Below are 54077 nucleotides of genomic sequence, written 5' to 3'. Positions count from 1 at the left end.
CGACAGGTAGGGCCGTCTAGTTGGCGGCCAGCGCCGGCTGGCTCCAGCGCGCGGCGATCAGCCGGTAGGGGATCAGCGCGAAAAGCGCGATCAGCAGCTTCACGATCAGGTCGCCCAAGGCCCAGGAAACCCAGCGCGGCGCTTCGGTGGCCATGACGCCGAACAGCGGTGCTGGTTCGATCGCAAACGCGTCCTCGGGGCCGAGGAAGGCGAAAGCTGCGGCGAAGGCGACGCCGAAGAAGATCGCCGTGTCGAACACCGAGCCGACCAGCGTGCCGAAGATCGGCGCGCGCCACCAGCTCTGCCGGCGCAGCCAGTTGAACACGGTGACGTCGAGCAACTGCGCGGTCAGGAAGGCGGCGCCGGAGGCCACCGCGATGCGGGCCAGGCGATCGGCCGCGGTGTCGAACGGAATCAGGCCGTAGCGGAACAGGACGGGCGGAATGACGATCGAGCAGACCACCGCGGTCATGAAACCGATGAAAACGATCCGCCGCGCCAGCTTCGGCCCGTAGCGGCGATTGGCAAGGTCGGTGACCAGGAAGGAGAAGGGATAAGTGAAGGCGCCCCAGGTCAGGATGTCGGCAAGTGCGAGCGATCCGACCTGTCCCTGCATCGGGAACTGGACGAGAATGTTGGAAGCGACGACGACAAGCGCCATGGCCGCCACGAAGGGCAGATATTTTGAACCGGAGTTCATTTTTTTATCCTGGGTAATGGAACCAGCGTTGCGGGCTATGCCCGGGCGTATTTGGTCGGAGCCTCTATCGTCCTTGCGGCGCACAGAGGCTCCAGGCGGTCGTCCCCCGCCTTGATTCGTCGATTAGGCCGCGGCCTGCTCGGCAGTCTTCTTGGCGATCTGCTTCTTGAGCAGACGAGCGCGCTGCGACAGCTCGGCAACGTCGGCCTTGGCCAGGAACGCGTCGAGGCCACCGCGATGCTCGACCGAACGCAGGGCGTTGGCCGAAATGCGCAGGCGCACGTTCTGGTTCAGGGCTTCCGAGATCAGCGTGACGCTGACCAGGTTCGGCAGGAACCGGCGACGGGTCCTGTTGTTGGCGTGGCTCACATTGTTGCCGGTCATGACGGCTTTGCCGGTGAGTTCGCAAGCGCGGGACATGTTACTTACCTTCAGTTCTGGCGGACCAAGCGACGATGACGCACCGATAGTGGCGCGCGGTCTCAGTCAGGCGGCCTCATGGAAAAAGTTGGCGTTCCATAGTTGCATTTCGCCGACGCGTCAAGCGCCCCGGGAGGTTTGCTGCGGTTTGCAGCCGTTGTCCCCAGCTCCACAGAATGGCCGGAATTGCTTTTATAACCAATCGCAAGGGACGCCAACGGCCGAAAGCACATTTCGGCCGACCTAAGGTTTTGGCATGCGCCCCGTACCCATCCTGCTTGCTTTCGCCCTCGCCATGGTTCCCTCGCTCTCGATCGCGGCGGCAAAAACCTTCAGCGGCGACTATTCGCTGTCGTTCCTCGGCATTCCCGTCGCCAAGGCGACATTCGACAGTAGCTACGAAGGCGAATCCTACGAGGTCAAGGGCAAGGTCTCCAGCGCCGGACTTGCCGCATTCTTCGACGATACCCGCGGCACGATCTCGTCGCGTGGCAGTTTCGGGGGTGGCCGCACCCGGCCGCGCGCCTTCCGCGCCGACTATGTCTCGGGCAAGGTCAGTTCGCTCGTTGATGTCCGTTTCTCCGGCGACAATGTCAGCCGCACAGAGGTCGTGCCGCCGCCGAAGAAGCGCGGCAAGACCTGGATTCCGCTCGGCGCGGGCGACCTGCGCGCCGTCGCCGACCCGATCGCGGCCACCGTCATCAAGGCATCCAGCCTGGACAAGGTCTGCGGCCGCACCGTGAAGATGTATGACGGCGAACTGCGCGCCGATCTCAGGTTGACCGAGGTGTCTCGCAAGAAGATGTCGATCAAGGGCTTCTCCGGCGAGACGGTGACCTGCCGCATGGGTTTCCAGCCCATCTCGGGCTATCGCACCGACAAGAAGGCGTTGACCTTCCTGCGCGACCGCAGCCGCATCATGGTGACGTTTGCGCCGCTCGGCGAAACCGGGGTATATGCGCCCATCTACGCCACGGTCAGCACGGAGATCGGCACGATCACGGTCAGGGCACGGCGGTTCGAAGCGACCAATTAGGCGCCCTGCGCGCCGGGAGGGGTGAGTGGGGCGCGCGACTTTGATCGGATTTACGGCGGTCGCCATGTGGGCGCTGCTGGCCTTGCTGACCGATGCCTCGGGCTCGGTGCCGCCCTTCCTGCTTTCGGCCATCACCTTCGCCATCGGCACCTGTGTCGGCCTCGTCGCCCGGCTGTTCATGGCCAGGCCCGCGAAGGCCGAGAGAATCCCGCCGCAGGTATGGGTGATCGGCATCGCCGGCCTGTTTGGCTACCACTTCTTCTATTTCACCGCCCTGCGCAACGCGCCGGCGGTCGAGGCCAGCCTGATCGCCTATCTGTGGCCGCTTTTCATCGTCCTGGGCTCGGCCCTGATGCCGGGCGAACGCCTACGCTGGAATCACATCGCCGGCGCGCTGCTCGGCCTTGCTGGCACCTTCCTGATCGTCACCAAGGGCGGTGGGCTGGCCTTTGATGCGCAATACAGCTTCGGCTATGCCATGGCCTTCGCCTGCGCCTTCCTGTGGTCGGGTTATTCGCTGCTGTCGCGCCGTTTTCCGGCGGTGCCGACGACAATCGTCACCTGGTTCTGCCTGGCGACATCGGTGCTGTCGCTGGCCTGCCACTTTGCGCTGGAGGAGACGGTGCTGCCGGCCAATGGCGGCCAGTGGCTCGCCGTGCTCGGTCTCGGCCTGATGCCGGTGGGTGCGGCCTTCTACGCCTGGGACATCGGCGTCAAACGCGGCAACATTCAGGTGCTGGGGGCGGCGAGCTATGCCGCGCCGCTGCTGTCGACGTTGGTGCTGATCGCAGCCGGTTTCGCCGAGCCAGGCTTGCGCATCCTCGCTGCCTGCGTGCTCATTACCTCAGGTGCGGTGCTGGCGGCCAAATCGCTGATCTTCGGCGGGCGGAAGGCGGCTGTGGACGGGGCAGGAGCCTAGCCCGGCTTCCAGCCCAGTTCGGCCAGCTCGAACTGGGCGAACTCGAAGCCGGGCGATACCGTGCAGCCGACCAGCGTCCAGTCGCCAAGGCTGCGCGCGGTCTGCCACCAGCCCGGCGGCACCACGCATTGCGGACGTTCGCCGACGGCAAGGTTGATGCCGAGCACGGCTGCGCTGACCTCGCCGCCGGGTGGGCAGATCTTCAGTTCTATCGGTGCGCCGGCATGAAAATGCCAGATCTCGACGGCGTCCCTGACCCGATGCCAGTGCGAGACGTCGCCGTGCTCGAGCAGGAAATAGATCGCCGTCTGGTTGCCGCGGGCGCCATGCGGTCCGCCTTCCGGGTTGTCGCGAAAGGTCTCGACATACCAGCCGCCCTCCGGGTGCCGGCGCATGCCGAGCATGGCAATGATCTCGGCTGCCAGCATGCTCAGAAATTGTCCTTGCGCTTGCGAATCTCGGCAAACACGTCGGCGTCGGAGGCTTTCTCCATGCCGAGATGCTTGCGGATGCCGGCATCGGCCCAGCGCAGGAACGGGTTGGTGGCCAGTTCCTCGCCGATGGTCGTCGGCAGCGTCGGCTTGCCGTCGGCGCGCAGCGCCTCGATCTTTTCGGCGCGTGCCAGCAACGCGGCATTGTCCGGATCGATGGTCAGCGCGAAACGGGCATTGGACAGCGTGTATTCGTGACCGCAATAGACCACCGTGTCGGTGGGCAGGGCGGCGAGCTTCTTCAGCGATTCGAACATCACCGGTGCCGGGCGCTCGAACAGCCGGCCGCAGCCCAGCGCAAACAGCGTGTCGGCGGTGAAGGCGACCTTCGACTTCGGCAGGTGATAGCAGACATGGCCGGCGGTATGGCCGGGCGTCGCGATGACCTCGATGGTCTCGCTGCCGAAGGGGATCACCGAGCCTTCCTCGACCGTGTCGTCGATGCCGGGGATCTTCTCGCGCTCGGCCTCGGGGCCGATGATGCGCAGCTTGTAGCGCTGCTTGAGCGCCAAATTGGCCTCGACATGGTCGGCGTGATGGTGGGTCGTCAGGATCATCGTCGGCGTCCAGCCGCTATGCTCGATCGCCGCCAGGATCGGCGCCTCCTCGGGCGCGTCGACGATGGCCGTCTCGCCGCTTTCGCGATCGTGCAGCAGCGCACCGAAATTGTCGGTGCGGCACATGAAAAGCTTGATCTCGGCTGGCATCGCAAAACTCCACTTCTGGCAGGACGATAGGGCGCGCGCCCGGCGCTGTCACCCCAATTGGGGCGGGGTCGTTGAAGTCGGCGTTGCGCGCGTCTACGTTCCGCTCATGAATTCCGACATCGTCGACCTTCGTTCGTTCTACTCGACACCGCTCGGCCGCCTGGCCGAGCAGTCGATCACCATGGGGTTGTCGGCCGTGTGGGCAGGCCTGCCCAACGAACGGCTGGTCGGGCTTGGCTACACGCTGCCCTGGCTCGATCGCTTCGGCAGCGATGCGGAGCGGGTGTTTGCCTTCATGCCGGCAACGCAGGGTGCCGTCGTGTGGCCGGCGAACGGGCCGTCGTCGACGGCGCTCGTCTTCGACGAGGAACTGCCGTTGGTCGATTCTTCCATCGACCGGGTTCTGCTCGTCCATTCGCTCGAACACGCCGAAAGCCCGCGCGAGACGCTGAAGGAGATCTGGCGCGTGCTGTCGCCGGCGGGGCGCATCGTCATCGTCGTGCCCAACCGGCGCGGTGTCTGGGCACGCTTCGAGCACACGCCTTTCGGCACCGGCCGGCCATTTTCCTCCGGCCAGCTCAACGAGCTGCTGCGCGAGGCCAATTTCACCGTCTCGGCGTGGTCGGACGCGCTGCATTTCCCGCCGTCTCGGCGCAAATGGATGATGCGCTTCGACCATCTGTTCGAACGCGCCGGCCGCCGCCTGTGGCCGATCTTCTCCGGCGTCATCGTCGTCGAGGCACAGAAGCGCGTCTACCAGGGCATCCCGGTGGCGCAGCGCGCCTCGCGCCGCGTGTTCGTGCCAGTGCTGTCGCCGACGGGCGCGACGCGCGGCTTTCCTGCCCTGCGGCGCGGCGACGAGCGCGGTGGCTGAGCCTCACCTCACGAAGGGGTGAAGCCGGGGTACTTCCATTCCGGCGCCATTGCCGCGACACTCCTCGGCCTGTTGGGGTGTCCGTCGATGCTGGGTGCGCTGGCGATCGTCTTGTGCCTGGGCTGCGAATTGCCCAAGCCCGCGGCTGCGCCCGCGCCAGCCGTCGCGGTCGATGTCGAGCTGGTGCTGGCCGTCGACGTGTCGCGCTCGATGGATCTCGAGGAGTTCACGCTCCAGCGCGCCGGCTATGTCGAGGCGCTGCGTCACCCCGATTTCATCGACGCGGTGATGTCGGGCCAGCATGGCCGCGTCGCCATCACCTATTTCGAATGGGCCGGCACCGTGCGGGAAGAATCGGTCGTGCCCTGGGAGATCGTCAACAGCGCTACGAGCGCCGCCGCTTTCGCGGCCAAGCTTGAGGCGCGGCCGTTCAGCGGCTTTCGCGGGACCTCGATCTCCGGCGCGGTCACCTATGGCGCGGCGCTGTTCGACCGCAACGACGCCGAGGGCTGGCGCCGGGTCATCGACATTTCGGGCGATGGGCCGAACAATTTCGGCTCGCCGGTGGTTCGGGCGCGCGATGCGGCGGTCGCGCAAGGCATCGTCATCAACGGCCTGCCGATCCTGATCCGACCGTCGCGCACCGCCGCCGAACTCGATCGCTATTATGCCGAATGCGTCACCGGCGGGCCGGGCTCGTTCGTCTTGCCGATCCGTGCGGCGTCGGAGTTTGCAATGGCCATCCGGCGCAAGCTGGTGCTCGAGGTCAGCGGCGACACCGATTTGCTACCCGTCGTCAGGATCGATGCGGCCGCTCCGGTCGATTGCATGGCCGGGGAACGCGACCGGCGGATCTACTCCGATCCCTATTTTCCGCAGCTCGACAGATAACAAGCCATGATTGTGGGAAGGGCCCAGGATGTATATCTTGGATAGCTAATGTATTCTGCGGCATTCTGCGCATGAGACCTCTTTCAAGGAAGGCGATTGTCATGCAGGGGGATTCAACCGGGCGCCTGCTGCGCCATGCCGCCGAGCACGCCATCCGGTACAGGTCGGAACTCGCCTCCAGGCCGCAGCGCCCGCTGCATGGCTACCCGGACGCGCTGGCTGCCTTCGACGGTCCATTGCCGGAAACGGGAGAGTTCTCCGAAACGGTCATTGACGACCTCGCCGTGCGTGCTGAGCCCGGGCTCAATGCCACAACCGGTGCGCGTTTCTTCGGCTGGGTCATTGGCGGTTCGCATGAGGTTGGCGTGGCGGCCGACTGGCTGACGAGCGCGTGGGGGCAGAACGCCGGCAACCACCATGCCATGCCGTCGGCCGCGGCGGCCGAAACGGTCGCTGCGCGATGGCTGCTCGAACTGCTCGATCTGCCACGCGAAAGCTCGGTCGGTTTCGTCACCGGCGCCACCGTCGCGAATTTCGTCTGCCTGGCCGCCGCGCGCGGCGAGGTGTTGCGGCGCGCGGACTGGGATGTCGAAGCGAACGGGCTGTTCGGGGCGCCGCCGATTTCCGTGCTGATCGGCGACGACGCCCACACCACCGTCTTTTCGGCGCTGCAGTTTCTCGGTCTGGGGCATGATCGGCTGATCCGCGTCGCCACAGACGGCCAGGGCCGGATATTGCCCGACGATTTCGCGCGACGCGCGGCGCAGGTGCGCGGACCGGCCATCGCCATCCTTCAGGCCGGGCAGATCAACACTGGCGGTTTCGATCCCTTCACTGACCTCGTGCCGATCGCGCGCCGGATCGGTGCGTGGATCCACGTCGACGGCGCCTTCGGCTGCTGGGCGCGGGCTGCTGCTTCCCTCAGCCATTTTGCCGAAGGGCTCGATACCTGCGATTCCTGGGCCACCGACGGCCACAAGTGGCTGCAGACGCCCTATGACAGCGGTTACGCGATCGTGCGCGACAGCGAGGCGCATCGCCGTGCCATGACGATCGCGGCGAGTTACCTTCCCACCGCAGGCGAAGGCGAGCGCGACCCCAGCCATTTCGTCCCCGAACTGTCGCGGCGGGCGCGGGGCTTCGCCACCTGGGCGATCATCCGCCATCTCGGACGCGAGGGGATCGCCGCGATGGTCGAACGGCATTGCCGCGTGGCGCGCCTGATCGCCGACCAGTTGCGAAGCGAAAATGCGATCGTGGTGCTCAATGACGTCATGTTCAACCAGGTGCTCGTGCGGTTTGGTGCCGACGAGACCGACGAGCGTGGCGACGACCTGACCAGGGCGACCATTGCCCGCATCCAGCGCGACGGCGCCGTCTTTGCCGGCGGCGCAAAGTGGCGTGGCCGCGAGGTGATGCGCATCTCCGTCATTTCCTGGCTGATCGACGAGGCAGCCGGAATGGCTTCCGCCGAAGCCATCATCGCGGGATGGCGGGCCGTTCAGCGAGGCACCTAATCCGGCCGTCAGGGCCGCGTCAGGACTGCTCTCCATCACTTTCGGTTGTCTTGAAGCTTATTGCGGCCTCTGCCTTCAAATCTGCCCGAATGCACCCTAAATGGCGTCGGCAGGGCTCGATCTGTCCGTTCGACAACCACAGGGATTACTCTCCTGACCGACGTCATTCACAAGAAACGCGCCGTGCAGCACTCCAAAGGCAAGCGTGCGATGCTGATCGTCAATCCGCGCGCCCGCCGCGGCGGCGGTTCGATCGATGCCGCCAGGCAGGTGCTTGTCGATGCCGGTCTCGACATCGAAGAGATGGCAACCAGCAAGGATGAGAACGCTTCCGAGTTGATCTCGCGCAACGCCGACCATTTCGACATGGCGATTGTCGGCGGCGGCGACGGCACGTTGAACAATGCGGCGGCGGGCCTCGCCTATTGCGGCCTGACGCTCGGCGTCCTGCCGCTGGGCACGGCCAACGATTTCGCCCGCACCATGGGTATTCCCACAGATCCGGTAAAGGCGGCCGAAGTGATCGCCGCCGGCCACGAGACGACGGTCGACCTCGGCGAGGTCAACGGCCATTTGTTCTTCAACGTCGCCAGCATAGGCTTCAGCGCCGAACTGGCAGGCGAACTCACCGAACATGCCAAGAAGCGCTGGGGCACGCTCGGCTACGGCATCGTCGCGGCGCGGCTGTTGATGCGCTCGCGGCTGTTCACCGCCTATGTCGACCATGACGACACGACCGAAGAGATCCACACCATGCAGGTCTCGGTCGGCAACGGCCGCCATTATGGCGGCGGCATGACGGTCGAGGAGACGGCTACCGCCGACGATGGCTGGCTCGATCTCTACAGCCTCGAGGTCGACCACTGGTGGCGGCTGCTGCGCCTGCTGCCCAGCCTGCGCAAGGGCACGCAAGGGCAGTGGGACGACGTGCGCGCCTTCAAGACCACCGAGGTGACCGTCCGCACCAAGCGGCCGCGGCCGGTCAATACCGATGGCGAGCTCGTCACCTGGACACCGGCGCATTTCCGCATTCGGCCGAAGTCGGTGCGGGTGTTCACGCCGAAGGGTTAAGGCCGGGCGCCATTGCCCGGCCCTCGGGCGTCAGGTTGCCGACGTTTCGGCTTTCGTGACATCAGCCGATTTGCCGGCCCCGAACAGCGCGAAGCTGGTCGCCGCCAGGATCCACACGCCGATGCCGCCATAGAGCATCACCCAGGCGAAGCCGTTGACCAGTGCTGCGTGGACGATTTCGGCCGGAACGTCGAGCGCGCCTTGCGCTCCGTCGATCGCGCCGCCGGCAGCGATACGCTCTGCAAGCGACCTGAGCTGGCCGGCGTCGATGCCTGCGGGCAGGGCGCTTTTCAGCCCGGAAAGAATGCCCTCGACCAGCACGAAGCCCATCACGGCAATGTTGATGGCGAGCGCGATCAGCCTTGCGCTGGTGTCGATGCCCGAGGCCATGCCGGCACGGCTGGCCGGCACCGAGCCTGTGGTCATGTTGGTGGCGGGCGTGGTCGTCAGGCCGAGGCCGATGCCGGCGATCAGCGCGCCGGGCAGCACGGCCAGGCCGCTTGCGGGCTCGATGCCGGTGGCAAGCCACATGGCGATGAAACCAAGGCCGATGGTGAACAGGCCGAGTGGAATGACGATGCGGGCGCTGGTGCGCAAGAGCAGATACTGGGCGACTGGCGGCATGACCAGGAACGGCACCGTATAGGCGAGCACGGCGAGCCCGGTCTCCGTGCTGTCGAAGCCGAGACCGACGGTGAAATAGATCGGCAGGTAGACCATGAACGGCCAGTAGCTGAAGTTCATGCCGATGCATCCGACGATGGCGCCGGAGAAGTCGCGGATCCTGAACACCGAGAAATCGAACATCGGATGCGGATGCAGTCGCTCGACCGTCACGAAAGCGACAAGGCCGACCAGCGTTGCTGCCGCGACGGCGATGGCCGTCGGGCTCAGGAAGCCGATGTCTGCGCCCTGGGTGATGTAGTAGGTCAGGCCGAAGACCGTCGCGCTCAGGATGACGATGCCGGGCAGGTCGAGCTTCTTGGCCTGCGGGTCGCGCGACTCCTGCACGCCGCCGAAGGTCAGACCCAGGCACAGCACCGCCAGAGGCGCATGCACCAGGAAAACCCACTGCCAGGTCGACAGGGCGACGATCACGCCGCCGATGATCGGCCCGAAGCCTAGGCCGATACCGGCGATCACGCCCCAGATGGCAAAGGCATTGCCGCGTGCCCGGGCATCGTCGAACTGGTTGGAAAGGATGGCGATCGAGCAGATGAACATCGCGCCGCCGGCCATGCCCTGCAGGAAGCGGCCGACGATCAGCACTTCGGTGGTGGGGGCAATGCCGCACAAGAGCGAGGTGACGCCGAATGCAACGACGGTAGCGGCGAAAACCAGCCGGCGCCCGTAGCGGTCGGCCAGCGTACCCGTCGCCATCAGCACCGTGGTGCAGGCGATGGTATAGGCGTTCATGATCCACTGCATGTCCTTGAAGTCGGCCTGCAGCACATGTTCGAGCGTCGGCAGGATCACCGGCACGCTGGAGATCTCCAGGCCGAACATCAGCGCGGCCAGACAAACCGCCGCCAGCGCCAGATTGTCTCTGCTTGTCACTTTCATCCCGTGTCTCCGCTGGCGGCGAAGGGGGAAGTCCGTCGCCGCTGGTTGCTTGAAAGCACCTCAGATAGGCGAAGCTTGAACATACATAAATGCTATGTAATCCTATTTCAGAGATAACAATTATGGATGAATGAGATGTTGTGGCTCGATGCCGAGGCCGTGCGTAACTTTGTCATGGTGGCCGACCTGCAGAGTTTCACCCGCGCTGCCGATGCCCTCGGCTCGACGCAGGCTGCGGTCAGCGTCAAGTTGAAGCGGTTGGAGGAGCGCGTCGGCCGCAAGCTGATCGAACGCACGCCGCGCCGTGTCCGGCTGTCGGCCGAAGGAGCGATGTTCATCGATTCGGCCCGGGCATTCCTCGCTGCGCATGACAATGCGGTTGCCGGCTTGTCCTGCGGCACGCGCCGCTTCGCGCTCGGCATTGCCGGTCACGTTGCTGGTCCTGAAGTGACGACGTTGCTGGCGCGCCTCAACCAGCATGACCCGGCGCTGACGATCGAGGTCCAGGTCGACAATTCGAGCAACCTGCTCGACGCCTTCGATCGAGGCAAGCTCGACGCGGCCATCGTCCGGCGCGAGGACGACCGCCGCGACGGCGAGGTCCTGGGCCCTGAGCATTTCGGCTGGTTCGCTACACCGGACTTCCATCATCGCCAGGGCGAGCCGATCCGGCTGGCGACCCTGTCGCGGGCCTGTGGCGTGCGGGACGTGGCCACGCGCACGCTCGACGATGCCGGCATTCCCTGGGTCGAGGTCTTCGTCGGCGGCGGTTCGTCCCTGGTGACCGCAGGCGTTGCGGCCGGGCTCGCGACATCCGTGTTTCCCAGCAGGTTGGCCCCGCCCGGCACCATCGAGATCAGCCGCAAGTTCAGCCTGCCCGGAGTGCCGTCGTCGGAGATCGTGTTGCATTCGACGCTGACCGACCGCCGCTCGCGCGAGGCGCTGCGCATCCTTGCCTGCGCCTTCCGCGAGCACCGGGCTTCGGCGGACTAGGTTCCGCGCACCTGCCGGAAACCGCGCCCGGATGCCGGGCGCGGTTTCCGAGGCTACTTGCCGATGTTTTCCAGATCGTAGGCCGTGGTCTGGTAGACCCGGTTGATCCAGTTGCCGAACAGCAGGTGGGCGTGCGAGCGCCAGCGGTTGAGCGGCCGGCGCTGCGGGTCGTCGTCGGGGTAATATTCGTGCGGCACCGCGATCTCGACGCCGGCGGCCACGTCGCGGTCGTACTCTTCCTTCAGCGAGGTCGAGTCGTATTCAATGTGGTTGAACATGTAGAGCCGGTTGCCGGTTTCTTCGGACAGTAGGCTCGGGCCGGTCTCTTCCGATTCCATCAGCAGTTCCAGGCCGGAGCCCGCGGGAATGTCGGTGGCACGAACCTCGGTCCAGCGCGACACCGGAATGGCGAAGTCGTCCGAGAATCCGGCGAGATAAGGCGACGCCGGCGCGTTGTTGTTGTGCCGGAAGACGCCGAAGGCCTTCTGCTCCAGCGTGTGCTTGGGGACCTTGTGGAAATGCCATGCCGCCGCCATCGCGCCCCAGCAGATGAAGAACGGCGAATGCACGTTGGTCGTCGTCCAGTCCATGATCTGCTTGAGTTCGTCCCAGTAGGTGACGTCCTCGAAGGGCAGCAGCTCGATCGGCGCGCCGGTGATGATGAAGCCGTCGAACTTGCGGTCCTTCACCTCGTCCCAGGTCTGGTAGAAGCTGATCAGGTGGTCTTCGGAGGTGTTCTTGGCCTTGTGGGTGCCGATACGAACCAGGGTCAGCTCCACCTGCAGCGGGCTGGCGCCGATCAGGCGGGCGATCTGGGTTTCCGTCCGCACCTTGTTGGGCATCAGGTTGAGCAGACCGATCTGCAGTGGGCGGATGTCCTGGCGGAGCGCGGTCTGCTCGTCCATGACGGAGACGCCCTCTTTCACCAGCACTTCACGGGCGGGGAGCTGATCCGGGATCTTGATCGGCACTGTGCGAACTCCAAACAACAAAAAACCGGCCTGCAGTCGCACAGCCGGTTTACGGATCGCAAACGGCCCTTTAGCGACTTGTTTAACGTGGCTGCAAGCCGACCGGCCAAATCACCACGGGTTCATGGCCTGCTATTACGCCTGGGCGGGGATTGCGTCAACCGTGACCCAATGGTCCAGCCAGAACCGCCGGTTTTGCCGGTTTTCCTCGACATTGGCGGCCCCTAGGGGTATTCCCGCTGCGGCCTCCATCCGGAGGCGCCAATCCAGGATTTTTCGACATGACCAAGGCACCTGAGCAGATTCGCCCCGAACCCCGCGCCGGCATCATGGACATCGCAGCCTATGTACCCGGCAAGAGCGCAGCTCCCGCAGGCGTGACCAAGGTTCATAAGCTCTCGTCGAACGAAAATCCGCTGGGCGCCTCGCCCCATGCCATCGAGGCGGTGAAGAAGCTCGCCGAAAAGATGGAGTATTATCCCGACGGGTCGGCCTCACGCCTGAAGCAGGCGATCGCGGCGACCCATGGGCTCAACCAGGCCAACATCCTGTGCTCGAACGGTTCCGACGAAGTTCTGGGCCTGCTGGCGCAGAGTTACCTGTCGCCGGGTGACGAGGCCGTCTACACCGAGCACGGCTTCATGGTCTACAAGATCTACATTCAGGCTGCGGGCGCCACGCCCGTCGTTGCCAGGGAAGAGGCCGAGAAGGCCAGCGTCGACCACATCATCGCCGCGCTGTCGCCGAAGACCAGGATCGTCTTCCTCGCCAACCCCAACAACCCGACCGGCACTTACTTGCCGTTCGAGGAGGTGCGTCGCCTGCACGCGGCGCTGCCGAAGAACGTACTCCTGGTGCTCGACGCCGCCTATGCCGAATATGTCCGTCGTAACGACTACGAGGCGGGCGTCGAACTGGTCGCGGCCAACGAGAACGTCGTCATGACGCGCACCTTCTCGAAGATCCACGGCCTTGGCGGCATGCGCGTCGGCTGGGTCTATGCGCCGTCGCACATCATCGAGGTGCTGGAGCGCATGCGCGGCCCGTTCAACGTCAACGCGGCGGCCATCGAGGCCGGCGTGGCGGCGATGGAGGACCGTGCCCATGTCGAGCGCACCATCGCCCACAACGCCCAGTGGGCCGAATGGCTCGTCAACCAGTTCGAGGCACTGGGCTTGCGCGTCACGCCTTCGGTAGGCAACTTCTTGCTGGTCCACTTTCCGGAAGATGCCAAGCATTCGGCTGCGGTCGCCGATGAGTATCTCAGCGCGCGGGGGTATATCCTGCGCAGGGTCGCCGGCTACGGCTTCCCCAATGCGCTGCGCATGACCATCGGCACTGAAGAGGCCAATCGCGGCGTCATTGCCGCACTCACCGAATTCCTGAAAAGTTGAAAAATGTCCGAACCCCTGTTTGACAAGATCGCCCTCGTCGGCATCGGCCTGATCGGCTCGTCGCTGGCCCGCGTCATCCGCCGCGAAGGGATTGCCCGCCACATCGCCATCTCCACCCGCAGTGCGGCGACGCTCGCCCGCGCCGAGGAACTCGGCCTCGGCGACAGCTATTCGACGGACGCCAAGGTGGCGGTGAAGGATGCCGACCTGGTCATCGTCTCGGTGCCTGTCGGCTCGTCCGGTGCCGTGGCCATCGACATGGCGCCGGCGCTGAAGCCGGGCGCCATCCTCACCGACGTCGGCTCGACCAAGGCCTCCGTCATCGCGCAGATGGCCCCGCATGTGCCCGAAGGCGTGCACTTCATCCCCGGCCACCCGCTGGCTGGCACCGAGAAGTCGGGCCCCGACGCCGGCTTCGCCGAACTGTTCGAGAACCGCTGGTGCATCTTCACGCCGCTGCCCGATACCGATCCGGTGGCGCTGGAGAAGCTGTCGGAGTTCTGGCGCCGCTGCGGCTCCAACATCGACACGATGGACCCCGAGCATCACGACATGACGCTCGCCATCGTCTCGCACCTGCCGCACATCATCGCCTACAACATCGTCGGCACGGCAGACGATCTGGAGTCGGTGACCAAGTCGGAAGTCATCAAGTATTCGGCTTCGGGCTTCCGCGATTTCACCCGTCTCGCCGCCTCCGATCCGACGATGTGGCGCGACGTCTGCCTGCACAACAAGGACGCGATCCTGGAAATGCTGGCGCGCTTCTCGGAAGACCTTGCCTCGCTGCAGCGGGCGATCCGCTGGGGCGATGGCGACAAGCTGTTCGAGATGTTCACCCGCACCCGCGCCATCCGGCGCTCGATCATCGACGCCGGCCAGGAAGTCGACGTGCCGAACTTCGGCCGCGAGGCCATCGAGCATCCGGTGAAGAATTAGCGAGTAGGGAATAGGGAATAGGGAATAGTAGTTGCCTCGGCCGCTCGGCTGGCATCGACACTACTCACTACTCACTACTCACTACTCACTACTCACTACTCACTACTCACTACTCACTACTCAATCACCTCACTCCACCGCCGGCACCATCCCCAGCGGGATGAAGCCCAGCGTTGCCTTGCCCTTGACGATCTTGAGCGGCAGGGTCGGTGCGTCGCCGAGAATTGCGAGGCCGGAGAAAGCCGTCTCGAACTGCTGGCGCTGTTCCGGCACGACTTCTGAAAGTATGCGCGACAGTTCGCGCGGGTTCCGGATCGTCACCTTCAGGTCGGCGTCGACCAGACCGTCTTCGGCGATCGTCCACGGCCCGCTGATCGCAGCACCTGCGGTGCCGCCGGTCGACAGCGTCATCGAACGGATCGTGCCCGTCTGGCCGCGCAGGCTTCTCACCTTGTCCGCAAGCAGCGTTACGCCGTTTTTTAGCGAGGTGTCGGCGCTGCCGTCGAGCGACGGCAGCTTGCGGCCGTGCAGGGCCTGGGGGTCGATCGCCAACCCGGTGAAGGTGCCGGCAATGTCGATATCGGGTCCGTTCGGGCGCATATGCAGCTGCGTGTCCTCGGCGGTGAACAGCGGCATCGGCGCGCCGTCGCTGAAGGATGCCTGGCCGACGAGCTTGCGGGTCTCGACCGACAGCCGTTCGGGCAGCGGCTGGGCGATGCGGGCGCTGGCATGCAGCAGCTCCCAGTCGAATTGGAGTTGCGGCAGGTCGGGCGCGGTCAGCCGCAGCGGCCCGTCGATTTCGAGCACCGTGCGCATCGGCTGGTAGACCTGGGCCGCGGTGCGCAGGTTGCCGGCGCTGACCGAAATCCGCCGCGTCGCGTCCTCGAATTCCAGCCTGTCGCAGAACAGGCCGATCCGGAAGGGAAAGCCCTTGATCTCGGGCTTGGCGCAGGTGGCGGATACGCCGTCGCGGTTGACCTCTGCAATACGCTGGACGACTTCCTGCTGCGCCCGTCCGGCAAACCAGAACCAGCCGGCGCTGTAACCGCCGAACAGCACGATGATGAACAGCGTCAGCCACAGGAAGCGGCGGCTGGAGTTCGGTTTCCGGTCTTGGCTTGACGTCATGCTAAGGCTCTCGTTACTGCATCGTGCCGGAAGGCGCTCGCACGCATTCAAAGTGTTACCGCGGCCATTCCACATCCGGTAGGCGGCGCGCCGCCGCACGCAGCAAGACCCGCGAACCACCAACAGGCTTGGCGATATGGGCGATTTTTGGGTTTTTGGCTATGGCTCGCTGATGTGGCGTCCAGGTTTCGCCCATGTCGAGACGCGCCGCGCCCGGCTGATGGGCTTTCGACGCGCGCTGTGCATCCGCTCCTGGGTCCATCGTGGCACCGAGCAGCGACCCGGTCTCGTGCTCGGTCTCGATCGTGGCGGCTCCTGCGTCGGCCTCGCCTTCCGCGTCCCTGGAGATCTTCGCGACGAGGTGCTTGCCTATCTGCGCGAACGCGAACTGGTCACCAGCGTCTATCTCGAGCGCCAGTTGGCGATCCGGCTCGACAAGGGCGAAAGGGTGGAGGCGGTCTGCTACATCGCCGACCGCAACCACCACCAGTATGCCGGCAATCTCGATGCGGCGCACGCCGCCGAGATCGTCACCGGCGCGGTCGGCCAGTCCGGCCGCAACGAGGATTATGTCGCGAGCACGGTCGAGCACCTCAAGGCGCTCGGCATCCGAGACCACTGGCTGGAAGAGGTGGCGCGGCTGGTCGGCACATGACTTGTCAGCAGTGAGAATATACGCCCGATTTTCGGCGGCGTCGGCTGCGGACTCGCGCTAAGCATCGGGCATGCTTTTCCAGCGCCCCAGTGACGACACACTCTACGATGCCCTGATTGCACGCGATCCGGGCTATGACGGTTTTGCCTATGTCGGCGTCACCTCTACCGGTATCTTCTGCCGGCTGACCTGCGCTGCGCGAAAACCCAAGCGCGAGAACGTGCGCTTCTTCGACACAACGGCCGAATGCCTGCATGCCGGCTTCCGGCCTTGCCTGCGCTGCCGGCCGATGATGGGGTCTGGCGCGCCTGAACCGCACGTGTCGGCGCTGCTGGAGGCGCTTGAGCGTGAGCCGGAGCGCCGCTGGCTTGAGACCGACATCGTCGCCTTGGGCTTCGATGCCTCCACCGTACGGCGCGCCTTCAAGCGCCGCTTCGGAATGAGCTTCCTCGAAATGGCGCGTTTGCGGCGGCTCGGGCAGGCGGCGGAGCGGCTGGCCTCGGGCGACAGCGTCGTCGATGCGCAGGTCGATGCCGGCTTCGATTCGGGCAGCGGCTTTCGCGCGGCGGTGGCCCGGCTCTTGGGCGAGGCGCCGGCAAAACTGCGCGGCAAGACCATGCTCAAGGCCGACTGGATCGAGACGCCGATCGGCCCGATGATCGCCATTGCCGACCTGCATGCCCTGCACATCCTCGAATTCCTCGAACGCAAGGCGCTGGCAACGGAGGTGCGCAAGCTGCAGGCCGTCACCGGCTCGGCCATCGCCTTCGGCCGGTCGGCACCGATCGACCAGATCGAAGCCGAACTCGGTGCCTATTTCGTCGGGAAATCCGCTGAATTCGCCACCCGGCTCGCGCCCCAGGGCACAGCCTTCGAGCGCCAGGTCTGGGACGGGCTGTGGCGTATTCCTGCGGGGACCTCGACGAGCTATTCCGGCCTCGCCGCCGAGATCGGAAAGCCGGCGGCGGTGCGCGCCGTCGGCCGCGCCAACGGCGCCAATCCGATCGCGATCGTCATCCCCTGCCATCGCGTGGTCGGCGCCAGCGGCGACCTCACCGGCTATGGCGGCGGCCTTTGGCGCAAGCGCTGGCTGCTCGAACACGAGCGGCGGATGGCCGGGTTAGTCTCGTGTCACATCCCAAGGATCAGTGATATCAAGGGAGCATCGTGTTCGGGGGACATCGATGCTGCTGCCTGCCGGTACTGACAAGATCACGATTCAGCGCATCCTCAAGGTCAATCACGCCGGGGAGCGTGCCGCAATCAACATCTACGGCGCCCAGATCGCGATCGCGCGGCGGTTCTTTCCAACGATTTCGCCCGAGTTGGAGAAAATGCGCGCCGACGAGATCGTTCACGCCACGATATTCCGCGATGCCATGCCGGCTCGCGACACACGGCCATGCCGCGTCATGAAGTTCTGGAGCCTCGGCGGCTATGTCCTTGGCCTGATAACGTCGGCTCTCGGGCCCCAGATGGTCTGGCTCTGCACCGAGGCGGTCGAAGCCACCGTCCATCGTCATCTCGAAGAGCAGCTCCGTTTCCTGAAGGGGCGCGACGAGGGGCTGCATGCAGCGATCCTTGGCATTCAGGAAGAGGAACTGGCGCATCTGGAGGTCGCGCGAGCACGCCGATCGTCAAAGGGGCTGCTATACGGCCTGGCCTATGGCGTCATTGCTGCCGCGACCAGTTCGATGATCTGGCTGTCGACCTGGGGCGATACAAGCTGGATGAAGCGCGAGCTCAAGGCCAGCCGCTAGCTCTTAACCTCGACGCCGAGTTCCCTGAGCCGCTTCACCGCCGTGGGCGGCATCGGCGGCGGGTTGTTGGATCTCGCAGCCTCGATCAGGAATTCGTCGCAGGCGGCCTCGGTTTCAGCGACCAGCCGCGACATGAATTCTTCGCGGCTCAGCCCGGCAGGGATCGGCTTGAGGAAGCGGGCCTTGATGGTGCCGGGGAAGCGCAGGAATTTGCGGCGCGGCCAGTACAGCCCGGCGACGTGGGCGACCGGCACCACAGGCATGTTGAGCGCCGCATAGAGCTCGGCGATGCCCCATTTGTAGGCCGGTTCGTCGCCCGGTGCTCGGCGCGTGCCCTCGGGGTAGATGATCAACTGCCGGTCGTGCTGCATTTCCTTGCGGGTCGCCACAACGACTGCCTTCAGGGCCGCCGAGCGCTTGCCGCGGTTGACCGGGATCATCTTCATCTTGGCGATGTACCAACCGAAGAACGGAATCCACATCAGCTCGCGCTTGAGGATGTAGAGCGGGTCGCGCAGGTAGGGGAAGAAGGCGATGGCGTCCCAGAACGACTGGTGCTTGGGCGCCAGGATGAACGAGCCTTCGGGCAGGTTCTCCACGCCCGAAATCTCGCTCTTCGTACCGGCGATCTTTTCCTGCAGCCACAGGCTCGTGCGCGCCCAGAACTTAGGCACGAACCAGGCGCGATGGCGCGGCGACAGGAAGTAGTAGGGCGTCCACAGGATCATCTGGACGACCAGGCTGACATAGAAGACGAAGTTGAATGCCAGCGAGCGGATTTGGAGCATTGTCGAGGAGCGCCTGAGGACGGAATTTGCCGTTGGTTACACCAAGCCGCCGAAAAAGGAAAACGGCGCGTTGCGCCGTTCACATATGGAGCTGAGTGGAAAGCTAGTCGGCAGCTTCGGCCTGGACGACGAGCACGCCATCGGCCGTCGGCTTGACCGGCACGATGCCGCGGGCCAGCGCCAGCAGGTACTTGTTGTATTCGGTGAACAGCACGCGGAACGCTTCGGGCTTGGTCAGCCAGCGCCCTTCGTCGAGCTTGGAGTTGACGACCGGATAGGGCTCGAGGCTGGCGTTACGCAGCAGCCGTCCCATTTCCAGCAGGCTGCGCGGCATATGGTAGTTGTTGGTGACGAGGATAACGCGCTCGTAGTCGTGGCTGACGACCCACTTTGCGCTTTCTTCGGCATTGCCGATGGTGTCGAGCGCGGCGCGGTCGATGTCGACGCGGTTGAACAGCGACTTGTCGCTGCCGGTCGCGACCTGCAACTGGCGGCGCGTCGCAGAAGGATGCACGCCGCTGATCAGAAGGCGTTCGCCCTTGCCCGCCTTGAGCAGGCCCAGTGCCGCATCGAGCCGCGATTGGCCGCCGGTCAGGACGATGATGGCGTCGGCCTTCTCTGGGTTCGCAGGCGTGCTCATGCCGCTGACATGGACGGCAAAGAAACCGAACCCGCCGGTGAAGATAACGGCGAATGCCACGAGGATGAACAGAATGCGGCGCAAAAAGATCGTTCTCCGGCGCAGCTTGCGCCCGGCCGGGTAGATTCTCGTTCCTGAAACCGACCCCGAAGCAGCGAGCGCGTTCTGTCCCATTACGAAGCCATCGTTATGCAGGGAATGCGGCATTTACAGCGCCGTATTATGCACATTGGGTGACATTTTGACATCATTCGTGATGGCGGCATGGTCTACATCCCGTCCGGCTGGTGCAGGTCCATGTCGCCGAGGTAGCGGACGACCGTAAAATGCGAGGTGGCGGCGGTCAGCCCGCCGATGACGGCGACGATGACGGCGACGCCGAGATAGCCGTTGGCGCCGATGGCGAAGTCGCCGAACAGCGCCGTCGCCTGGTCGGCTTCCGGCGTCGCCAGGTTGCGCGACGACCACCAGGAAAAGATGATGAACACGATGACAGCGGCCGCGCCGCCGGCGGCCGCGCCCTTCATGCCGGTCAGCAGGAAGTGGCGGCGGAATTCGCTGGCGATGAAGCGCGCCTCGGCGCCGACGAAATGCAGCACCTCGATGATGTGGCCGTTGCCGGCCATGGCGCCGCGAGTGGCAAAGACCACCGAAAGCACAGTTGCCGCCAGCATCAGGATCAGGACGCCCGTGCCGATGGTGACGGTGGTCCGCGCCATCGCCACCAGCCGGTCGACCCAGGTCCGGTGGTCGTCGAGCGAAGCTGTCGGGACCTTCGGCGTGATCGCCTCGCGCATGGCCTGGAAATCGGGCGGGTTGTTCTCGTCGATGGTCACGATCACCAGCCGCGGAACCGGCAGTTCGTCGATGTTCAGCCCAGAGCCGAGCCAGGGTTCGAGCAGGCGGGCCGTCGCGTCGCGGTCGACGATCCGGGTCGAACGTACGCCGGGGAACTCGCCGGCGATGCGGGCGGCGGTCTCGAGTGCCGCGTCCATGTCGAGCCCGTCGGCGGGCTTGATCTGGATGGTCGCCTCGCGCGAGATCTGGTTCTCCCATACCGAGGCGGTGTCGCGCACCAGCGTGACTGCCCCCAGTGTCAGGCACGACAAGAACGTCATGATGGCGATGACCAGCACCAGCGCCCGGCCGGCGATGTTTTGGGACGGCACGATGGGCGCCGTCTTGCGCTGCTGGCGAGGAGCCGGCTGCTGCATCGGCGCATCTTCGAATTCGTCTTCGAATTCTTCGTCGTGGTCACGGGTGTCGGCGGGGGCTTCAGTCATAGATGTCGAGCTTTCCGCCGGCCAGAATCATGCGCCGGGCGTCGACCTGGTCCATCAGGCCGAGGTCGTGGGTGGCGATGACCACTGCGGTGCCGAGTCGGTTGAGTTCGATGAACAGCCTGAGCAGGCGCCGGGCCAGCGGCGGATCGACATTGCCGGTAGGCTCGTCGGCCAGCAGGATCTCCGGTTGCTCGATCAGCGCGCGGGCAATCGCGGCTCGCTGCTTTTCGCCGCCGGAAAGCACCGGCGGCAGCACATGCATGCGTTCGCCCAGGCCGACCCATTTCAGCAGTTCGATGACGTCGGTGCGGTAGCTCGCTTCCTCGCGCCCGCGCACGCGCAAAGGCAGCGCCACGTTCTCGTAGGTGGTCATGTGGTCGAGCAGGCGGAAATCCTGGAACACGACGCCGATGCGGCGGCGCATCAGCGGCAGCTCGGCGCGCGAAATGCGGGTGCGGTCCTTGCCGAAGACGCTGATCAGCCCGCGCGTCGGCTTGAGCGACAGAAACAGCAGGCGGAGCAGGGTGGTCTTGCCTGCACCGGAAGGCCCGCTCAAAAACTGGAACGAGCGCTCGGGAATGTGGAAGGAGACATCGCGCAGGATCTCCGGTCCCATTCCGTATCTGAGGCCGACATTCTCGAATCGGATCACGTGCTGCAGACCTTGGGTTCTCGATCCCGATGATTTTTCTCGGGACCCCGGCCGCCCGCTTCTATGAAACGACCTTGGGTCCGCATGGTTAACGGACGGTTAAGTTTCCGTCCGGGGTGGGGCTCGAAAGCACCTCGGTGGCGAAGCATTAACCATTTCCGTTTACCCCCTCTCGGCAAAATGTCTAAGGGGTCTGATGGCTGAGCAGCGGAAAGCACGCCCGGTTTCCGGCGAAATCATGGCCGCCGACGCCCGCGACACATTCGCCCAGCCGATAGCTGTGGATTCGACAGACATCGTCGATGCGGATTTCGAGGTCGTCGAGCGTTCCCATGCGCGCAACGAATCAATCGACGACCAGCCGGCCTTCCCTGGCTCGGCGGCTTCGGCCGGCGGAATGGAAATGCTGCGGGCGACGCGGGCAGCCCGGGATTCGAGCTCCGCGCGTGGCGGCCCGGTGTTCTGGATCGCCGGCATCTCATTGGCGGCAATGGCCTTCTGGGTATCCGGCGGCCATGCGGTCGTGCGTGGAGCGGCACTTCCGCTCACCTGGCAGGGGTCTTCCCTGCGTATCGCCGAGGTCATGTCGCGGGTCGACAGTTCCGGCCGCAGGCCGGTGCTGCTCATCGACGGGGCGGCGTTCAACGACGGCAAGGCGGCTGCGCCATTGCCGCCGATCGACATCGCCGTTGCGGCAAACGACGGCAAGATCCTGCGCTACAGGCTGGGGACAGGCGCCGATCCAGTGGCGCCAGGCGCAAGATGGGACTTTTCGAGCCGGCTTGAGGTGCCTATGAACGGGATAAGGACCGTCACGGTCGCTTTCTCGGAATAGGATGATGTCATGCCAGTTGTGCGCGACAAGGAAATCGAAGTGCTGTTCTCCGCCTCGGCGATCGCACGGCGCAATCTCGAACTCGCCAAGGACATCGCGGCGCACGACTACACCGACCTGTTGGTCATCTCGGTGCTCAAGGGCTCGTTCATTTTTGCCGCCGACCTGATCCGTGCCATGCACGATGTCGGCCTGTCGCCGGAAGTCGAGTTCATCTTCATCTCCAGCTACGGCGCCGGCACGACCAGCGGCGAGGTCCGCGTGTTGCGCGACATCGACAACGAGGTCAAAGGCCGCGACGTGCTGTTGATCGACGACATCCTCGAATCGGGCAAGACGCTGAAGTTCACCCGCGAACTGATGATGTCGCGCGGCGCCAAGAGCTGTTCGATCGCCGTGCTGCTCGACAAGCGCATGCGCCGCAAGACCGACCTCGATGCCGACTATGTCGGCTTCGACTGCCCGGACTACTTCGTCGTCGGCTACGGCATGGATGTGGCGCACGCTTTCCGCGAGCTGCCCTTCGTCGGCGTCGTCAAGGGCGAAGACTGATCCGCGACGGAATACAAATCTCGTCGGCCTTCAGAAATCGTCAACCTGTCGCGGCAAATATCGCCGCCATGGCAAAGCTTCTGATCGTTGAGGACGACGAGTCCGTCCGCACTCTCGCTGCCCGCGCGCTCGAACGCGCCGGCCACATTGTCGATGTCGCCTGCGACGGTGCGCAGGGACTCGACTGCATCCATGCCGAAAAGGGCGCCTTCGACCTGATCGTCTCCGACATCCGCATGCCGGAGATGGACGGCATCGAGATGGCGCAGGCAGCCGCCGCCGCCTTCCCGGGGCTACCGATCCTTTTGATGACGGGCTATGCCGACCAGCGCGAACGTGCCGAGGAACTCGACGCGATCATCATCGACGTGGTGCAGAAGCCGTTCACGCTTGCCGACATCCGTGACCGCGTCTCGCTGGCACTGGCCAGGACGGGTCAGTCGGCCGCCGCATTCGCCGGTGCCGCCTGAGGCGAGCGGCCACCGACATTCAGCGCGAAGATGCCGGCGCCGACGATCAACAGGGCGCCGATGATCGTGCCGCTGTCTGGGATCTCGGTGAAAAACAGGAAGCCCCACAGCGGTGCCCACAGCAGGCCGGTATATTCGAACGTTGCCGCCTTGTTGGCGGGGGTGAGCCGGTAGGCCTGGCCCAGCAGGATCATGCCGACCGCGGCAATGACGCCGCAGGCACCCATCATCAGGAAATCGCGCAGGCTCGGCCAGACCCAGGGCCGCATCAGGAAGTCGAGGCTGGGGTGCCCAGTCTGGCTGAAGCCCGTTGCCGAGAATGTGGCGCCGATGGCGACTGCGCCGACGAGATAGGCGGCGTTCTGGTAGAAGGCCATGGTGGTGGCGCTTTCGGTCACCCCGATCTTGCGCGCCATCAATTGCGAAAAGCCATAGAGGAAGGCCGAGACCAGCGACAGCAACGCGGCCCACTCGAAAATCCCGGCACCCGGATTGACCATCACGACGACGCCGATCAGGCCGACCGCGCCGGCAACGAGGCTCTGCCACGGCACCCGTTCGCCGAGATAGGGGCCGGCCATCGTCATGATCAGCAGCGGCGCCAGGAAAAACAGCGCCGCCGCATCGGCGATCGGCAGGGCCGGGATCGCCAGATAGTAGGCGCAGTAGGAAATGAACAGGATCGACGAGCGCGACGCCAGGAAGCGCCAGTTCGGCGAGGCCAGCGCGCCCAGGCCAACGTCGCGATGAACGATCAAAAGCAGGATCGGCAGGGCCACGACGGCGCGGATCAGCAGCGCTTCGCTGACCGGATAGGTTCCGGCCACGGCCTTGATCAGTGCATCCTGGATCGAAAACACCAGCACGCCCAGGCACAGGCACAGGATGCCGAGAAGCGTTCTGTTCTGCATGGTCTCCGTCAGTCCGTCGCATGAAATGATCGGACAGTTCTATAGCGAGACGCGGCGCCGGAAGAGCGCTTGTCTCGGCCGGCTGTTGGTCCAGCGCTGCAGCATCCTGAGCTACCAGCGGCCATGCGCCGGCCAAAAAAATACCCGCCGTGAAATCCGCGGCGGGTGAAAGTGAGGACGGTACTTACCAGTCCGTAGCCGCATCTAACGGCCACCTTCCAATGGGTGGCCGGACTATCCATTGACGTTTGACACAATGCAAACGAATTGGAATGATGGCAGTCATTAGAATTCCTTATGTCTGATGGTGCCAAGCCATGACCCTTCGCCTCGACAGCGATCTCTTGCGTACGTTCCTGGCGGTAGCGGAAAGCGGCAATTTCACCCGCGCGGCGGAGACTGTCGGGCGCACCCAGTCCGCGATCAGCATGCAGATCAAGCGGCTCGAGGAGGTTGTCGGCGAAGTCCTCTTCGAACGCGGCGCGCGCGGCGTGACGCTGACGCAGCGTGGCGGCGACCTCGTCGAGAACGCCCGCCGCATCGTCATGCTGCTCGATGAAACGGCGTCGTCGATGCGGTCGGCACCGCTCGGCGGCCCGGTCAGGATCGGCCTGCCGGAAGAATACGGGCAACCCGTCCTGTCGCGGGCGCTGGGGGCATTCGCCAAGCGCCACGCCCAGGTGGAAGTGACGGTACGGTTTGGTTATTCGGTCTCCCAACTGGCCGCGCTTGCGGCCGGAGAGCTTGACCTGGCTGTCGTTTTCGAATGGCAGGCGCCTTCCGGCGTCGAGGTGCTGATGCACGACCCGACCGTCTGGGTGACCTCGAATCACCATGACCTGCATCAGGAACGGCCGCTGCCGGTCGCCATCTACACCCGCGAGGGCTGGTGTCGCGAACTGGCGCTCCGCTCGCTCGACCAGCGCGGCATCGACTACCGGTTCGCCTACACAAGCGACACCACGAACGGGCTGACCCTTGCGGTCACCGCGGGCCTCGCCGTGGCGCCGATCGCGCGCAGCAACATACCGGCCGACTGCCGGGAACTGGCGGCAGCCGAAGGCTTCGGTCCGATCGACACGACAAGGGTCGTGCTGCATCGCAATCCGCGCGCCGTCAGCGAAGCCGTCGACGCCATGGCGGACGCTATCCGCGACGCTTTCCATCAGCGGCGCTGATCCCGGGCCTGGTGGATGGATCCTGTCATGGCTCCTGACAAAATGCTGTCAGGACGGCAGGGCTATGGTGACGACGTAGCAAACGAGGAGGAAGGCATGATCACTTTCTACCATGCGCCATGGTCGCGCGCGTCCAACATGCTGTGGCTGCTCGAGGAGCTCGGCGCGCCCTACCAGATCGAGAAGGTCGATATCCGCGCACCTGGCGGGGTGCCCGAGGAATACCGGGCGATCCAGCCGAACAAGAAAGTCCCGGCGATCGTCGATGACGGCGTCCTTGTCACCGAGCGGGCGGCGATCTGCACCTATCTCTGCGACGCCTTCCCCGAAGCGGGCCTCGCGCCTGCCATCGGCGACAAGATGCGCGCACCCTATTTGACCTGGCTGGTCTATGCCGACTCGGTATTCGACCCGGTCCTGGCGGCCAAGGCGCATGGCCACGAGTTCATGGGCAGCGGTTATTCCTACGGCTCGTTCAGCGAAATGATCGCCAATCTGGAACGCACGCTGTCGTCGCGGCCCTACATCGCCGGCGACCGCTTCACCGCGGCCGATACCCAGATCGGCGGCGGCATCAATTTTGGTACGCAGGTGCTGAAGGTGCTGCCCGAGAAGCCGGTGTTCAAGGACTATGTCGACAGACTGACTGCCCGGCCGGCCTTCCAGCGCGCCAGCCAGAAGGACTTCGCCATGGCGCGCGAGGCCGGGATGGTGCCGGGCTGAGACGCGCGGCCCTGACACAGCCTGCCGCTGCCTGAGGCGAGCTACTTCAGCTCAAGCAGCCTTTCGAGATAGCTGCGCTCCAGCTCGGGGCTCAGCGCATTGCCAAGCCGCTTGCGGATGGCATCGAGAATCTGGCGCGCGCGCTGGACGTCGATCTCGTCGGGCACCTTCACCGAATCGCCGAAATCGGGGCCGGTGGTGGCGCGAGGACGACCGAGCGGGTCACGGTCGGCGTTCTGCTGGCGGCCGCCTTCCTCGCTGCCGCCCTGGTCGCCCTGCATGGCCTGCATCTGCTGCATCATGTCCTGCGCGCCCTTGCGCAGGGCCTCCAGCGCACGACCCTGGTGGCCGACGGCGCGGTCGCCTTCGCCCTTGCCGAGCGCACCCTCGGCCTGGTTCATCGATTCGCCGGCATCGCCGAAACCTTCGCCCGGCTTGATGCCCATGCCCTCAAGCCCCTTCATCAGCGCTTCGAGGTCTTTCTCCAACTGCCCCTGGCCCTGCTGAAGCTGCTTGAGCGCATCGGCAAATTCCTGCGGCGTCATCGGCTTGCCCTGCTGGCCTTTGCCTTGCTGGCCCTGTTGTTGCTGCTGGCCGGGTTCGTCGTTGTCGCCAAACGGATCTTCCTGCTGCTGCTGGCCGCGCTGCATCTGGTCCATGCGGAACGTCTCGTTCATCATCTCCTGCTGGCGCCGCATGATTTCGCCGAGCTTATCCATCTGCTGGCGCATCTCGGAGTTCTGCTGGCCCTGCTGGCCTTGCTGGCGCCGCCCTGCCTGCAGGTTGTTCATCATGTCCTGCAACTGCGACAGCAACTCGCGGGCCTGGTCGCGGTTGCCCGATTTGGCCAGGTTTTCGATCTGGTCGAGCATGCGCTGGAGGTCGCTCTGGCGCAGCTCCTGGCCCGGCGCCTGGTTCTGGGCAGTCTGGTTCTGCTGGTTGCGTTCGGCAAATTCGCGCAGAAAATCGTTCATGGCGTCGCGCAGCTCGGCCATCAGCTTGTCGATTTCCTCGTCGCTGGCGCCGCGTTCGAGCGCATCCTGCAACGCCTGCTGGGCCTGGCGCAGGCGCTTCTCCGCCGCCGACAGGTCGCCTTCCTCGATGCCGAGCGCGACCTGCCAGAGATAGGTCACGACCTCGCGCAGCTGGTCGTCGGAGCCGGCCATCTTCAGCCGCGCCCGCGCGCTCATCAGGGCGAGATAGTGCGAAAGGTTGTCGATCGTGTCTTCGGGCCTGAGCGTGATCGCGTCCATCAGGTCGAGCACGCGCGGCTTGGCGTTGGCGTCGAGCGCCAGCAGCCGCCGCTGTTCGATCACCGCCCGGGCAAGCGGGTTGGTGAAGGGCTTTTCGGGCAGGATGATCGTCTTGGTTTCGCTTTTCGCCTCCTGGCCGGCGTCGTCCACGGCGTGCAGCGTGAGCTTCACCGACGTGCCTGCCCAGACATGCTCGGTCAGGTCGCGCGTCGCCTTCACCGGCTTTTTCGCAGCGCCCCGGCGCGGCAGCGAAAGCGGCATTTCGGGCGCACCGTAGAGCGGGCGGGCATCTGGCGACTGCTCTTCGGCAAGCGCGAAGCCGGCCTTGGCCGAAGCGGCGCCGTAGTCATCCTCAATGTTGTAGGTCAGCTCCAGCGTGCCATTGACGGCGCGCTTGGGCTCGCCGACGAAGCTGATCTTCGGCGGATTGTCAGCGACTACGGTGAAGGCCCAGCTGTCCAGCTCGTCGTTGCCGGATTTCAGCGTCAGCGTGCCTTCGGCGGTCAGCTTGTCGGCAAACTGCCGCACGGTGGCGACCGGGCCTGCCGTTGCCGGCTTGGCCGGATCGGCCTTTGGGCCGCTCGGCGCGATATCGCGGACCTCGCCCTTGGCATTGGTGTAGGCGAGGGTTTCCTCGCCGCTGCCACCGGTCACCCGCAGCGACAGCTCGCTGCCTTCCGGCACGCTGATGACGGCTGCGTCCTTGCTGGCGTCGGCGGTCAGGAAGATCGGTGCCTTGCCGGTGTAGGTCGGCGGCGTCACCCAGGCGTCGATGCGCGGCGGAACAGCGTCGCGCGCCGCATGCGCCCGGAAGGCGTCGCCGATGCGGCCGCCGGTCGGCCCGAACGAGAAGGCGAAGGCGCAGACCAGCAGCAAGGCGGCCGCTGCCCGCAGCGCCCATGGGTCGCGCTCCGGCACGTTGGTGCGCGGCATGTCACCGCCCAGGGCGCCCAGCCGCTCGGCCATGCGCTTTTGGTGCTCGCGCCACAGGGCGTCGGCAAAACCGTCCGTCTTGCCCGAGGGCCGGTCGGTCTGGACCTGCACCGGCGTGTGCAGCAACCGATTGGCGCGTTCGAGGCGGCTGTCGATCTCGGGCCAGGAGGGGAGGCGGAAAAACCGCAGCGGATAAAGCGAGGCGAGGCCGGCAATCGCAAAGGCCACAATCAGCGCCAGCCGCGCCATGTCGGGCAACAGGCGGAACAGTCCAAGCCACGACAGGCTGAGGAAAAGACTGGCGACGACAAGCACCGGCAGCACCAACGGCCAGCCGCGCTCGACGATCATGGTCGCGCCGATGGCCAGGCGTGTCTTGCCCAGTCTGGCGGCGATGTCGCGATGCAATGCTGATCTGGTCGGTTCCGTCATCGGCCCTTCCGCTTGGGCGGCGCGGGATGCGGCCACCTGCCTATGGCAGAATACCATCAATCACGGCGAAGGCGAGGCGACCAACGCAATCGTGAAAGATCAATTGAGTGCGGTTGGTCGGTCATGCGTCCTTCGACAAGCTCAGGATGAGGACCGTTTGGGCTATCGCCGTCTCGACGCACCGTTCAAGTCGCACTGCTCAAATCGATTCTTCAACGTGAACGCTGTCAGTACCAACGGTCCTCATCCTGAGCTTGTCGAAGGACGCACGACCGACCAACCGTTCTCAGTCAAAGACTTAAGCCAGCCAGTCCGGCACAGAATCGAGGCCGATCAGTTCTTCATAGGTCTGGCGCTTGCGGATGACGTGGAAGCGGTCGCCGTCGACCAGCACTTCGGGCACCAGAGGCCGGGTGTTGTAGGTGCCTGCCTGGACCGCGCCATAGGCGCCGGCGGTGCTGACCGCGATCAGGTCGCCCGACTCGAGCCTGGGCAGGTCGCGGTCGAGGCCGAGGAAATCGCCGGTCTCGCAGACCGGCCCGACGATGTCGACCGTCATGCGCGGCGCATCGGCCTTGGCCTGCAGCACCGGGCGGATGTCGTGATAGGCGTCGTAGAGCGTCGGCCGGATCAGGTCGTTCATCGCGGCGTCGACGATCAGGAAGTTCTTGGCGTCGCCTTCCTTCACGAAGATCACTTCGGACACCAGGATGCCGGCATTGCCGACGATCAGGCGACCCGGTTCGAACATCACCTTGAGGCCGAGCTTGCCGACATGCTTGTGCACGATCTGGGCATAGGCGTCGGGCAGCGGCGGCGGCGAGTTGTCGGTCTTGTAGGGAATGCCCAACCCGCCTCCGAGATCGACATGGTCAATGGCGTGGCCGTCGGCGCGCAGTGTCGCGACCAGTTCGACCAGCAGCGCAAAGGCGTCGTCGAAGGGCTGCAACTCGGTGATCTGGCTGCCGATATGCATGTCGATGCCGGTCACCTTGAGACCGGGCAGGCCTGCTGCGCGGGCATAGACCTCGCGCGCATGCTGGCGCGGGATGCCGAACTTGTTTTCGGCCAGGCCGGTCGAGATCTTCTTGTGCGTCTTGGCATCGACGTCGGGGTTGATGCGCAGCGACACGGGCGCCGTCTTGCCGTTGGCGACAGCGCGAGCCGAGAGCAATTCGAGCTCCGGCTCGGATTCGACATTGAAGCACAGGATGCCGGCCTGCAGCGCGAAGTCCATTTCGCGCGCGGTCTTGCCGACGCCGGAAAACAGGATCTTGTTGGCTGGAATGCCCGCGGCCAGCGCGCGCCGCATTTCGCCTTCGGACACCACGTCGGCGCCGGCGCCGAGCCTGGCCAGGGTCTTCAGCACGGCCTGGTTGGAGTTTGCCTTCATGGCATAGCAGACCAGCGAGTCGAGATCGGCGAAGGCCTTGGAGAAGACGTTGAAGTGACGCGTCAGCGTTGCCGTCGAATAGCAATAGAATGGGGTGCCGACTGTCCGGGCAATGTCGGTCAGTGCCACGCCTTCGGCGTGCAGGACGCCGTCACGATAGTCGAAATGGTTCACGGCACGGGCTTTCGAAAGGTGGAATGCTGCTCAGAGCAGCGGGTCGAGGATGAAAGGCTTGTCCTCGACCGGTTTTTGCGGTGCGGCCGTCGCTGGCTGGCCGGCCTTCTGCGCGTCTTTCTGCGCCTGCACCGCGGCTTCGTAGGGCGTGTCGAGACCGCTCTTGCGGCCGCAGGCCGAAACCATGCCGACCGCCGCGATCAGCCCAAGCGTCACCAAAATCCTGCCAGCGGTCATGACCCATCCATCCGAGAAAATTTCCCCGCCGCTTGTAGCGGAGATTTTTGCTCATTGCACCCCGGCTCGATCAAGCTTTCGTCAGGCGTTTCTTCCAGTAGCGGATCTGCTTCTTCACCTCCGCAGGCGCCGTGCCGCCGAAGGACGTGCGGCTCTTCACCGAGTTCTGCACCGACAGCACCGAGAAGATGTCGTCGGTGATGCCGACGTGGATCGACTTGAGGTCGTCGAGGCTGAGCTTTTCCAGGCCCACCTTCTTGCTTTCGGCCAACGCCACGGCACGACCGGTGACGTGATGGGCCTCGCGGAACGGCATGCCGAGCGTGCGCACCAGCCAGTCGGCGAGGTCGGTCGCCGTCGAATAGCCCGAGCCGGCGGCACGCTTCATCGCCTGGTCGTTGATGGTCATGTCGCCGACCATGCCGGTCATGGCGGCGACCATCAGGTCGAGCGTCTCGGCAGCGTCGAACACCGCTTCCTTGTCTTCCTGCATGTCCTTGGAATAGGTCAGCGGCAAACCCTTCATCACCGTCAGAAGGCCGATCAGGTGGCCGTTGACGCGGCCGGTCTTGGCGCGCACCAGTTCGGCGGCGTCGGGGTTCTTCTTCTGCGGCATGATCGACGAGCCGGTCGAATAGCTGTCGGACAGGCGCACGAAGCCGAATTGCGGCGTCGACCAGATGACGATCTCCTCGGCGAGGCGCGACAAATGCGTGGCGCAGATCGCCGCGATCGACAGGAATTCGAGCGCGTAGTCGCGGTCGGAGACGCTGTCGAGCGAGTTGCGGGTCGGCTCGCGGAAGCCGAGCGCCCTGGCCGTCCTGAAGCGGTCGATCGGGAAGCCGGTGCCGGCGAGCGCCGCAGCCCCCAGCGGGCTCTCGTCCATGCGCTCGATGGCATCGCGGACGCGGCCGAGGTCGCGCGAGAACATCTCGACATAGGCCATGCAGTGGTGGCCAAAGGTCACCGGCTGCGCCGTCTGCAGATGGGTAAAGCCGGGCATGACCGTCGAGGCGTGCTGTTCGGCGCGCTCAAGGAAAGCCGCGATCAGGCCCTTCAGCGCCTCGGCGACGCGGTGGAACTCGTCCTTGACCCAGAGCCGGAAATCGACCGCCACCTGGTCGTTGCGCGAGCGCGCGGTGTGCAGGCGGCCGGCCGCCGGGCCGATCAACTCGGCGAGGCGCGCCTCGACATTCATGTGGATGTCTTCGAGCCGGGTCGAAAACTCGAACTTGCCGTCCTCGATTTCTCGCAGGATCGTGTTCAGGCCGTGAGCGATTTTCCGTTGATCGTCGGTCGAAATAATGCCCGTTTCCGCCAGCATCTCGGAGTGGGCGACGGAACCTCGGATGTCCTGGGCGTAGAGCTTCTTGTCGAAGCTGATCGAGGCGTTGATGGCCTCCATGATCGCGGCCGGGCCCGAGGCAAAACGTCCGCCCCACATCTGGTTGCTGGCCTTCTTGTCGCTCATCGTGATACCGGGCTCCGGAGAAAAATTGAACAGATGTCGGACCGCAGAAAAATGATCCCCGCGCCACGCCATATCATCCTCGCCGCCGTTGCAGGCGTGATCGCCGGCGCGGTCGCGGTATATGTCAGCAGCACCCTTCCTGGCAACAACGCCCCTTCGCCGCAGGTCGCCGCCGACACGAACGCGGAAGCCAGCGCCGAGGACAAGGTTTGTGCCGCCAAGGCAGACATCGCCAAGGCTATCGGCGCCGCAGCCACAGGCCAGGTCGCGGCGATGATGCCGGCCGATCCGCCCCAGTCGCTGAAGAAGCTCGCCTTCAACGATTCTGAGGGCAAGCCGATGACGGTGGCCGATCATGCCGGCCGCACGCTGCTGATCAATCTCTGGGCCACATGGTGCGCGCCGTGCCGCGCCGAGATGCCGGCGCTCGATGCGCTGGAGCGCGAGATGGGCGGCGAGAACTTCGAGGTCGTGGCGGTCAATGTCGACACCGGCGACGACACCAAGCCGAAGAAGTTCCTCGACGAGATCAGCATCACCTCGCTCGGCTACTACAGGGACAACACGCTCGCCGTCTTCAACGACCTCAAGAAGCGCGGGCTGGCGCTCGGCCTGCCGGTGACGCTGCTGGTTGACGGCGAAGGCTGCCTGCTCGCCAATATGAACGGCCCGGCCGAATGGGCGAGCCCCGACGCCAAGAAGCTGATCGAGGCCGCGCTGGCCAAATAGACTGGCGTATCCACACACGTTTATCTTCTTGCTCCTGCAATTCTAGATTGCATGATTTGGCGGCGTATCTTTCGTGGTTTTCATCCGCGAAGGGTGCCTCGTGGCATATCCATTCCATTTCAACCCTTTCATTAGCCGGCGTTGCCGGCAGTTGAGTTGGGTCTAATTCTCGGCAAATTTCTTTCGTTTTCCGGAAAACCGAAATCTTGTCATATGGTTGTAGGGAAAGCGAAATCGAAGCGAGCCAAATGTGATCGTCATACGATCTCTACAAAACTGTTGTAGCGCTGTCATAATCCGACAATACTGCTCCCCGCGGAACTAAACATTTCGCCAACCAGAACGGGAGCGAGACATGAAGACCCTAGGCTTCGCGGCCGGTGTTGCCGCCACCATGACGCTGTTGTCCAGCACCTCCGCCTTCGCCGTCACCGAGATTTCATGGTGGCACGCCATGACCGGCGCGAACAACGAGGTCGTCGACCAGCTTTCCAAGGAATTCAACGAGAGCCAGAGCGAATACAAGGTCGTTCCGGTCTTCAAGGGCACCTATCCCGAGACGCTGAACGCCGGCATCGCCGCGTTCCGCGCCAAGCAGCCGCCGACGATCATGCAGGTCTTCGATGCGGGCACCGGCACGATGATGGGCGCCGAAGGCGCCATCAAGCCGGTGGCCGAAATCCTGTCGATGGGCGGCCAGGCCTTCGACAAGAGCCAGTACCTGCCGGGCATCGTCGCCTATTATTCCAAGCCCGACGGCACTATGCTGTCGTTCCCGTACAATTCGTCCTCGCCGATCCTCTACTACAACAAGGACATCTTCCAGAAAGCCGGCCTCGACGTCGACAACCCGCCCAAGACCTGGGGCGAGGTATGGGACGCCGCCAAGAAGATCAAGTCGAGCAGCGCAGCCCCCTGCGGCTTCACCTCGACGTGGCTGACCTGGATCCACACCGAGAATTTTGCCGCGTGGAACAACCTGTCCTACGGCACCAATGAGAACGGCATCGGTGGCACCGACGTCGAGCTCAAGATCAACGCTCCGGCCTTCGTCAAGCACTTCCAGGAACTGGCTGACCTCGCCAAGGATGGCACCTTCAAGTACGGCGGCCGCACCTCCGAGGCCAAGCAGATCTTCCTCGCCGGCGAATGCGGCATCTTCACCGAATCCTCGGGCGGCCTGGGCGACATCGTCAAGTCGGGCATGAACTACGGCACCGGCCAATTGCCCTACGAGGCGGATGCCGCGGGTGCGCCGCAAAACACCATCCCGGGCGGTGCTTCGCTGTGGGTCTTCGCCGGCTTGCCGGACGAGCAGTACAAGGGCGTCGCCGCCTTCTTCAACTTCCTGTCGCAGACGCCGATCCAGGCACGCCTGCACCAGGTCTCGGGCTACCTGCCGGTCACGCTTGCGGCCTATGAAGAGACCAAGAAGTCGGGCTTCTACGACAAGAACCCGGCCCGCGAGATCCCGATCAAGCAGATGATGGGCAAGGAGCCGACCGAGAACTCGAAGGGCGTCCGCCTCGTCAACCTGCCGCAGGTCCGCGACATCGAGAACGAAGAGCTCGAGAAGATGCTCGCCGGCCAGCAGACCGCCCAGCAGGCGCTCGACAACACGGTTGCGCGCGGCAACAAGGCGATCCAGGAAGCGATCGGGAACTGATCCCGCTCGTCTGCTCGGAATTGCCCCCCACCCTTACCCTCTCCCCGTGAAAAACGGGGAGAGGGGGCATCCACGTTCCCGCTTGTCCCTTCTCCCCGTCCTTTACGGGGAGAAGGTGCCGGCAGGCGGATGAGGGGCGGCATCAACGCCTGACGTCTGTCACGAGGCCCTCATTGTCCCCACGCGTCGTCTTCCCCAACAAGATCCTGCCTTACCTGCTGGTTGCGCCGCAGCTGGCGATTACGCTGATCTTCTTCTATTGGCCGGCCAGCCAGGCGCTGCGCCAGTCGATGCTACGGGAAGACCCGTTCGGCCTGTCGTCGAAATTCGTCTGGTTCGCCAATTTCAAGAAGGTCCTGTCGGACCCCAACTACCTGAATTCGATCCAGGTCACGGCGGTGTTTTCGATCGCCACCGCGGCCGTGGCCATGGGCACGGCTCTGCTGCTTGCGGTCATGGCGGAAAAGGTCATCCGCGGCCGCGGCGTCTACCGCACGCTGATGATCTGGCCCTATGCGGTCGCGCCGGCCATCGCCGGCATGCTGTGGCTGTTCCTGTTCAACCCGTCTATCGGCTCGCTCGCCTACGGCCTGCGCTGGCTCGGCATCAACTGGGACCCGCTGCTCGACGGCGAGCAGGCGATGGCCCTGGTCGTCGCCGCCGCCTCATGGAAGCAGATCAGCTACAATTTCCTGTTCTTCGTCGCCGGCCTGCAGGCGATCCCGAAGACCTTGATCGAGGCGGCAGCCATCGATGGCGCCAAGCCGACCAAGCGGTTCTGGACGATCGTCTTTCCGCTGCTCGCGCCGACCACCTTCTTCCTGCTGGTGGTCAACACCGTCTACGCCTTCTTCGACACCTTCGGCATCATCCATGCCGTCACGGGCGGCGGACCGGGCAAGGCGACCGAGACACTGGTCTACAAGGTCTACAATGACGGCTTCGTCAATCTCATCCTCGGCGACTCGGCTGCCCAGTCGGTGATCCTGATGGTCATCGTCATCGCGCTCACCGCCATCCAGTTCCGCTATGTCGAGAAGAAGGTGCATTATGGGTGAGACGATCTTTTCTTCTCGCCTTGCGGGAGAAGGTGGCCGAGTGCAGCGAGGTCGGATGAGGGGTGTTCAACAGAACACAGGCCTTCGTCCTTCAGACTTTTTGGCCGGCACATTCCTGGAGTACCCCTCAGCCGTCGCCTGCGGCGACACCTTCTCCCGCAAGGGGAGAAGGGAAGGCGGCATCCGCCCATGATCGACAATTCCCCCATCCGCACCTTCATCGCCCACCTCGTGCTGGTGCTTGGCATCCTGATCGTGGCGTTTCCGATCTACTACACCTTCGTCGCCTCGACGCATTCGCTGCAGACGATCCTGAGGCCGCCGCTGCCGTTGCTGCCGGGCGATCGCTTCGTCGAGAATTATTCCGAGGCGCTGTTCGGCGGCGTTGGCCGCATCGGCGGGGTCAGCGTGGCGACTTTGCTGTTCAACACGACGGTCGTCGCGCTCGGCATCGCCATCGGCAAGATCATCATCTCGCTGCTGTCGGCCTATGCCATCGTCTTTTTCCGCTTCCCGCTCCGCATGACGTTCTTCTGGCTGATCTTCATCACGCTGATGCTGCCGGTCGAGGTGCGCATCCTGCCGACCTACAAGGTCATGGTCGATTTCGGCCTGATCGACACCTATGCCGGCCTGATCGTGCCGCTGATCGCGTCGGCAACGGCGACGTTGCTGTTCCGCCAGTTCTTCCTCACCATCCCGGGCGAACTGGTCGAGGCCGCGCGCGTCGACGGAGCCGGGCCGTGGCGCTTCTTCTGGGATATCCTGCTGCCGCTGTCGCGCACCAACATCGCGGCACTGTTCGTCATCCTGTTCATCTACGGCTGGACGCAATATCTCTGGCCGCTGCTCGTCACAAACCGCAACGACATGAACACCATCGTCATTGCGCTGAGGAAGATGATCTCCTTCGCCGATGCCGACACCGAGTGGCATCTGGTGATGGTCACCTCCATGCTGGCCATCGTGCCGCCCATCCTGGTCGTGGTGCTGATGCAGCGCTGGTTCGTCCGCGGCCTCGTCGATACGGAGAAATAATGGCAACCGTCGATCTCAAGGACGTCAAGAAGGTCTATCCCGGCGGGGTCGAGGCGGTGAAGGGTGTTTCCATCGCCATACCCGACAAGCAGCTGTGCGTGCTCGTCGGGCCGTCCGGCTGCGGCAAGTCCACGCTGTTGCGCATGATCGCCGGGCTGGAAACGATCTCGGCCGGCACCTGCTCGATCGATGGCAAGGTGGTCAACGCCATCGGCCCGACCGAACGCGATATCGCCATGGTGTTCCAGAACTATGCGCTCTATCCGCATATGAAGGTCTATGACAACATGGCCTATGGCCTGCGCAACCGCGGCATGCCGAAGGACGAGATCGACAAGCGCGTGCGCGCCACCGCGCAGACGCTGGAACTTGCCCATCTGCTCGAGCGGCGTCCGCGCGAATTGTCCGGCGGCCAGCGCCAGCGCGTCGCCATGGGCCGGGCCATCGTGCGCAGCCCCAAGGTCTTCCTGTTCGACGAACCGCTCTCCAACCTCGACGCCAAGCTGCGCGGCCAGATGCGCGTCGAGATCAAGAACCTGCAGCGCCAGCTCGGCGTCACCTCGGTCTACGTCACCCACGACCAGCTCGAGGCGATGACGCTGGCCGACGTGCTGGTGGTGATGAATGCCGGCCTCGTCGAACAACTGGGCGCGCCGCTCGACATCTACGAGAAGCCGGCGTCGACCTTCGTCGCCTCGTTCATTGGCGCGCCGCCGATGAACCTCCTGCCGCTGCGCAGCGGCCAGCTCGAGGGTGCTGTCTCATTGCCGGCAATACCCACCAATGCCGCCACCATCGGCTTCAGGCCGGAGGATTGCGAAGTCGGCGCCGACGGCGCCGCGGCGGAGGGTGGGCTCCGCCTGATGGCCCGGGTGCAGGGTGTCGAGCCGGTCGGTGCAGAGAGTTTTCTCTACTGCGAGGCCGCCGGCGGACGCATCGTCGTTCGCGTGCCCGGCCGCACCGCCGTGGCGGTGGGCGACCAGTTGCCGGTGCTCACGCGGCGCGAGAAGCTGCATTTCTTCGGCGGCGACGGCAAGCGGGTCTGATTTGCAAAGGCTGCCAGGTGGTGCGTCCTTCGACAGGCTCAGGATGAAAGGCGCTGGTGCGGACACTCCTCTTCACTCCAAGCTAGCTTCGCGGTTGCGCATACGCCCCTCATCCTGAGCCTGTCGAAGGACGCACCACCCGGCAATCGCAACCGACAAGCTGACGATTGCCGAATCGCTCGCATTTGAGTGCCGGCGCTAACCCCTTGTTCATGCCGCTCGACCCAATATCGATGCAAGATCAAGGAGGTGGCAGCATTGCGGGCATCTTTGAAGAAGCTGTCGTGGAACGCGTGGCTGCAACTGGCCGGCTGGACGGTGTTCGGGACGCTCGGCTGCGTCGCGTTCTCGCTCGCCGTCACCTTCGTGCTTTTCAAGAATGTCGGCGCCGAGGTCTTCGACCTTGTTCTGATCGAGGCGACCGTGGTGCCGATCCTTCTGGCGGCGCCGCTGTTCTTCTATCTGACGCTGAAATTGCGCGAACTGGCGATCGTCAATCACAAGCTCGTCGTTGCGGCATCGACCGATGCCTTGACCGCCTGTCTCAACCGGGGTGCATTCTCCAGTCGCGTCAATGACGTGCTGGCGCGCGAGATCGAGCGCCGCAACCAGCGCGCCATGGGCGCGCTGCTGGTCATCGATGCCGACCACTTCAAGTCGGTCAACGACAGTTTCGGCCATGCCGAAGGAGATCAGGCGTTGCGTGTCATCGTTGCCGCGATCCAGCCCTGCCTGCGCTCGGACGACATGCTCGGCCGCCTCGGCGGCGAGGAATTCGCCGTCTTCCTGCCGGGCGCGTCACCCGTCAATGCCGCCGACATCGCCGAACGCATTCGTCGTTCGGTGGCGGAGGCGTCGTTCCAGCCTGCCGGCCGGATTCATCGGCTGACGGTCAGTGTCGGCGGGGCGGTGTTCAACAGGCCGGTCGGCTTCGAGGAGCTGTTCCGGGTCGCCGACCTGCATCTCTACGAAGCCAAGGGTGCGGGGCGCAATCGCGTCGAGCTTGCGCCGATGCCGCCGGACCAAACGCCCGGCTGGTATGCACCCAACCTCCTGAACTGACGGTCGTCAGCGCGTCGGGACCGGATGCTCGCCGCGATAGTCGTAGAAGCCGCGTCCGGTCTTGCGGCCGAGCCAGCCGGCCTCGACATATTTCACCAAGAGCGGGCAGGGGCGGTACTTCGAGTCCGACAGCCCGTCATGCAGCACCTGCATGATCGACAGGCAGGTGTCGAGGCCGATGAAGTCTGCGAGCTGCAGCGGGCCCATCGGATGGTTGGCGCCGAGCTTCATCGCCGTGTCAATGGCCTCGACGGTGCCGACCCCCTCATAGAGCGTGTAGATCGCTTCGTTGATCATCGGCAGAAGGATGCGGTTGACGATGAAGGCCGGGAAGTCTTCCGACACCGTCACCGTCTTGTCGAGGTGGCGGACATAGGCCTTGGCCGTCTCGAAGGTCTTGTCCTCGGTGGCGATGCCGCGCACCAGTTCGACCAGCTTCATCACCGGAACCGGGTTCATGAAGTGGATGCCGATGAAGCGTTCCGGACGGTCGGTCTGGGCCGCCAGTCGGGTGATCGAGATGGAGGAGGTGTTGGTTGCGAGGATCGCCTCGGGGTTCAACTGCGGGCAGAGCTGCGCATAGATCTTGCGCTTGATCGTCTCGTCCTCGGTCGCTGCCTCGATGACGAGGTCGGCGCTGGCGAGGTCGGCCATGGCAGGCGCCGAGCCGATGCGCGCCATGGCGTCTTTGCGGGCCTGGTCCTCGAGCTTGCCGGACGCGACCTGGCGCGCCAGGTTGCCGTTGATGGTGGCGATGCCCTTTTCGATGCGCTCCGGCGAAACGTCGTAGAGAAGCACGCTGTAGCCGGCCAGCGCGGACACGTGTGCGATGCCGCCGCCCATCTGGCCAGCGCCGACAATGCCGATCGTCTCGATCTTACCCGTCATCACACCTATCCCGTCGCATGCTTTTTTAGTTTTGTGCAATGCAAACTAAATGGCCGGGGTAGCATTCGTCTACCCCGGCCATCACATTTTAATCCCTGACGCGAGTGGGCGTCAAAGCGCCTTTTCGAGTTCCGGCAGGACGGTAAACAGGTCGCCGACGATGCCGTAGTCTGCGACCTGGAAGATCGGCGCTTCCTCGTCCTTGTTGATGGCGACGATGACCTTCGAGTCCTTCATGCCGGCGAGGTGCTGGATCGCACCCGAGATGCCGCAGGCGATGTAGAGGTCGGGCGCCACGACCTTGCCGGTCTGGCCGACCTGCCAGTCGTTGGGGGCGTAGCCGGCGTCGACGGCAGCGCGCGAGGCGCCGACGGCGGCACCGAGCTTGTCGGCGACGGGCAGGATGACTTCCTGGAACTTCTCGGCCGAACCCAGCGCACGGCCGCCCGAGATGATGATCTTGGCCGAGGTCAGCTCCGGACGGTCGCTCTCCGACAGCTTGTTCTCGACGAAGGTCGAGAGGCCGGGATTGGCCGCGGCCGCAACAGTCTCGACCGAAGCCGAACCGCCTTCACCGGCTGCCTGGAACGAGGCGGTGCGCACGGTGATGACCTTCTTGGCGCCGATTGCCTGCACCGTCTGGATGGCGTTGCCGGCATAGATCGGGCGCTTGAAGGTATCGGCCGAGACGACCTCGATGATCTCCGAGACCTGGGCGACGTCGAGCAGGGCTGCGACGCGCGGGGCGACGTTCTTGCCGGTCGAGGTCGCGGCGGCAACGATGGTGTCGTAGTTGCCGGCGAGGCCGACGACCAGTGCTGCGGTTGGCTCGGCCAGGCGCTCGGCCAGTTCTTCGCTTTCAGCGAGCAGAACCTTGCGCACGCCTTTCAGCTTGGCGGCTGCGTCAGCGGCTGCCTTGGCGCCCTTGCCGGCGACCAGGACGTCGATGTCGGAACCGATCTTCTGGGCTGCCGACAGCGCCTTGGCGGTCTGGTCGGAGAGCGAAGCATTGTCGTGTTCGGCGATGAGGAGAATTGCCATGTGTGTGATCCCTTTCCGCTTCGCTTAGAGCACGCCGGCTTCGTTCTTGAGCTTGTCGACCAGCTCGGCCACCGTCTTGACCTTGACGCCTGCCTTGCGGCCGCCCGGCTCTTCGGTCTTCAGCACCTTGAGGCGCGGGGCGATGTCGGCGCCGAAGTCGGCTGCCGACTTCTCGTCGAGCGGCTTCTTCTTGGCTTTCATGATGTTGGGCAGCGAGGCATAGCGCGGCTGGTTGAGGCGCAGGTCGACCGTCACGATCGCCGGCATCTTGAGCGACACGGTCTGCAGGCCGCCGTCGACTTCGCGCGTCACATTGGCCTTGTCGCCAGCGAGTTCGATCTTCGAGGCAAAAGTGCCCTGGGCCCAGCCGAGCAGGGCCGCCAGCATCTGTCCGGTCTGGTTCGAATCGTCGTCGATCGCCTGCTTGCCGAGCAGCACCAGGCCCGGCGTCTCCGCCTCGACCACGCCCTTCAGCACCTTGGCGACGCCGAGCGGCTCGACGGCTTCATCGGTCTTGACCAGGATGGCGCGGTCGGCGCCCATGGCGAGTGCGGTGCGCAGCGTTTCCTGGGCCTGGGCAGGTCCGATCGAAACCACCACGATTTCCTCGACCTTGCCGGCCTCCTTGAGGCGGATCGCCTCTTCGACCGCGATCTCGTCGAACGGGTTCATCGCCATCTTCACATTGGCGAGTTCGACGCCCGAACCGTCGCCCTTAACCCGAACCTTGACGTTCGCATCGACAACCCGCTTCACCGGGACGAGAACTTTCATGGGCTGGTACCTCTCTGAACAGCGATGTGAGCCGCGCTATAGCAGCGCTCGGGCCGACGCAATTGTCGATTGCCGACATATTGGGCGGAAAAACAGACTTGATCTCGCGCTTTTGGTGGCGGGAGGGCTGCCGCAAGCGGCGGGAACGTAGTTGTGGCTAACGTTAACGTCAATATCTGCTTCAAGCTCAAATCGTTTGAAACAAACCGAGCTTTCGCGGGCTTATTGCCGGCCCCAGCGCGGTGCCGGTTGCGCCGTCGGCGGCTCCGGCGTCGCCGGCTCGGGCATGGCGGGCGCTTCGGTCTTTTCGGGGCTTGGCACGGCCTCTTCCGCATCTGCAAAGAGCGGCACGTCGCGCCTGCGCAGCACCAGCACCAGCACGGCGCCGGCAATAATGCCGCCGACATGGGCAGCCCAGCTGACCTCGTCGTCACCACCGATGGCGATCATCGTGAACTGGAACAACACCCACAGTACCAGCGGGATCCAGGCCGGAATGCGCAGCGGGATACGGGCAAAGGCGAGGACCCACACCTTCACGCGCGGATAGAGAATCAGATAGGCGACGACGATGCCGGCGATGGCGCCCGAGGCGCCGATCAACGGCGTCTGGGAATCGGGCAGGATCAGGCCATGCAGGAAAGCGCCGGCGACTGCGCAGAGCAAATAGAAGACCAGGAAGCGGAAATGGCCGAGCGCGTCCTCGACATTGTCGCCGAACACCCACAAAAACAGCATGTTGCCGCCGAGATGCAGGATGTCGCCATGCAGGAAGGAATAGGTGACGTAACTCAGCTTTTCCGGGATGATGATCAGGTCGGGAGACAGCTCGGCAAGGTCATGCACCACCGAGGGGATGTAGCCGAGGCCGAGGACCGCGGCGGTCGCGAACTCCTCGCTGCCGAGCGACGTCGCGAAATAGACGATGACGTTGATGGCGATCAGGCCGAACGTCACATATTGCAGGCGGATGTGGCGCAGCCGGTTCGAATCGTAGAGCGGAATGAACATGCGTTTCGCTTCCGCCCTCCCGGCGACAGCATCGACCCGAAATCGATTTCGGAAAGTACGATGCGCAGATTCAAGCTTTCAGGCCAATCAGCGGTTCTTGCCGGGAACCCATAGCACATCGGCTTTTCCGTTGTCATTGACCACGCGCGCGGCGACGAACAGCAGGTCCGAGACGCGGTTGATGTAGCGGATGCCTTCGCGGTTGACGTGCTCGTCCGGGTCCTGGGTGAGAGCCACCATCACGCGCTCGGCGCGCCGGGCGACCGTGCGGGCGAGGTGAAGGGCCGCCGCCGCCGGCGAGCCGCCGTTCAGAACGAAGGACCGGAGCGGGGCGAGGTCGGCGTTGAGCCGGTCGATGTCGGCTTCGATGCGCGCGGTCTGACTGGCGATGATGCGCAGCGGCTCGTAGCCGAGGTCCTTGCCGGTATCGGGCGTCGACAGGTCGGCGCCGAGGTCGAACATGTCGTTCTGGATGCGGCCGAGCATGGCGTCGATGTCGGGGTTTTCGGTTGCCGTGTGCACCCGGGCCATGCCGATGCAGGCATTGGCTTCGTCGACCGCGCCATAGGCTTCGACGCGCAGGTCGGATTTCAGCCGCCGCTCGCCGCTGCCAAGGCCGGTCGTGCCGTCGTCGCCGGTACGGGTGTAGATCTTGTTGAGCTTGACCATCCCAGTTCAGCCGCCGCGTGTGAAATAGAGGGTCAGCAGGATGAACACCAGCGCCACCGCCTGCAACAGCACGCGCGCCTGCATCAGCTTGTTGGAGGCGTTGCCCGAGCCGCCGCGCAGCATGTTGATGAGGCCGCGGATCAGGACGACCACGACTGCGAACATGAAGACGACGGCGAGGATGTTGAATACGGTAGCCATTTGGGTTCCAGTTCGGTTGGCCGGTCAGGCTTGGCGGGCCAGAATTCGGTAGAGCAGCGAGGCGGGCAGGAGGCGCTTCAGCACGACGCCGATTCTCGCCGGGGTCGTGACAACATAATGCGGACGCGGGCGCGGCGACAGCAGGGCGTGTCGCAATACCGCATGAACCGCTTCCGGCCCCAGCTTCATCCGCGATTTGGAGCCGCCGCCGGAAAGTCTCGCGAGTTGTGCGCGATAGGCTTCGTGGTGGACCGAGCGCTCGTGATCGATGTAGCGCAGGAACCAGGCCAGCCCGTTGGTGGCGATCTTCGACGTCACAGGGCCTGGCTCGATCATCGCGACATGGACGCCCGTTCCGGCGAGCTCCTGGCGCATGCACAGCATCAGGCCTTCCAGCGCATGCTTGGAGGCGGCATAGGCGCCGCGAAACGGCACCGGCGTCAGGCCCAGGATCGACGAGCAGTTGACGATGCGGCCATGTCCCTGCGCGCGCATGACCGGCACGATGCGCCGGGTCAGGTCGTGCCAGCCGAAGAAATTGGCCTCGAACTGGTCGCGCAGCGCCGCCATGGGCAGGTCCTCGACCGCGCCGGGCTGGGCATGCGCACCGTTGTTGAACAACGCGTCGAGCCTGCCGCCGGTGCGCTCCAGTACGGTCGCCACCAGCGCCTCGATCGATTGCGGCTCGGCATAGTCGAGATAGAGCGCCTCGATGCTGTCGGCTTCCAAGGCTGCGATGTCCTCCGGCTTGCGTGCCGTGGCGAATACGCGCCAGCCTTCCGCGTGCAGCGCACGGGCGCAATGGGCGCCGATGCCAGACGACGCGCCAGTCACGATTATCGTGCGTAACTCCTTGATCGGGTTCACTTCGCTGCCGCCAACACTTGCCAACCGGGGCAAACCCTTCCCATATTCGCGCCCTGGAAACAATCGGACGGAGCGGTAAACTGGAGTTGATGCGCAAGATCGTCGCCACGAGGCGCGTGCTCTTCGACGCAGCCGGCCACTTCCATGACGACGACGGCTGGGCGATGGCCAGTCATCTCGCCATCTCGACGCTGATGGCGCTGTTTCCGTTCCTCATCTTCGCCACCACGCTTGCCAGCTTCCTCGGCGCCGATGCCTTTGCCGAAACCGCCGTGCACCTGGTGTTCGACACCTGGCCCGAGCAGATCGCGGCACCCATCGCACGCGAAGTGGTCAACGTGCTGACCGTGCCGCGCACCGACCTCTTGACCTACGGCGTCGTGCTTGCAGCCTACTTCGCCTCCAACGGCGTCGAGGCGCTGCGCACCTCGCTCAATCGCGCCTACCGCGTCGCGGAAACCCGCACCTTCTGGTTCCGCCGCATCCAGAGCCTGATTTTCGTGTTGATCGCCACGATCAGCTTCGTTGCCATCTCGGTGCTGCTGGTGTTCGCGCCGATCATCGCGCGCCTCCTCGAGGCCAAGTTCGAGTGGATCCAGCCCTATATGGGCACCATCACCGTGTGGCGCTTCACCATCGCCTCGGCGGTCATCGTGTTCGGGCTGTTTGCCGTGCACATCTGGCTGCCCGCCGGCCGCCGGCGCTTCATGAGCATCCTCCCCGGCATCGTCTTCACGCTGCTCGCCTGGCTCGCCGGGTCGACGATCTTCGCCGCCTATCTCGACACATTCTCGTCCTACGTCACCACCTATGCCGGCCTCGCCTCGATCATGATCGCGGTGGTGTTCCTCTACATCGTCTCGGCGATCTTCATCCTCGGCGGCGAGCTCAACGCCGCGATCAGCCGCTATCTCGAGGCCCGCGCCCGCGTGCCCGGCTGAGCCATGGCAAGGCCGACGCCCAGCGTGGCGATCGCCATGCCGACGAGCTGGATCGCCGACAATTGCTCGCCGAACAGCAGCCAGGCGATGACCGCAGTCACGGCCGGCACGAGGTAGAACAGCGAGGCGACCTTCGACATGGCGCCGTCGCGGATCATCACCATCAGCAGGAATATCGCGCCGATCGACAGCACGAACACCAGCCAGGCCATGGCGAAAATCAGCTCGCCATTGACCGTCATCTGCCGCGTCTCGAATGCCAGCGAGGCGATGGTCGTCAGGAGCGCCGCGCCGACATATTGCCAGAAGGTGCCGGTCACGAGGTCGCCCGATGCGCCGACGCGCTTCTGCCAGATGGTGCCGGCACTGATGCCGGCCATGGCGATGATGGATGCCGTCAGCGTTTGCCAGGTCACGCCGCCGCCGAGCGCGCCGAGCTTGGGCGACAGCACGATGACCACGCCGGCGAAGCCCGTGGCGAGCCCGACCCAATGGCGCGGGCGGATCTCTTCGCCCAGAAGCTTGCCTGCCAGCACCGCCGTCACCAGCGGCTGAAGGCCGGCGATGAGCGCCGACAGCCCGGCCGGCAGGCCCTGGTGGATCGCCCAGAACACGCCGCCGAGGTAGACGCCGTGCAGCAGCATGCCGATGAGCACGGCATGGAGCGCCGCGCGCCGCGAGAGCCGGGCCGAGCCGAGCGCCAGCATCACGCCGCCGAGGATCAGGAAGGCGAGCACGAAGCGGATGGCAAGGAAGGTGAATGGCTCCGCCCACGGCATGGCGTAGCGCGCGCCGATGAAGCCGGTTGCCCACAGCAGCACGAAGGTGGCCGGGATCAGCCGCTTTGGAGAGGATGTCATGGGCCACCGTGCGTCGCCGGACACCGCGCCCGGTAGGGAGTTCATGCGATCGCTCTAATGCCGAATATTCGCGCAAGCAAAATGAAACGATTGATCCATAGATTCACCGAACCTGATCTGACGACCCGATCTGGGTGATGCACACCCCGGGAGGCGGCCCGGTAGAAACTGCACAGTCGGCCTCTGAAAGGACCGAAGATGTTGTGGAATCTCGATCCGGGCTGGTTGATGATGGCAATCGCCTTCGTCGCCGTCATGGCGTTCTTCTTCGGCGCAGCACTCGACGCCATCATGAAGGACGACGGCTTCGGCCCAACGGGCAACATGCTGCTGTTCACTGTCGGCTTCTTTGGCGCCGTTCTGGTCGCCAACAGCTATGGCATTACGCTGCGCGACCTGAACCTCGCCGTCGCCTGGGGGCTTGGCGGCGCCTTCGTCTTCATCAGCGTGCTGGCGCTGGTCAAGGCGGGATTTGCCAGGTTCTGACGGCGGTTGTCTGGTCGTGCGTCCTTCGACAAGCTCAGGATGAGGAGCGTAACTGTTGCCAGCACCACCGTCGAGAAGTTCGACGACATTGCGACGGCACCAACGGTCCTCACCCCGAGCTTGTCGAAGGACGCACGACCGCCTAACTGCACCGCCCGTCGGTTGGACGGTGCGACCTAATATCCCAGCATCCGCCTGACGCCTTCCGACGTCTCGCCGGCCTCGCGCAATGCCGCGAGGCCGGTGTCGCGTTGGCTTTTCGACAGCTTGCGACCGTCCGGACCGAGCACCAGTCGGTGGTGGAAATAGCTCGGCTGCGGCAAGCCGAGCATCTCCTGCAGCAGCCTCTGCACCGACGTCGCGAAATAGAGGTCGCGGCCTCGCACGACATGGCTCACCCCCTGCAGCGCGTCGTCCATGACCACCGACAGGTGGTAGCTGGTCGGTATCTCGCGCCGGGCGATGACGACGTCGCCCCATTGCAGCGGGTCCGCCGCCACGTCGGTGGTCGAGGGCATGGTTTCATCCGCCCATTCCCGCCAACTCAACCGGCCCTTCAGCCTGGCCAGTGCCCCCGCCGTGTCGAGCCGCCAGGCGAAGGGCGCGCCGGCATCGATACGCTGCATGCGCTCGTTGCGCGACATGGTCTTGTCCGTGCCGGGATAGAGCGGGGCGCCGTCGGGATCGCGCGGCCAGGTCTTTCCCGTTGCCTCGAACGCCATGATCGCGGCGCGGATGTCGCCACGGCTCATGAAGGCGGGATAGACCAGTCCTTCGCGCCTGAGGCGTTCGAGTGCTGCTTCATACTCGCCGAAGTGTTCCGACTGTCGGCGCACCGGCTCTTCCCAGTCGATGCCCAACCACGCCAGATCGCGGAAAATGCCGGCGTCGAACTCCGGCGTGCAGCGGGTGACGTCGATGTCCTCGATGCGCAGCAGCAGCCGGCCGCCGGCGGCGTTGGCCATGCGCTGGTTGGTCAGGGCCGAAAGCGCGTGGCCGAGATGCAGTTCGCCATTCGGGCTCGGGGCGAAGCGGAAGACAGGAGCAGTCATGAGCGTTGCGGTTTCGCATTGAACGGTTGCCTTGCCGATTGCTACGGTGCCCGACGCAACCTAACAAGTGACGCCATGCGCCGGATCTCCAGTCTCGACGACGTCCACCGCGGTCTCGACGCGCTTTGCGCGGTCGACCGGCGGCTCGAGGCCGTGCGCGGGATGGCCGGCGAGGTGCCGCTCAGGCTGACCGAGCCCGGCTTTGCCAGCCTCGCCTCGATCATCGTTTCGCAGCAGGTGTCGACGGCGAGCGCCAAGGCGATTTTCGGCCGTCTTGCCACGCTTGTCGACCCGCTGACGCCGGCAGCATTGCTCGCCGCCGGCGAGGACTTGTTCCGCGAAGCGGGTCTGTCGCGGCCCAAGCAGCGCACGCTGCTGGCCGTCGCCCAGGCTGTCGCCGACGGCCTCGACCTCGACAGACTCTGCCGGCTGGAGGCGCAGGAGGCGATGGCGACCATGGTCGCCATATCGGGCATCGGGCCATGGACGGCGGAGGTCTATCTGTTGTTTGCCGCCGGTCATCCCGACATCTTCCCGGCCCGCGACGTCGCCCTGCAGTCGGCCGTCGGGCATGCGCTCGGCATCGATCCGCGGCCCGGCGAGAAGGCGCTGATTCGGCTTGCCGAATCATGGGCGCCGTGGCGGGGGGTCGCGTCGCGACTGTTCTGGGCGTATTATCGCGAGACCCGGGGCCGCGATGGCGCGCCGCCGGCCGGAAATCCCGCCTGAATGCGCAAAATCGCGTATTTTTGACGGGCTTTGTGACCGACTAGGCGCTTCACATTCCTGTCACCTCGGGCTTACAGTATCCGCACCGTTGGGTTCGGGAGCCAAGGAGGTACGCGAAGTGACGGTTGCCGTGTCTCCGGATGGGCTCCCAGCACTAGTGCTGAATGCGGATTATCGTCCGCTCAGCTACTACCCCTTGTCGCTCTGGTCCTGGCAGGACGCGATCAAGGCTGTGTTCCTCGAACGCGTCAACATCGTTGCCGAATACGAGCACGCCGTTTCCTCGCCGACCTTCTCGATGAAGCTGCCCAGCGTCGTCAGCCTCAAGACCTATGTGAAGCCGTCGCGCTATCCGGCCTTCACCCGTTTCAATGTATTCCTGCGCGACCGCTTCCAGTGCCAGTATTGCGGCACGCCGGAGGACCTGACCTTCGACCACGTCATCCCGCGCCACAGCGGCGGGGCCACGACCTGGGAAAACGTCGTCGCCGCCTGCTCGCCCTGCAATCTCAGGAAGGGCGGCATGATGCCGGCGCAAGCCAAGATGTGGCCGCTGCAGAGGCCGTTCCAGCCGACCGTGCACGACCTGCACAACAACGGCCGGCTGTTCCCGCCCAACCACCTGCACGAAAGCTGGATGGATTATCTATACTGGGATGTCGAACTGGAGCCGTAGAGCCGCTTCGTTCTTCTCCCCGTTTACGGGGAGAAGATGCCGGCAGGCAGATGAGGGGCCGAGCCGGTCTTTCAGGAGTAATCGCTGCCCCTCATCCGGCCCTTCGGGCCACCTTCTCCCCGCAGGCGGGGAGAAGGAAAGGCTTTACTTCCTGAACGCACCACGCAGGGCCACGACCGCCAGGAAGGCGCTGGCGAGCACGTTCCAGCCGGCGAAGGACAGGCCGAGCACGCGCAGTGCCGCATCCTCGCAGCGCGGCGGCACGACCTCGTTGAGCACGTCGAGCAGGCCCTTGCCGCCGGTGTCGACGGTGCCGCTGACTGCTGCGCAGTCGGTCGGGCCGGACCACCAGCGCCATTCGACGCCGGCATGATAGGCGCCGAGATAAAGTCCATAGAGCATCAGCAGGCCGCCGAGGGCGAGCAATGCGCGGGTCAGCCAGGCCGGCCAATGCATGGCCGAGGACAGGGCGGCCAACGCCATCAGCGGCACGCCGACATAGTAGGGCGTGCGCTGCTCGAGGCAGAGCTTGCAGGGCATGTAGCCGCCGATGTGCTGGAAGCCGAGCGCGGTGCCGACGACGACGGCCATGGCAACGGCGAGGAAGAGCGCCGTCAGCGTCTGGCTGCGTCCGCTCGGGGAGGCGAGGGTGGTCATTGCGTGTTGCCCAGTCTGGTTACCGGCACTTGCCGTTCAGTGGAGGTACTTGACGAGAAGATAGAGCAAAATAAGGGCAGCGGCGGCGACGCCGGCCAGCAGGCCGAGGCGCTTTTCGATGAAGTGCCTGATCGGCTCGCCATAGGTCCTGAGCAGCCAGGCCAGGAACAGGAAGCGGGCGCCGCGGGCGATGATCGCCGAGACGATGAACCAGCCGAGCGGAAAGCCGACGACGCCGGCAAGGATCGTCACCACCTTGATCGGCGGCAGGTGGGACAGCCCCGAGGTGACCAGCATCAACAGGATGATTCCGGTGCCGGATGCGACCTTGAGCGCTTCGAACTCGTCATACTTGCCGTAGAATTCGAGCACCGGCTTGGCCACCGCCTCGAAGGCGTAGTGGCCGAGGAACCAGCCGGCGATGCCGCCGAGCACCGAGGCCACCGTCGCCACGATGGCGTAGCGGTAGGCGCGGTCGGGCCGCGACAGCGCCATCGGCAAATAGAGCACGTCGGCTGGAACCAGGAAGATCGAGCTTTCGATGAAGGCGATGAAAGCCAGCCACCATTCGGCGGATTTCCTTGCCGCGAGCGACAAGGTCCAGTCGTAGAGTCGGCGAAGCATCTGGCCCCCTAGGATAACGCGCTGCCTGTTTAGGAAGAATTGCCGTGCCGCACAATGCGTGAGGACTTCACGAATGCGAAACGAGCTTTACTTGCACAATCTGTCGCACAATCGCACGCCTGGGCAGTTGACGGGCGGGTGGCTGACCGTATAGTCCGCGACCGTTCTGTCCGTTTAGGGCAGGCCCCTATGGCGGAATTGGTAGACGCGCTCGACTCAAAATCGAGTTCCGCAAGGAGTGCTGGTTCGATCCCGGCTAGGGGCACCACCAACTTGGTGGAAGCCAATAAATCAGCAGTTCAAGGGCTTGAACGCCGTGAATGGCGTCAGAACTTGTAGGCGATGCCGAAGCGGAAGTCGTGCGACGACAGCGTGATATGGGCATCATCGATTCTGAAGAAGTCCGGCTGCGCGAAGCTTTTTGAACCATAATCAGAATAGCGGTACTCGGCGCGCAGGACGAGACTGTCGGTGGCGGCATATTCGGCGCCCAGGCCGACATTCCAGCCGACCATGGTCTCGCTTTCCGCATAGTGCACAAAGCCGGTATCCCTGATGAAATCGAAGTCGTATTTCGCCACGGAAAGCCCGCCCGCCACATATGGCAGGACCCGACCCATTGCATAGCCGAGGCGTGCACGAAGCGCGGCTGTGTACTTGATCTCGGCGCTTGCTGTCGGAACCGGGATGCCGCCTACCCACCAGTAGTCATTGCTTCCCTTGATGCCCGTGAAGTTCAGGTCGCCGTCAATGCCCAGAACGACATTGTTGGACATCTGAAAATTGTAGCCGGCGTAGACGCCACCAAAGAAGCCGTCAGGATCGTAGTTGACGTATTCGGTCGGGAAGTCCGTGTTTGTGTAGAGGGATTGACCTAAAGCATACCCAGCCTGCACACCGACATACGCTCCCGACCAGTCGTAAACCTGATCCTGTGCGGCAGCGGTTCCGGCGCCAAGCGCCAGTGCGCTCGCGGCAATCAATAGCTGTCTCATAGGTCCTCCCAGTACAATCGTCCGTGGGGGATAACACGCTTCCTGACACCTGAAAAGGAATCGCCATTGCCGAAACAACGTGGCCCAAGGTGCATCGTATTTTATTAGAGATTGCGGATATAAAGGCTTTTCATCGTACCGCATTTTGATCCACGAAAGCTTGGTTGCTTGACGATGACGCCGGTTTCTCGGTCAGGCGCCGCCGATCTGCCGCCTTTCCCTGGCGTAGCGCACCAGGGCCAGGAACCGGTAGATACCGTGGACGAACTTGCCGTAGGGCATGGTGACGAAGAGGCTGAAGACGACGCCGAGGTGAAGGGCGAGCATCAGGCCCATGGCGGGCGTGGCCCGCAGAACGAGCAGCAGCAGGCCCGTCAGGCTGGTCAGGAACAGCATGGCGAGGAAGGCGACGTCCATGCCGGTGCGCGAGCCGTCCATGAGGACCGGGTTGCGCAGCCATTTCGCGTGAAGCAGGCCGGCAGGCCCGACGAGGAGGCCGATGCCGCCGACCGTGCCGAGCACGACCGGGAGATCGTAGACCGGGTAGGGCGCCTCCATGCCGAGCACGTAGTGGTAGAGCGTCGCCGTCGACGTCGCCGCAAAGCAGAGCATGAAGCCGTAGAAGGTCATGTGATGGTAGAGGCGCCGGCGGTCGGTCGGGGCCTCATCCTCGTTCATGCAGCCGACGCCGCCGCCGTCGAGATGGCGCAGGCTGCACGCATCCTTGATCGCCTGCCAGAGCGAGGCAGGTTCGGCGAGCGTCGTGGCGGGCTCGCCGATGTCCTTCCAGAAATTGCGGACGCCCATGGCGAGAGCGACGAGGGCATAGGCAAAGGCGGCGCCGAAGAGCAGGGCCATCGCATCGTGCGGCATCAGCTTGTAGAACGCGCCGGGGCCGGTATGCACGCCGAAGACCACGGACGGGTCATGCCAGGCAGCAAAGCCGGCGACGAAGACCGCGACGCTCACAGCGGCGATGAGGCTGATCGCCAGCCCGTTGCGGTCGAAAAGACCGGCACAGGCGCGCGGCCAGGCATAGGCGCGGTAGGAATCGTTGCGCACGATCGCCAGCGTCTTCGGCACGTTCACGTCGAACTCGTGCGGCGGCGAGAACTGGCAATCGTGGAAGCAGGCGCCGCAGCTGTGGCAGAGATTGGCGAGGTAGTTGAGGTCGCCGTCGGAGAAGGCGCGCCGCATCTCCATTGCCGGAAAGACGGCGCACAGACCCTCGCAGTAGCGGCAGGAATTGCAGACCGTCATCAGGCGGTCGGCCTCGGCGAGGCTTGCCGTCGCGTGCGCCGGCTGGGCGTGGATGTTCATGCGGCCTCCGACGACGGGCAGGTGGACGAAACGAGGGCAGCGGCTTCGCGGCCGGCGATGCGTCCGAAGACGCTGCCGATCGTCATGCCTATGCCTGCGGCATAACCCTGGCCGAGCACGTTGCCGGCCATGATCTCGCCGGCGGCGAACATGTTGGCTGCGGGTCGCCCGTCATCCATCAGCATGCGCGCCCGCCGGTCCACCTTGACGCCGAGATAGGTGAAGGTGATGCCCGGCCGGACCGGATAGGCATAAAAGGGCGCCTGCTCGATGCGGCGCGCCCAATGGCTCTTGGCGGGCTCGATGCCTTCGGTGCGGCAGTCGTCGAGGCTCGTCTGGTCGAAGTGTCCGGGCTGGACGGCATCGTTGAAGCCGGCGACCGTACGTTCGAGCGCCGCCGGCTCGAGGCCGAGCTTGCCGGCCAACTCGCCCAGCGTCGAGGCCTTCACCGGGGGAAAGAGCGACGGCATGAAGAGGTCGAGCGACGGAGCGTCGAAGACGATATAGGCGATCTGGTCGGGCTGGGCGGCGACAAGGCGCCCCCAGATGGCGTAGCGCTTCGGCCAGACGTCCTCGCCCTCGTCGTAGAACCGCTCGGCGTGCTTGTTGACGACGATGCCGAAGACGACGCAGTCGAGGCGGGTGATGATGCCGCCGTCGAACTTCGGCGCGCGCGCGTCAATCGCCACGGCATGGCATTGCGTCGGATCGCCGATCTGCCCGACGCCGCTGTCGATCAGCATCTTCAGCACCGTGCCGCGGTTGTAGGGGGTGCCGCGGATCAGGAAGTTCTCGGCGATCTCGCCCCAGCCCTCTTTCAGCCATTCGATGTTCGCCTCGAAGCCGCCGCAGGCGGCGACGAAGGTTTTTGCGCGAACGGTGGTTTCTGTGCCGGCGTGCCGGACCCGGGCGGCGCGGAATTGCGACCCTTCGATGTCGAGGCCCACCACCTCCGCGTCATAGACGACTTCGACGCCGAGGCTTTCGGCGGTGCGGTAGAGGGCATTGAGCATCGCCCGCCCGCCGCCGAGGAAGAACGAGTTGGTGCGCCCGAGGCTGAGCGTGCCGCCGAGGGAGGGCTGGAAGCGCACGCCTTGCTCGGCGATCCAGGTCAGCATCTTCTTGGATTCGGCGATCATCATGCGCGCCAGATCTGCGTCGGTGTTGCCTCCGGTCACGCGGAGCAGGTCGTCAAAGAACTCGTCCTCGAAATAGGGGCCGGACAGGGTTTCGGTCGCCTCATCGTGGGCGCAGCGCATGTTGCGCGTGTGGCGCGTGTTGCCGCCGCGATAGAAGCGCGGCGCCGCTTCCACGACGAGGACGCTGGCGCCGGCGCGCCGGGCGCTGATGGCCGCGCACAGTGCGGCATTGCCGCCGCCGGCGACGAGCACGTCGTAGTCTGTCGATGCGCCGATCATCACCTGGAACCGATCCGCCTTTGCAGTTGATTTGACCTCCGCGTCTTATTGCACACATTTGTATACAGTCAAGCTTGCCACGACTGGTTGGTTGCCTGGAGGGTTTTCGATCGGTGAAAATGAAATGAAAACAAGGCTTCGCCATTGGAGAAGCCCCCATTCGCCTAATGGCAGTATGCAAATAGATGCATTACTGTGGCGGGATTGCGGGAATCCGCTATATGCCAGTCGACGATGCCAGCGGTCGGCATGGTAAAGAGAATATGCGCCGAACCAGCGCACGCGCCGCCTTGAACGGCTCGGGTTGCTTGGGAG

Annotated in this window: 58 protein-coding genes, 1 tRNA gene and 1 riboswitch (1 of these 60 running past the window's edge); of the genes, 29 read left to right on the top strand and 30 right to left on the bottom strand. The window is 64.6% G+C overall.

The genetic code is table 11. The annotated features are described in order from the left end of the window. On the top strand, positions 1 to 10 hold the 3' end of the coding sequence (locus ASC75_RS08785; protein ID WP_055973251.1) for an Lrp/AsnC family transcriptional regulator. Its footprint begins 419 nt before the window's first position; 10 of the gene's 429 nt are visible here — the last part of the coding sequence; its start codon lies beyond the left edge, outside the window; the stop codon is at positions 8 to 10. A 6-nt stretch (positions 11 to 16) separates the two neighbouring features. Here ASC75_RS08785 and ASC75_RS08780 read toward each other — a convergent pair whose 3' ends face one another. After that, positions 17 to 700, bottom strand: a complete 684-nt coding sequence (locus ASC75_RS08780; RefSeq protein ID WP_055973248.1) for a queuosine precursor transporter — start codon at positions 698 to 700, stop codon at positions 17 to 19. Between the two features lie 123 nt (positions 701 to 823). Then, positions 824 to 1120, bottom strand: a complete 297-nt coding sequence (gene rpmB / locus ASC75_RS08775; protein ID WP_055973245.1) for a 50S ribosomal protein L28 — start codon at positions 1118 to 1120, stop codon at positions 824 to 826. Positions 1121 to 1376: 256 nt separating this feature from the next. On the opposite strand from rpmB, the gene ASC75_RS08770 reads away from it, so the two are divergent. Together ASC75_RS08770 and ASC75_RS08765 are read left to right on the top strand one after the other, a co-directional pair. Continuing rightward, positions 1377 to 2156: a DUF3108 domain-containing protein gene (locus ASC75_RS08770; protein ID WP_055973241.1), complete on the top strand. Its 780-nt coding sequence runs from the start codon at positions 1377 to 1379 to the stop codon at positions 2154 to 2156. Between the two features lie 25 nt (positions 2157 to 2181). Then, the gene (locus tag ASC75_RS08765) at positions 2182 to 3075 is read left to right on the top strand and encodes an EamA family transporter (protein ID WP_055973238.1); all 894 of its coding nucleotides are present in this window, start codon (positions 2182 to 2184) and stop codon (positions 3073 to 3075) included. On the opposite strand, the gene ASC75_RS08760 is transcribed toward ASC75_RS08765, so the two are convergent. Together ASC75_RS08760 and gloB are read right to left on the bottom strand one after the other, a co-directional pair. Beyond that, positions 3072 to 3503 carry a cupin domain-containing protein gene (locus ASC75_RS08760; protein WP_055973235.1) on the bottom strand — a complete coding sequence of 144 codons (432 nt, stop codon included), beginning with the start codon at positions 3501 to 3503 and terminating at the stop codon, positions 3072 to 3074. The genes ASC75_RS08765 and ASC75_RS08760 overlap by 4 nt on opposite strands. 2 nt (positions 3504 to 3505) lie before the next feature. Beyond that, on the bottom strand, positions 3506 to 4273 hold the full coding sequence (gloB, locus tag ASC75_RS08755; protein ID WP_055973231.1) for a hydroxyacylglutathione hydrolase: 768 nt from the start codon (positions 4271 to 4273) through the stop codon (positions 3506 to 3508). A 106-nt stretch (positions 4274 to 4379) separates the two neighbouring features. Here gloB and ASC75_RS08750 point away from each other — a divergent pair, with 106 nt between their 5' ends. The 4 genes from ASC75_RS08750 to ASC75_RS08735 all read left to right on the top strand — a co-directional run bounded on the left by ASC75_RS08750 (position 4380) and on the right by ASC75_RS08735 (position 8626). Continuing rightward, positions 4380 to 5147 carry a methyltransferase domain-containing protein gene (locus ASC75_RS08750; RefSeq protein ID WP_055973410.1) on the top strand — a complete coding sequence of 256 codons (768 nt, stop codon included), beginning with the start codon at positions 4380 to 4382 and terminating at the stop codon, positions 5145 to 5147. 87 nt (positions 5148 to 5234) lie between these two features. After that, a complete protein-coding gene (locus ASC75_RS08745; RefSeq protein ID WP_055973227.1) occupies positions 5235 to 6038 on the top strand; it encodes a DUF1194 domain-containing protein in 804 nt (267 codons plus the stop codon). 101 nt (positions 6039 to 6139) lie between these two features. Continuing rightward, the gene (locus ASC75_RS08740) at positions 6140 to 7555 is read left to right on the top strand and encodes an aspartate aminotransferase family protein (RefSeq protein ID WP_055973224.1); all 1416 of its coding nucleotides are present in this window, start codon (positions 6140 to 6142) and stop codon (positions 7553 to 7555) included. A gap of 183 nt (positions 7556 to 7738) precedes the next feature. Further along, entirely contained in the window at positions 7739 to 8626 is an 888-nt protein-coding gene (locus tag ASC75_RS08735) for a lipid kinase (RefSeq protein ID WP_082496479.1), read from the top strand. A 30-nt stretch (positions 8627 to 8656) separates the two neighbouring features. On the opposite strand, the gene ASC75_RS08730 is transcribed toward ASC75_RS08735, so the two are convergent. Then, complete coding sequence (locus ASC75_RS08730) at positions 8657 to 10189, bottom strand: MFS transporter (protein WP_055973222.1); 1533 nt, start codon at positions 10187 to 10189, stop codon at positions 8657 to 8659. Positions 10190 to 10324: 135 nt separating this feature from the next. Here ASC75_RS08730 and ASC75_RS08725 point away from each other — a divergent pair, with 135 nt between their 5' ends. Next, the gene (locus ASC75_RS08725) at positions 10325 to 11182 is read left to right on the top strand and encodes a LysR family transcriptional regulator (protein WP_055973404.1); all 858 of its coding nucleotides are present in this window, start codon (positions 10325 to 10327) and stop codon (positions 11180 to 11182) included. A 53-nt stretch (positions 11183 to 11235) separates the two neighbouring features. On the opposite strand, the gene metA is transcribed toward ASC75_RS08725, so the two are convergent. Further along, positions 11236 to 12153, bottom strand: a complete 918-nt coding sequence (gene metA / locus ASC75_RS08720) for a homoserine O-succinyltransferase (protein ID WP_055973220.1) — start codon at positions 12151 to 12153, stop codon at positions 11236 to 11238. A gap of 50 nt (positions 12154 to 12203) precedes the next feature. Continuing rightward, a riboswitch (SAM riboswitch) is annotated at positions 12204 to 12281 on the bottom strand. A gap of 153 nt (positions 12282 to 12434) precedes the next feature. Between metA and hisC the strand changes: the two genes are divergently transcribed. Beyond that, positions 12435 to 13547, top strand: a complete 1113-nt coding sequence (gene hisC / locus ASC75_RS08715) for a histidinol-phosphate transaminase (protein ID WP_055973218.1) — start codon at positions 12435 to 12437, stop codon at positions 13545 to 13547. A 3-nt stretch (positions 13548 to 13550) separates the two neighbouring features. Next, positions 13551 to 14486, top strand: a complete 936-nt coding sequence (locus ASC75_RS08710) for a prephenate/arogenate dehydrogenase family protein (RefSeq protein WP_184117425.1) — start codon at positions 13551 to 13553, stop codon at positions 14484 to 14486. Positions 14487 to 14615: 129 nt separating this feature from the next. Here ASC75_RS08710 and ASC75_RS08705 read toward each other — a convergent pair whose 3' ends face one another. Continuing rightward, complete coding sequence (locus ASC75_RS08705) at positions 14616 to 15614, bottom strand: DUF2125 domain-containing protein (protein ID WP_055973215.1); 999 nt, start codon at positions 15612 to 15614, stop codon at positions 14616 to 14618. Positions 15615 to 15750: 136 nt separating this feature from the next. On the opposite strand from ASC75_RS08705, the gene ASC75_RS08700 reads away from it, so the two are divergent. From ASC75_RS08700 to ASC75_RS08690, 3 genes are all read left to right on the top strand, one after another. Continuing rightward, positions 15751 to 16269, top strand: a complete 519-nt coding sequence (locus tag ASC75_RS08700) for a gamma-glutamylcyclotransferase (RefSeq protein ID WP_055973212.1) — start codon at positions 15751 to 15753, stop codon at positions 16267 to 16269. Positions 16270 to 16339: 70 nt separating this feature from the next. Next, positions 16340 to 17476 (top strand): trifunctional transcriptional activator/DNA repair protein Ada/methylated-DNA--[protein]-cysteine S-methyltransferase, encoded by a 1137-nt coding sequence (locus ASC75_RS08695; RefSeq protein WP_082496478.1) that lies wholly within the window; start codon positions 16340 to 16342, stop codon positions 17474 to 17476. Next, on the top strand, positions 17454 to 18029 hold the full coding sequence (locus ASC75_RS08690; RefSeq protein WP_055973209.1) for a demethoxyubiquinone hydroxylase family protein: 576 nt from the start codon (positions 17454 to 17456) through the stop codon (positions 18027 to 18029). Before ASC75_RS08695 ends, ASC75_RS08690 begins: the two co-directional genes overlap by 23 nt. Here the strand turns inward: ASC75_RS08690 and ASC75_RS08685 are convergent. The 4 genes from ASC75_RS08685 to ftsE all read right to left on the bottom strand — a co-directional run bounded on the left by ASC75_RS08685 (position 18026) and on the right by ftsE (position 21392). Beyond that, positions 18026 to 18817 (bottom strand): 1-acyl-sn-glycerol-3-phosphate acyltransferase, encoded by a 792-nt coding sequence (locus ASC75_RS08685; RefSeq protein WP_055973206.1) that lies wholly within the window; start codon positions 18815 to 18817, stop codon positions 18026 to 18028. The genes ASC75_RS08690 and ASC75_RS08685 overlap by 4 nt on opposite strands. A 103-nt stretch (positions 18818 to 18920) precedes the next feature. Next, on the bottom strand, positions 18921 to 19541 hold the full coding sequence (locus ASC75_RS08680; protein ID WP_244487789.1) for a YdcF family protein: 621 nt from the start codon (positions 19539 to 19541) through the stop codon (positions 18921 to 18923). Positions 19542 to 19726: 185 nt separating this feature from the next. Beyond that, positions 19727 to 20740, bottom strand: a complete 1014-nt coding sequence (locus tag ASC75_RS08675) for an ABC transporter permease (RefSeq protein ID WP_055973200.1) — start codon at positions 20738 to 20740, stop codon at positions 19727 to 19729. Further along, positions 20733 to 21392 (bottom strand): cell division ATP-binding protein FtsE, encoded by a 660-nt coding sequence (gene ftsE, locus ASC75_RS08670; RefSeq protein WP_055973192.1) that lies wholly within the window; start codon positions 21390 to 21392, stop codon positions 20733 to 20735. The genes ASC75_RS08675 and ftsE overlap by 8 nt, the downstream gene beginning before the upstream one ends. A 196-nt stretch (positions 21393 to 21588) precedes the next feature. Between ftsE and ASC75_RS08665 the strand changes: the two genes are divergently transcribed. The 3 genes from ASC75_RS08665 (at position 21589) to ASC75_RS08655 (ending at position 23249) form a co-directional block, all read left to right on the top strand. Further along, positions 21589 to 22227: a hypothetical protein gene (locus tag ASC75_RS08665; RefSeq protein WP_244487788.1), complete on the top strand. Its 639-nt coding sequence runs from the start codon at positions 21589 to 21591 to the stop codon at positions 22225 to 22227. 9 nt (positions 22228 to 22236) lie between these two features. Further along, entirely contained in the window at positions 22237 to 22779 is a 543-nt protein-coding gene (gene hpt / locus ASC75_RS08660; protein WP_055973186.1) for a hypoxanthine phosphoribosyltransferase, read from the top strand. Between the two features lie 68 nt (positions 22780 to 22847). Then, positions 22848 to 23249, top strand: a complete 402-nt coding sequence (locus tag ASC75_RS08655; RefSeq protein ID WP_055973183.1) for a response regulator — start codon at positions 22848 to 22850, stop codon at positions 23247 to 23249. On the opposite strand, the gene ASC75_RS08650 is transcribed toward ASC75_RS08655, so the two are convergent. Next, positions 23216 to 24160, bottom strand: coding sequence for a DMT family transporter (locus tag ASC75_RS08650; RefSeq protein ID WP_055973180.1), 945 nt, complete (start codon positions 24158 to 24160; stop codon positions 23216 to 23218). The two genes, ASC75_RS08655 and ASC75_RS08650, sit on opposite strands and share 34 nt — an antisense overlap. 317 nt (positions 24161 to 24477) lie before the next feature. On the opposite strand from ASC75_RS08650, the gene ASC75_RS08645 reads away from it, so the two are divergent. Further along, on the top strand, positions 24478 to 25338 hold the full coding sequence (locus ASC75_RS08645) for a LysR substrate-binding domain-containing protein (protein WP_055973177.1): 861 nt from the start codon (positions 24478 to 24480) through the stop codon (positions 25336 to 25338). 27 nt (positions 25339 to 25365) lie between these two features. Beyond that, positions 25366 to 26061, top strand: coding sequence for a glutathione S-transferase family protein (locus tag ASC75_RS08640; protein ID WP_348271283.1), 696 nt, complete (start codon positions 25366 to 25368; stop codon positions 26059 to 26061). Between the two features lie 41 nt (positions 26062 to 26102). Here the strand turns inward: ASC75_RS08640 and ASC75_RS08635 are convergent, their stop codons facing one another. From ASC75_RS08635 to argH, 4 genes are all read right to left on the bottom strand, one after another. Then, on the bottom strand, positions 26103 to 28679 hold the full coding sequence (locus tag ASC75_RS08635; protein WP_055973174.1) for a TIGR02302 family protein: 2577 nt from the start codon (positions 28677 to 28679) through the stop codon (positions 26103 to 26105). 298 nt (positions 28680 to 28977) lie between these two features. Further along, a complete protein-coding gene (lysA, locus tag ASC75_RS08630) occupies positions 28978 to 30246 on the bottom strand; it encodes a diaminopimelate decarboxylase (RefSeq protein ID WP_055973171.1) in 1269 nt (422 codons plus the stop codon). A 30-nt stretch (positions 30247 to 30276) separates the two neighbouring features. Beyond that, positions 30277 to 30483 carry a lipoprotein gene (locus ASC75_RS08625; RefSeq protein ID WP_055973168.1) on the bottom strand — a complete coding sequence of 69 codons (207 nt, stop codon included), beginning with the start codon at positions 30481 to 30483 and terminating at the stop codon, positions 30277 to 30279. Positions 30484 to 30553: 70 nt separating this feature from the next. Next, positions 30554 to 31954 carry an argininosuccinate lyase gene (gene argH / locus ASC75_RS08620; RefSeq protein WP_055973165.1) on the bottom strand — a complete coding sequence of 467 codons (1401 nt, stop codon included), beginning with the start codon at positions 31952 to 31954 and terminating at the stop codon, positions 30554 to 30556. Between the two features lie 33 nt (positions 31955 to 31987). On the opposite strand from argH, the gene ASC75_RS08615 reads away from it, so the two are divergent. The 6 genes from ASC75_RS08615 (at position 31988) to ASC75_RS08590 (ending at position 38553) form a co-directional block, all read left to right on the top strand. Next, positions 31988 to 32683: a TlpA disulfide reductase family protein gene (locus ASC75_RS08615; protein WP_055973162.1), complete on the top strand. Its 696-nt coding sequence runs from the start codon at positions 31988 to 31990 to the stop codon at positions 32681 to 32683. Between the two features lie 355 nt (positions 32684 to 33038). Continuing rightward, the gene (gene ugpB / locus ASC75_RS08610) at positions 33039 to 34349 is read left to right on the top strand and encodes a sn-glycerol-3-phosphate ABC transporter substrate-binding protein UgpB (protein ID WP_055973155.1); all 1311 of its coding nucleotides are present in this window, start codon (positions 33039 to 33041) and stop codon (positions 34347 to 34349) included. Positions 34350 to 34522: 173 nt separating this feature from the next. Beyond that, complete coding sequence (ugpA, locus tag ASC75_RS08605) at positions 34523 to 35407, top strand: sn-glycerol-3-phosphate ABC transporter permease UgpA (protein WP_055973152.1); 885 nt, start codon at positions 34523 to 34525, stop codon at positions 35405 to 35407. Positions 35408 to 35596: 189 nt separating this feature from the next. Beyond that, entirely contained in the window at positions 35597 to 36445 is an 849-nt protein-coding gene (ugpE, locus tag ASC75_RS08600) for a sn-glycerol-3-phosphate ABC transporter permease UgpE (RefSeq protein WP_055973148.1), read from the top strand. Further along, positions 36445 to 37491 carry a sn-glycerol-3-phosphate ABC transporter ATP-binding protein UgpC gene (ugpC, locus tag ASC75_RS08595; protein WP_055973144.1) on the top strand — a complete coding sequence of 349 codons (1047 nt, stop codon included), beginning with the start codon at positions 36445 to 36447 and terminating at the stop codon, positions 37489 to 37491. Before ugpE ends, ugpC begins: the two co-directional genes overlap by 1 nt. Positions 37492 to 37749: 258 nt before the next feature. Continuing rightward, a complete protein-coding gene (locus tag ASC75_RS08590; RefSeq protein WP_162244912.1) occupies positions 37750 to 38553 on the top strand; it encodes a GGDEF domain-containing protein in 804 nt (267 codons plus the stop codon). Between the two features lie 6 nt (positions 38554 to 38559). On the opposite strand, the gene ASC75_RS08585 is transcribed toward ASC75_RS08590, so the two are convergent. From ASC75_RS08585 to ASC75_RS08555, 7 genes are all read right to left on the bottom strand, one after another. Continuing rightward, entirely contained in the window at positions 38560 to 39441 is an 882-nt protein-coding gene (locus tag ASC75_RS08585; protein ID WP_055973141.1) for a 3-hydroxybutyryl-CoA dehydrogenase, read from the bottom strand. A 111-nt stretch (positions 39442 to 39552) separates the two neighbouring features. Then, positions 39553 to 40482 carry an electron transfer flavoprotein subunit alpha/FixB family protein gene (locus tag ASC75_RS08580; protein WP_055973138.1) on the bottom strand — a complete coding sequence of 310 codons (930 nt, stop codon included), beginning with the start codon at positions 40480 to 40482 and terminating at the stop codon, positions 39553 to 39555. Positions 40483 to 40506: 24 nt separating this feature from the next. Then, positions 40507 to 41256: an electron transfer flavoprotein subunit beta/FixA family protein gene (locus ASC75_RS08575; RefSeq protein ID WP_055973135.1), complete on the bottom strand. Its 750-nt coding sequence runs from the start codon at positions 41254 to 41256 to the stop codon at positions 40507 to 40509. Positions 41257 to 41478: 222 nt separating this feature from the next. Next, complete coding sequence (locus ASC75_RS08570; protein WP_055973132.1) at positions 41479 to 42267, bottom strand: rhomboid family intramembrane serine protease; 789 nt, start codon at positions 42265 to 42267, stop codon at positions 41479 to 41481. An 87-nt stretch (positions 42268 to 42354) separates the two neighbouring features. Next, on the bottom strand, positions 42355 to 42936 hold the full coding sequence (locus ASC75_RS08565; protein ID WP_055973129.1) for a cob(I)yrinic acid a,c-diamide adenosyltransferase: 582 nt from the start codon (positions 42934 to 42936) through the stop codon (positions 42355 to 42357). Positions 42937 to 42942: 6 nt separating this feature from the next. Continuing rightward, positions 42943 to 43137 (bottom strand): twin transmembrane helix small protein, encoded by a 195-nt coding sequence (locus tag ASC75_RS08560; RefSeq protein ID WP_055973126.1) that lies wholly within the window; start codon positions 43135 to 43137, stop codon positions 42943 to 42945. A gap of 24 nt (positions 43138 to 43161) precedes the next feature. Continuing rightward, the gene (locus tag ASC75_RS08555) at positions 43162 to 43995 is read right to left on the bottom strand and encodes an SDR family oxidoreductase (RefSeq protein WP_055973395.1); all 834 of its coding nucleotides are present in this window, start codon (positions 43993 to 43995) and stop codon (positions 43162 to 43164) included. 98 nt (positions 43996 to 44093) lie between these two features. On the opposite strand from ASC75_RS08555, the gene ASC75_RS08550 reads away from it, so the two are divergent. Next, positions 44094 to 44945 (top strand): YihY/virulence factor BrkB family protein, encoded by an 852-nt coding sequence (locus ASC75_RS08550; RefSeq protein ID WP_184117426.1) that lies wholly within the window; start codon positions 44094 to 44096, stop codon positions 44943 to 44945. Here ASC75_RS08550 and ASC75_RS08545 read toward each other — a convergent pair. After that, entirely contained in the window at positions 44912 to 45805 is an 894-nt protein-coding gene (locus ASC75_RS08545; protein WP_055973392.1) for a DMT family transporter, read from the bottom strand. The genes ASC75_RS08550 and ASC75_RS08545 overlap by 34 nt on opposite strands. Positions 45806 to 46003: 198 nt before the next feature. Between ASC75_RS08545 and ASC75_RS08540 the strand changes: the two genes are divergently transcribed. Beyond that, a complete protein-coding gene (locus ASC75_RS08540; RefSeq protein WP_055973121.1) occupies positions 46004 to 46291 on the top strand; it encodes a hypothetical protein in 288 nt (95 codons plus the stop codon). A gap of 176 nt (positions 46292 to 46467) precedes the next feature. Here ASC75_RS08540 and gluQRS read toward each other — a convergent pair whose 3' ends face one another. After that, the gene (gene gluQRS, locus ASC75_RS08535; protein ID WP_055973118.1) at positions 46468 to 47343 is read right to left on the bottom strand and encodes a tRNA glutamyl-Q(34) synthetase GluQRS; all 876 of its coding nucleotides are present in this window, start codon (positions 47341 to 47343) and stop codon (positions 46468 to 46470) included. A gap of 75 nt (positions 47344 to 47418) precedes the next feature. On the opposite strand from gluQRS, the gene ASC75_RS08530 reads away from it, so the two are divergent. Both ASC75_RS08530 and ASC75_RS08525 read left to right on the top strand, forming a co-directional pair. Beyond that, the gene (locus tag ASC75_RS08530) at positions 47419 to 48072 is read left to right on the top strand and encodes a DNA-3-methyladenine glycosylase (protein WP_055973115.1); all 654 of its coding nucleotides are present in this window, start codon (positions 47419 to 47421) and stop codon (positions 48070 to 48072) included. Positions 48073 to 48190: 118 nt separating this feature from the next. Further along, positions 48191 to 48748 (top strand): HNH endonuclease, encoded by a 558-nt coding sequence (locus ASC75_RS08525; RefSeq protein ID WP_055973389.1) that lies wholly within the window; start codon positions 48191 to 48193, stop codon positions 48746 to 48748. Positions 48749 to 48892: 144 nt separating this feature from the next. Here the strand turns inward: ASC75_RS08525 and ASC75_RS08520 are convergent, their stop codons facing one another. Both ASC75_RS08520 and ASC75_RS08515 read right to left on the bottom strand, forming a co-directional pair. After that, positions 48893 to 49405, bottom strand: coding sequence for a disulfide bond formation protein B (locus ASC75_RS08520; RefSeq protein ID WP_055973113.1), 513 nt, complete (start codon positions 49403 to 49405; stop codon positions 48893 to 48895). Between the two features lie 36 nt (positions 49406 to 49441). Then, on the bottom strand, positions 49442 to 50029 hold the full coding sequence (locus ASC75_RS08515; RefSeq protein WP_055973109.1) for a YqaA family protein: 588 nt from the start codon (positions 50027 to 50029) through the stop codon (positions 49442 to 49444). Between the two features lie 183 nt (positions 50030 to 50212). On the opposite strand from ASC75_RS08515, the gene ASC75_RS08510 reads away from it, so the two are divergent. Beyond that, a tRNA-Leu gene (locus ASC75_RS08510) sits at positions 50213 to 50297 on the top strand. A gap of 58 nt (positions 50298 to 50355) precedes the next feature. Here the strand turns inward: ASC75_RS08510 and ASC75_RS08505 are convergent. The 3 genes from ASC75_RS08505 to tcuA form a co-directional block, all read right to left on the bottom strand. Continuing rightward, positions 50356 to 51024, bottom strand: coding sequence for an outer membrane protein (locus tag ASC75_RS08505; RefSeq protein WP_162244911.1), 669 nt, complete (start codon positions 51022 to 51024; stop codon positions 50356 to 50358). 192 nt (positions 51025 to 51216) lie between these two features. Next, positions 51217 to 52344: a tricarballylate utilization 4Fe-4S protein TcuB gene (tcuB, locus tag ASC75_RS08500; protein WP_055973103.1), complete on the bottom strand. Its 1128-nt coding sequence runs from the start codon at positions 52342 to 52344 to the stop codon at positions 51217 to 51219. Beyond that, entirely contained in the window at positions 52341 to 53762 is a 1422-nt protein-coding gene (gene tcuA, locus ASC75_RS08495; RefSeq protein ID WP_055973100.1) for an FAD-dependent tricarballylate dehydrogenase TcuA, read from the bottom strand. Before tcuA ends, tcuB begins: the two co-directional genes overlap by 4 nt. Positions 53763 to 54077 lie beyond the last annotated feature (315 nt).

The organism is Aminobacter sp. DSM 101952 (genome assembly GCF_001424795.1).
Taxonomy (GTDB): Bacteria; Pseudomonadota; Alphaproteobacteria; order Rhizobiales; family Rhizobiaceae; genus Aminobacter; species Aminobacter aganoensis.
Note: the sequence above shows the minus strand (reverse complement) of the source record. Positions and strands in the feature narration are given on the sequence as shown.

What these genes read in the sequence shown, in the direction of transcription:
- ASC75_RS08550 (WP_184117426.1), top strand. Translation starts at nt 44,094, where the DNA reads ATGCGCAAGATCGTCGCCACGAGGCGCGTGCTCTTCGACGCAGCCGGC.
- rpmB (WP_055973245.1), bottom strand. Translation starts at nt 1,120, where the DNA reads ATGTCCCGCGCTTGCGAACTCACCGGCAAAGCCGTCATGACCGGCAAC.
- ASC75_RS08635 (WP_055973174.1), bottom strand. Translation starts at nt 28,679, where the DNA reads ATGACGGAACCGACCAGATCAGCATTGCATCGCGACATCGCCGCCAGA.
- tcuB (WP_055973103.1), bottom strand. Translation starts at nt 52,344, where the DNA reads ATGAACATCCACGCCCAGCCGGCGCACGCGACGGCAAGCCTCGCCGAG.
- ASC75_RS08640 (WP_348271283.1), top strand. Translation starts at nt 25,366, where the DNA reads ATGGCTCCTGACAAAATGCTGTCAGGACGGCAGGGCTATGGTGACGAC.
- ASC75_RS08745 (WP_055973227.1), top strand. Translation starts at nt 5,235, where the DNA reads ATGCTGGGTGCGCTGGCGATCGTCTTGTGCCTGGGCTGCGAATTGCCC.
- ASC75_RS08655 (WP_055973183.1), top strand. Translation starts at nt 22,848, where the DNA reads ATGGCAAAGCTTCTGATCGTTGAGGACGACGAGTCCGTCCGCACTCTC.
- ASC75_RS08545 (WP_055973392.1), bottom strand. Translation starts at nt 45,805, where the DNA reads ATGACATCCTCTCCAAAGCGGCTGATCCCGGCCACCTTCGTGCTGCTG.
- ASC75_RS08615 (WP_055973162.1), top strand. Translation starts at nt 31,988, where the DNA reads ATGTCGGACCGCAGAAAAATGATCCCCGCGCCACGCCATATCATCCTC.
- ASC75_RS08685 (WP_055973206.1), bottom strand. Translation starts at nt 18,817, where the DNA reads ATGCTCCAAATCCGCTCGCTGGCATTCAACTTCGTCTTCTATGTCAGC.
- ASC75_RS08625 (WP_055973168.1), bottom strand. Translation starts at nt 30,483, where the DNA reads ATGACCGCTGGCAGGATTTTGGTGACGCTTGGGCTGATCGCGGCGGTC.
- ugpB (WP_055973155.1), top strand. Translation starts at nt 33,039, where the DNA reads ATGAAGACCCTAGGCTTCGCGGCCGGTGTTGCCGCCACCATGACGCTG.
- gloB (WP_055973231.1), bottom strand. Translation starts at nt 4,273, where the DNA reads ATGCCAGCCGAGATCAAGCTTTTCATGTGCCGCACCGACAATTTCGGT.
- ASC75_RS08665 (WP_244487788.1), top strand. Translation starts at nt 21,589, where the DNA reads ATGGCTGAGCAGCGGAAAGCACGCCCGGTTTCCGGCGAAATCATGGCC.
- ASC75_RS08695 (WP_082496478.1), top strand. Translation starts at nt 16,340, where the DNA reads ATGCTTTTCCAGCGCCCCAGTGACGACACACTCTACGATGCCCTGATT.
- ASC75_RS08700 (WP_055973212.1), top strand. Translation starts at nt 15,751, where the DNA reads ATGGGCGATTTTTGGGTTTTTGGCTATGGCTCGCTGATGTGGCGTCCA.
- ASC75_RS08645 (WP_055973177.1), top strand. Translation starts at nt 24,478, where the DNA reads ATGACCCTTCGCCTCGACAGCGATCTCTTGCGTACGTTCCTGGCGGTA.
- ASC75_RS08725 (WP_055973404.1), top strand. Translation starts at nt 10,325, where the DNA reads ATGTTGTGGCTCGATGCCGAGGCCGTGCGTAACTTTGTCATGGTGGCC.
- gluQRS (WP_055973118.1), bottom strand. Translation starts at nt 47,343, where the DNA reads ATGACTGCTCCTGTCTTCCGCTTCGCCCCGAGCCCGAATGGCGAACTG.
- tcuA (WP_055973100.1), bottom strand. Translation starts at nt 53,762, where the DNA reads ATGATCGGCGCATCGACAGACTACGACGTGCTCGTCGCCGGCGGCGGC.
- argH (WP_055973165.1), bottom strand. Translation starts at nt 31,954, where the DNA reads ATGAGCGACAAGAAGGCCAGCAACCAGATGTGGGGCGGACGTTTTGCC.
- ASC75_RS08750 (WP_055973410.1), top strand. Translation starts at nt 4,380, where the DNA reads ATGAATTCCGACATCGTCGACCTTCGTTCGTTCTACTCGACACCGCTC.
- ugpC (WP_055973144.1), top strand. Translation starts at nt 36,445, where the DNA reads ATGGCAACCGTCGATCTCAAGGACGTCAAGAAGGTCTATCCCGGCGGG.
- ASC75_RS08580 (WP_055973138.1), bottom strand. Translation starts at nt 40,482, where the DNA reads ATGGCAATTCTCCTCATCGCCGAACACGACAATGCTTCGCTCTCCGAC.
- ASC75_RS08690 (WP_055973209.1), top strand. Translation starts at nt 17,454, where the DNA reads ATGCTGCTGCCTGCCGGTACTGACAAGATCACGATTCAGCGCATCCTC.
- ASC75_RS08650 (WP_055973180.1), bottom strand. Translation starts at nt 24,160, where the DNA reads ATGCAGAACAGAACGCTTCTCGGCATCCTGTGCCTGTGCCTGGGCGTG.
- ASC75_RS08560 (WP_055973126.1), bottom strand. Translation starts at nt 43,137, where the DNA reads ATGGCTACCGTATTCAACATCCTCGCCGTCGTCTTCATGTTCGCAGTC.
- ASC75_RS08565 (WP_055973129.1), bottom strand. Translation starts at nt 42,936, where the DNA reads ATGGTCAAGCTCAACAAGATCTACACCCGTACCGGCGACGACGGCACG.
- ASC75_RS08530 (WP_055973115.1), top strand. Translation starts at nt 47,419, where the DNA reads ATGCGCCGGATCTCCAGTCTCGACGACGTCCACCGCGGTCTCGACGCG.
- ASC75_RS08505 (WP_162244911.1), bottom strand. Translation starts at nt 51,024, where the DNA reads ATGAGACAGCTATTGATTGCCGCGAGCGCACTGGCGCTTGGCGCCGGA.
- ASC75_RS08520 (WP_055973113.1), bottom strand. Translation starts at nt 49,405, where the DNA reads ATGACCACCCTCGCCTCCCCGAGCGGACGCAGCCAGACGCTGACGGCG.
- ASC75_RS08705 (WP_055973215.1), bottom strand. Translation starts at nt 15,614, where the DNA reads ATGACGTCAAGCCAAGACCGGAAACCGAACTCCAGCCGCCGCTTCCTG.
- ASC75_RS08585 (WP_055973141.1), bottom strand. Translation starts at nt 39,441, where the DNA reads ATGACGGGTAAGATCGAGACGATCGGCATTGTCGGCGCTGGCCAGATG.
- ASC75_RS08575 (WP_055973135.1), bottom strand. Translation starts at nt 41,256, where the DNA reads ATGAAAGTTCTCGTCCCGGTGAAGCGGGTTGTCGATGCGAACGTCAAG.
- ASC75_RS08675 (WP_055973200.1), bottom strand. Translation starts at nt 20,740, where the DNA reads ATGACTGAAGCCCCCGCCGACACCCGTGACCACGACGAAGAATTCGAA.
- ASC75_RS08760 (WP_055973235.1), bottom strand. Translation starts at nt 3,503, where the DNA reads ATGCTGGCAGCCGAGATCATTGCCATGCTCGGCATGCGCCGGCACCCG.
- ASC75_RS08730 (WP_055973222.1), bottom strand. Translation starts at nt 10,189, where the DNA reads ATGAAAGTGACAAGCAGAGACAATCTGGCGCTGGCGGCGGTTTGTCTG.
- ASC75_RS08780 (WP_055973248.1), bottom strand. Translation starts at nt 700, where the DNA reads ATGAACTCCGGTTCAAAATATCTGCCCTTCGTGGCGGCCATGGCGCTT.
- hpt (WP_055973186.1), top strand. Translation starts at nt 22,237, where the DNA reads ATGCCAGTTGTGCGCGACAAGGAAATCGAAGTGCTGTTCTCCGCCTCG.
- ASC75_RS08540 (WP_055973121.1), top strand. Translation starts at nt 46,004, where the DNA reads ATGTTGTGGAATCTCGATCCGGGCTGGTTGATGATGGCAATCGCCTTC.
- ASC75_RS08570 (WP_055973132.1), bottom strand. Translation starts at nt 42,267, where the DNA reads ATGTTCATTCCGCTCTACGATTCGAACCGGCTGCGCCACATCCGCCTG.
- ugpE (WP_055973148.1), top strand. Translation starts at nt 35,597, where the DNA reads ATGATCGACAATTCCCCCATCCGCACCTTCATCGCCCACCTCGTGCTG.
- hisC (WP_055973218.1), top strand. Translation starts at nt 12,435, where the DNA reads ATGACCAAGGCACCTGAGCAGATTCGCCCCGAACCCCGCGCCGGCATC.
- ASC75_RS08515 (WP_055973109.1), bottom strand. Translation starts at nt 50,029, where the DNA reads ATGCTTCGCCGACTCTACGACTGGACCTTGTCGCTCGCGGCAAGGAAA.
- ASC75_RS08770 (WP_055973241.1), top strand. Translation starts at nt 1,377, where the DNA reads ATGCGCCCCGTACCCATCCTGCTTGCTTTCGCCCTCGCCATGGTTCCC.
- ASC75_RS08710 (WP_184117425.1), top strand. Translation starts at nt 13,551, where the DNA reads ATGTCCGAACCCCTGTTTGACAAGATCGCCCTCGTCGGCATCGGCCTG.
- ASC75_RS08740 (WP_055973224.1), top strand. Translation starts at nt 6,140, where the DNA reads ATGCAGGGGGATTCAACCGGGCGCCTGCTGCGCCATGCCGCCGAGCAC.